Annotated in this window: 44 protein-coding genes and 2 pseudogenes (2 of these 46 running past the window's edge); 7 read left to right on the top strand and 39 right to left on the bottom strand. The window is 35.0% G+C overall.

From position 1 onward, the window contains the following. The 7 genes from AVFI_RS16195 to AVFI_RS16165 form a co-directional block, all read right to left on the bottom strand. Positions 1–467 carry the 5' portion of a SpvB/TcaC N-terminal domain-containing protein gene (locus tag AVFI_RS16195; protein ID WP_199414908.1) on the bottom strand. Its footprint begins 3,805 nt before the window's first position, so only the first 467 of its 4,272 coding nucleotides appear in the window; the start codon lies at positions 465–467; its stop codon lies beyond the left edge, outside the window. Positions 468–613: 146 nt separating this feature from the next. Then, complete coding sequence (locus AVFI_RS16190; protein WP_188863796.1) at positions 614–2,740, bottom strand: glycosyl hydrolase family 18 protein; 2,127 nt, start codon at positions 2,738–2,740, stop codon at positions 614–616. A gap of 143 nt (positions 2,741–2,883) precedes the next feature. After that, positions 2,884–5,145 carry a glycosyl hydrolase family 18 protein gene (locus tag AVFI_RS16185; protein ID WP_188863795.1) on the bottom strand — a complete coding sequence of 754 codons (2,262 nt, stop codon included), beginning with the start codon at positions 5,143–5,145 and terminating at the stop codon, positions 2,884–2,886. Between the two features lie 99 nt (positions 5,146–5,244). Beyond that, entirely contained in the window at positions 5,245–12,951 is a 7,707-nt protein-coding gene (locus AVFI_RS16180; protein ID WP_188863794.1) for a Tc toxin subunit A-related protein, read from the bottom strand. Between the two features lie 500 nt (positions 12,952–13,451). After that, a complete protein-coding gene (locus AVFI_RS16175) occupies positions 13,452–14,003 on the bottom strand; it encodes a glycosyl hydrolase 108 family protein (RefSeq protein WP_188863793.1) in 552 nt (183 codons plus the stop codon). Positions 14,004–14,050: 47 nt separating this feature from the next. Next, positions 14,051–14,233: a hypothetical protein gene (locus AVFI_RS16170; protein WP_188863792.1), complete on the bottom strand. Its 183-nt coding sequence runs from the start codon at positions 14,231–14,233 to the stop codon at positions 14,051–14,053. Beyond that, positions 14,211–14,423 carry a hypothetical protein gene (locus tag AVFI_RS16165; protein WP_188863791.1) on the bottom strand — a complete coding sequence of 71 codons (213 nt, stop codon included), beginning with the start codon at positions 14,421–14,423 and terminating at the stop codon, positions 14,211–14,213. The genes AVFI_RS16170 and AVFI_RS16165 overlap by 23 nt, the downstream gene beginning before the upstream one ends. A gap of 315 nt (positions 14,424–14,738) precedes the next feature. Here AVFI_RS16165 and AVFI_RS16160 point away from each other — a divergent pair, with 315 nt between their 5' ends. Then, on the top strand, positions 14,739–15,623 hold the full coding sequence (locus AVFI_RS16160) for a hypothetical protein (protein WP_188863790.1): 885 nt from the start codon (positions 14,739–14,741) through the stop codon (positions 15,621–15,623). Between the two features lie 47 nt (positions 15,624–15,670). Here AVFI_RS16160 and AVFI_RS16155 read toward each other — a convergent pair whose 3' ends face one another. The 12 genes from AVFI_RS16155 to AVFI_RS16100 all read right to left on the bottom strand — a co-directional run bounded on the left by AVFI_RS16155 (position 15,671) and on the right by AVFI_RS16100 (position 33,570). Continuing rightward, positions 15,671–16,660 (bottom strand): glycosyltransferase family 9 protein, encoded by a 990-nt coding sequence (locus AVFI_RS16155; RefSeq protein WP_188863789.1) that lies wholly within the window; start codon positions 16,658–16,660, stop codon positions 15,671–15,673. A gap of 63 nt (positions 16,661–16,723) precedes the next feature. After that, positions 16,724–16,963, bottom strand: a complete 240-nt coding sequence (locus AVFI_RS16150) for a hypothetical protein (RefSeq protein ID WP_188863788.1) — start codon at positions 16,961–16,963, stop codon at positions 16,724–16,726. A gap of 111 nt (positions 16,964–17,074) precedes the next feature. Beyond that, positions 17,075–17,698 carry an EAL domain-containing protein gene (locus AVFI_RS16145; RefSeq protein WP_054775976.1) on the bottom strand — a complete coding sequence of 208 codons (624 nt, stop codon included), beginning with the start codon at positions 17,696–17,698 and terminating at the stop codon, positions 17,075–17,077. A gap of 150 nt (positions 17,699–17,848) precedes the next feature. Continuing rightward, positions 17,849–18,151 (bottom strand): helix-turn-helix domain-containing protein, encoded by a 303-nt coding sequence (locus tag AVFI_RS16140; RefSeq protein ID WP_054775975.1) that lies wholly within the window; start codon positions 18,149–18,151, stop codon positions 17,849–17,851. A 407-nt stretch (positions 18,152–18,558) separates the two neighbouring features. Then, on the bottom strand, positions 18,559–19,032 hold the full coding sequence (locus AVFI_RS16135) for a hypothetical protein (protein WP_188863787.1): 474 nt from the start codon (positions 19,030–19,032) through the stop codon (positions 18,559–18,561). 45 nt (positions 19,033–19,077) lie between these two features. Further along, positions 19,078–20,436, bottom strand: a complete 1,359-nt coding sequence (locus AVFI_RS16130; protein ID WP_054775973.1) for a DUF1552 domain-containing protein — start codon at positions 20,434–20,436, stop codon at positions 19,078–19,080. Further along, complete coding sequence (locus tag AVFI_RS16125; RefSeq protein WP_188863786.1) at positions 20,436–26,018, bottom strand: Ig-like domain-containing protein; 5,583 nt, start codon at positions 26,016–26,018, stop codon at positions 20,436–20,438. The genes AVFI_RS16130 and AVFI_RS16125 overlap by 1 nt, the downstream gene beginning before the upstream one ends. A gap of 179 nt (positions 26,019–26,197) precedes the next feature. Next, positions 26,198–29,311: a hypothetical protein gene (locus AVFI_RS16120; protein ID WP_188863785.1), complete on the bottom strand. Its 3,114-nt coding sequence runs from the start codon at positions 29,309–29,311 to the stop codon at positions 26,198–26,200. A 152-nt stretch (positions 29,312–29,463) separates the two neighbouring features. Further along, positions 29,464–29,775, bottom strand: coding sequence for a helix-turn-helix domain-containing protein (locus AVFI_RS16115; protein WP_054775968.1), 312 nt, complete (start codon positions 29,773–29,775; stop codon positions 29,464–29,466). Positions 29,776–29,993: 218 nt separating this feature from the next. Beyond that, positions 29,994–31,871: a methyl-accepting chemotaxis protein gene (locus tag AVFI_RS16110; protein WP_188863784.1), complete on the bottom strand. Its 1,878-nt coding sequence runs from the start codon at positions 31,869–31,871 to the stop codon at positions 29,994–29,996. A gap of 107 nt (positions 31,872–31,978) precedes the next feature. Continuing rightward, a complete protein-coding gene (locus AVFI_RS16105; RefSeq protein ID WP_188863783.1) occupies positions 31,979–32,698 on the bottom strand; it encodes a DUF4344 domain-containing metallopeptidase in 720 nt (239 codons plus the stop codon). Positions 32,699–32,814: 116 nt separating this feature from the next. After that, the gene (locus tag AVFI_RS16100; RefSeq protein ID WP_252653967.1) at positions 32,815–33,570 is read right to left on the bottom strand and encodes a hypothetical protein; all 756 of its coding nucleotides are present in this window, start codon (positions 33,568–33,570) and stop codon (positions 32,815–32,817) included. A gap of 461 nt (positions 33,571–34,031) precedes the next feature. On the opposite strand from AVFI_RS16100, the gene AVFI_RS16095 reads away from it, so the two are divergent. Beyond that, on the top strand, positions 34,032–35,009 hold the full coding sequence (locus tag AVFI_RS16095) for an anthrax toxin-like adenylyl cyclase domain-containing protein (RefSeq protein WP_199414909.1): 978 nt from the start codon (positions 34,032–34,034) through the stop codon (positions 35,007–35,009). Here the strand turns inward: AVFI_RS16095 and AVFI_RS16090 are convergent. From AVFI_RS16090 to AVFI_RS16080, 3 genes are all read right to left on the bottom strand, one after another. Beyond that, positions 34,923–36,116: an ISL3 family transposase gene (locus AVFI_RS16090; RefSeq protein WP_199414938.1), complete on the bottom strand. Its 1,194-nt coding sequence runs from the start codon at positions 36,114–36,116 to the stop codon at positions 34,923–34,925. The two genes, AVFI_RS16095 and AVFI_RS16090, sit on opposite strands and share 87 nt — an antisense overlap. 67 nt (positions 36,117–36,183) lie before the next feature. Continuing rightward, positions 36,184–36,345, bottom strand: a complete 162-nt coding sequence (locus tag AVFI_RS16085) for a hypothetical protein (protein ID WP_188863959.1) — start codon at positions 36,343–36,345, stop codon at positions 36,184–36,186. Positions 36,346–36,509: 164 nt separating this feature from the next. Continuing rightward, positions 36,510–37,337 (bottom strand): CPBP family intramembrane glutamic endopeptidase, encoded by an 828-nt coding sequence (locus AVFI_RS16080; protein ID WP_188863956.1) that lies wholly within the window; start codon positions 37,335–37,337, stop codon positions 36,510–36,512. 501 nt (positions 37,338–37,838) lie between these two features. On the opposite strand from AVFI_RS16080, the gene AVFI_RS16075 reads away from it, so the two are divergent. Next, complete coding sequence (locus AVFI_RS16075) at positions 37,839–38,819, top strand: hypothetical protein (protein ID WP_188863957.1); 981 nt, start codon at positions 37,839–37,841, stop codon at positions 38,817–38,819. A 92-nt stretch (positions 38,820–38,911) separates the two neighbouring features. On the opposite strand, the gene AVFI_RS16070 is transcribed toward AVFI_RS16075, so the two are convergent. From AVFI_RS16070 to AVFI_RS16055, 4 genes are all read right to left on the bottom strand, one after another. Then, positions 38,912–39,361 carry a PTS sugar transporter subunit IIA gene (locus AVFI_RS16070; protein ID WP_054776262.1) on the bottom strand — a complete coding sequence of 150 codons (450 nt, stop codon included), beginning with the start codon at positions 39,359–39,361 and terminating at the stop codon, positions 38,912–38,914. Then, on the bottom strand, positions 39,358–40,614 hold the full coding sequence (locus AVFI_RS16065) for a PTS ascorbate transporter subunit IIC (RefSeq protein ID WP_011263029.1): 1,257 nt from the start codon (positions 40,612–40,614) through the stop codon (positions 39,358–39,360). The genes AVFI_RS16070 and AVFI_RS16065 overlap by 4 nt, the downstream gene beginning before the upstream one ends. Before the next feature lie 15 nt (positions 40,615–40,629). Next, the gene (locus AVFI_RS16060) at positions 40,630–40,899 is read right to left on the bottom strand and encodes a PTS sugar transporter subunit IIB (protein ID WP_005421936.1); all 270 of its coding nucleotides are present in this window, start codon (positions 40,897–40,899) and stop codon (positions 40,630–40,632) included. 290 nt (positions 40,900–41,189) lie between these two features. Beyond that, positions 41,190–41,660, bottom strand: coding sequence for a hypothetical protein (locus tag AVFI_RS16055; protein ID WP_170620539.1), 471 nt, complete (start codon positions 41,658–41,660; stop codon positions 41,190–41,192). A gap of 202 nt (positions 41,661–41,862) precedes the next feature. Here AVFI_RS16055 and AVFI_RS16050 point away from each other — a divergent pair, with 202 nt between their 5' ends. After that, the gene (locus AVFI_RS16050; protein ID WP_005421932.1) at positions 41,863–42,570 is read left to right on the top strand and encodes a DNA-3-methyladenine glycosylase I; all 708 of its coding nucleotides are present in this window, start codon (positions 41,863–41,865) and stop codon (positions 42,568–42,570) included. An 8-nt stretch (positions 42,571–42,578) separates the two neighbouring features. Here the strand turns inward: AVFI_RS16050 and AVFI_RS16045 are convergent, their stop codons facing one another. Then, on the bottom strand, positions 42,579–42,929 hold the full coding sequence (locus AVFI_RS16045) for a rhodanese-like domain-containing protein (RefSeq protein ID WP_188863958.1): 351 nt from the start codon (positions 42,927–42,929) through the stop codon (positions 42,579–42,581). 205 nt (positions 42,930–43,134) lie between these two features. Then, complete coding sequence (locus tag AVFI_RS16040) at positions 43,135–44,430, bottom strand: oligopeptide:H+ symporter (protein ID WP_236782108.1); 1,296 nt, start codon at positions 44,428–44,430, stop codon at positions 43,135–43,137. Positions 44,431–44,517: 87 nt separating this feature from the next. On the opposite strand from AVFI_RS16040, the gene AVFI_RS16035 reads away from it, so the two are divergent. Both AVFI_RS16035 and AVFI_RS16030 read left to right on the top strand, forming a co-directional pair. After that, a complete protein-coding gene (locus tag AVFI_RS16035) occupies positions 44,518–45,711 on the top strand; it encodes an ISL3 family transposase (protein WP_199414938.1) in 1,194 nt (397 codons plus the stop codon). A 32-nt stretch (positions 45,712–45,743) separates the two neighbouring features. Beyond that, positions 45,744–46,088 (top strand): annotated as a pseudogene (locus tag AVFI_RS16030) (IS66 family transposase); the annotation flags it as partial. A gap of 229 nt (positions 46,089–46,317) precedes the next feature. Here AVFI_RS16030 and AVFI_RS16025 read toward each other — a convergent pair. The 5 genes from AVFI_RS16025 to AVFI_RS16005 all read right to left on the bottom strand — a co-directional run bounded on the left by AVFI_RS16025 (position 46,318) and on the right by AVFI_RS16005 (position 50,777). Next, the gene (locus tag AVFI_RS16025) at positions 46,318–47,484 is read right to left on the bottom strand and encodes an outer membrane beta-barrel protein (RefSeq protein WP_188863151.1); all 1,167 of its coding nucleotides are present in this window, start codon (positions 47,482–47,484) and stop codon (positions 46,318–46,320) included. A 20-nt stretch (positions 47,485–47,504) separates the two neighbouring features. Further along, complete coding sequence (locus tag AVFI_RS16020) at positions 47,505–47,897, bottom strand: hypothetical protein (protein WP_054776124.1); 393 nt, start codon at positions 47,895–47,897, stop codon at positions 47,505–47,507. A gap of 217 nt (positions 47,898–48,114) precedes the next feature. Then, on the bottom strand, positions 48,115–49,383 hold the full coding sequence (locus tag AVFI_RS16015; protein ID WP_188863152.1) for a phosphatidylinositol-specific phospholipase C domain-containing protein: 1,269 nt from the start codon (positions 49,381–49,383) through the stop codon (positions 48,115–48,117). Continuing rightward, a complete protein-coding gene (locus AVFI_RS16010; protein ID WP_252653966.1) occupies positions 49,326–50,186 on the bottom strand; it encodes an InlB B-repeat-containing protein in 861 nt (286 codons plus the stop codon). The genes AVFI_RS16015 and AVFI_RS16010 overlap by 58 nt, the downstream gene beginning before the upstream one ends. Positions 50,187–50,402: 216 nt before the next feature. Next, positions 50,403–50,777 (bottom strand): hypothetical protein, encoded by a 375-nt coding sequence (locus AVFI_RS16005; protein WP_188863154.1) that lies wholly within the window; start codon positions 50,775–50,777, stop codon positions 50,403–50,405. A gap of 200 nt (positions 50,778–50,977) precedes the next feature. On the opposite strand from AVFI_RS16005, the pseudogene AVFI_RS16000 reads away from it, so the two are divergent. After that, positions 50,978–51,171, top strand: a pseudogene (locus AVFI_RS16000) (transposase); the annotation flags it as partial. An 86-nt stretch (positions 51,172–51,257) separates the two neighbouring features. Here AVFI_RS16000 and AVFI_RS15995 read toward each other — a convergent pair. The 6 genes from AVFI_RS15995 to AVFI_RS15970 form a co-directional block, all read right to left on the bottom strand. After that, complete coding sequence (locus AVFI_RS15995) at positions 51,258–52,427, bottom strand: EAL domain-containing response regulator (RefSeq protein ID WP_188863155.1); 1,170 nt, start codon at positions 52,425–52,427, stop codon at positions 51,258–51,260. Further along, positions 52,420–53,280 (bottom strand): helix-turn-helix domain-containing protein, encoded by an 861-nt coding sequence (locus tag AVFI_RS15990; protein WP_188863156.1) that lies wholly within the window; start codon positions 53,278–53,280, stop codon positions 52,420–52,422. Before AVFI_RS15990 ends, AVFI_RS15995 begins: the two co-directional genes overlap by 8 nt. A 153-nt stretch (positions 53,281–53,433) precedes the next feature. Beyond that, positions 53,434–55,749: a hybrid sensor histidine kinase/response regulator gene (locus tag AVFI_RS15985; RefSeq protein ID WP_188863157.1), complete on the bottom strand. Its 2,316-nt coding sequence runs from the start codon at positions 55,747–55,749 to the stop codon at positions 53,434–53,436. Positions 55,750–55,758: 9 nt separating this feature from the next. Beyond that, positions 55,759–56,091 carry an Hpt domain-containing protein gene (locus AVFI_RS15980; RefSeq protein ID WP_188863158.1) on the bottom strand — a complete coding sequence of 111 codons (333 nt, stop codon included), beginning with the start codon at positions 56,089–56,091 and terminating at the stop codon, positions 55,759–55,761. Positions 56,092–56,241: 150 nt separating this feature from the next. Next, positions 56,242–57,006, bottom strand: coding sequence for a hypothetical protein (locus AVFI_RS15975; RefSeq protein ID WP_188863159.1), 765 nt, complete (start codon positions 57,004–57,006; stop codon positions 56,242–56,244). 224 nt (positions 57,007–57,230) lie between these two features. Beyond that, positions 57,231–57,671: the end of a methyl-accepting chemotaxis protein gene (locus AVFI_RS15970; protein ID WP_188863160.1), read on the bottom strand. It continues 1,416 nt past the right edge of the window; the window shows 441 of its 1,857 coding nt (coding positions 1,417–1,857); its start codon lies off the right edge, out of view — the gene reads right to left on this strand; the stop codon is at positions 57,231–57,233.

The following is a 57,671-nucleotide window of genomic DNA, read 5'->3' as shown; positions in this document are numbered from 1 at the left end:
GCCGCATTTGAAGGGGACACCCAATGCTCCAAACGACTAAAATCCGTTTCGATTCGTGAGCGGTAAGCATGGACCGTAAAGGTGTCACCAAGAGGTTCTCCTAATAAAGTATTGGCTTGACGGATTTCGGGGGTTCCTCCGCTCATGACTGGCACCAATACCTCTCCATCAGGACCGACGAAGGAGTCAGTACCATCATAATATGGCACCCCTTTATTTGTGCGAAGTCGGATAGACATCACATTGATATTCCAACCCATCCCGAACGGACTGTTGCCAGCTCGGCTGTGATAGCTCAATTGCAAAGAAGGGGCGAACCCACGTCCTGCGCTGGCTGGCAGTGGAACACTGAGCGTTGCGGCACCGTCCGGACCAGCACCGGCGATGTCTCCTTTTAGCCCACCAATATTTCCTCCTCCAGCAGGCAGAGCAGGGGTTTCCAGTTTCAGATTACTTAAATTTTGCATAAATATATCCAACCTTCTCCATCTCGATGGAGAAGGTCTAGCTCCATTATTAGTCAACAAGGATGGGAAAGGTATAGGGCATTTTCCAATAGGGTTCTTCTCTATGAAATGCCTTCCCAGCAGCAGGCGCCTCCCTCACAGCAGAACTATTCATTAGTTCCCCCATTAAGCGCAATTTTAAATGACACCATTTCATGCTCCATAATGCCACCACCTGACTTGAAATGAGCACCGAGAATCCACACTCCCTCTTGATAAGCTACATCGACAGAGCTGTCTGTGAATATTTTATTCCCTAGAGGGTCTTGTATGTAACCCATATGAGCACTGAAACCGTCGTAATCATAAGTAAAGGTAATCATATCTGTTTGGGGGTTATAAAAAACCCTCCCTTCAAAAGGGAGACCAGATCCACTGGTATTTTTAGACCAAAGTATTTCTTTAGAATGCTCAATAGAGATTGTATAAATTGCCATCATTGGAGTCACATCAACAAAGTTATATGGCTTAAAATACGGCGCCTCTCGGGGGATATATTTCCCTGCCGATGGGAGCTCGTTAAATCCACCAATAGCATAATAATCCTCTAACGAATCAACACCACGTAATTGATAATAAGGTTCCATATTAATGTTAGCTTCATTAGGGGTAAGACCTAATCCCTCCCAGGCAGCATTAGCCAATAAGCCATTATCTTGATCCCCAGTCCAAATAAATAAACCTCCTAATCCATTATTTTTTACATATTCTGCTTTTGCTTTCACTGTTCGCGGCGTTTCAATTGACATAAACAGGCCAGTTTCTGGATTATGTAAAAAATCGGCATCGGCAATAGTATCAGTACATAGTACAAAACCAGTCGCAGCAAATTGAGCTTTATTAGCCTCAATAATATCATCAGTATCTTTTAAAACGGCCAGCATCCCTTCTAAATCTAAATAATTACTGAGCAAGTCAGGAAGCTCAGTAACACCATGCTCAAAAGTGCCAACAGTTAACTGTCCCTGAGCATCAAAATTTCCGCTTAACGGTGAAACATTAGTTAAGGTTGAATTACGAGCATTACGAGTGTAACCAGCAAAACCAATAAAAATATTAGCCTTATTCACTCCACACTCAATTAGATACTCAACAGCAGCTTCTGTTGAATGTTCGGATGAACCATTACCAGAAGGCTTCTTAAGATTTGTATGATGCCCAATCGCACCACGCTCTCCTGCCGCCCCAATAGTAAATAAATCGTAAGACATGAGATTAAAACGCACACCGCAATTATTTAGTCTCTGGGCTGTCTCGTCAATTTGAGCAGCCGCTAAAGTATCAAGATTGGCCGATACCGCAATGCTAATCCCAAGATCAATGCTTGTTTCTGCACAAGCTGCAGTTAACTCTTCAATAAATGTTGCAAAATATACCCCATCGCCCTCTTTAAATGGATTTCCAGCTCCACGGCTACCAGGGTACTCCCAATCCAGATCAATATGAGTAAACATTGGAAATTTATTTTTAATTGTTAAAATACTCTCGACTAATGTATTTCGCAAAGAAGCACTAGAACAAATATCACTAAAAGCATAACTCATGCTCCAGCCACCTAAGCTAAATGACAGCGACTTACCCTCATTATTATGAATAACTCTTAATGCTCCCAAAAGGCCTTGACAGTTATCTTGATCATATTCAGGGCCTGGAGCAGGAATCCAGCCTTGAAATCCACAATTACGGTAGTTGCCAGCATCCCCATCAGGATCAGTAAATGTAGCACTGCCTTTCGTTCTAACACCAAAATGCTGGCCAGCCTCACTCACTTTTTCTGGCATGTCTCCAAGGTCATCAAATCCAACATGGCCAAGAAATCCCATCACGATTTTATTATAAGGTAGTGTTCCTAACCGGGTATAATCAAAACCACGGCCACCCACAACTTCACAAAAATCTTCATAACGGTCATCATATTGCGCCCAATCACCTACATAACAAAATACGCTGTGAGCCGAATTTTTTGTATCATAAGTATTAGGTACCATCTTTAATTTACGAGCAGACGTATAAGTAAGGTAAGGGTCACTGTCTTTATCGCTTTGCCAAGGTTCAGGGTTACTAGGAGCATCATCATGTGATCTAATACCTGGTGGATCCGTTCTTGGATCAAATTGATTACGTGAATAAGTTTTCTCTGTCGCACCAATTGCCTCTGAACCATGACCATGACTATCTGTACCAGGATCTGAATCATGTATTAAATCGGTTAAATTAATATGTGGTCTAGCCATCTTTTTTTCCTTTAAAATATTTCAAATAGGCAGGACTAATAAATAAAATCTAATCCTGCACTTACCGTATTTTTTCATCAAAGTATTAAATAAATGAATAATAAGTGTTAAGCATAAAATTCATCAATTTGTATTCTAAAATATCAACGGGTAGAGAATGGATGGACATCAATACAACTATTGATATTATCTTCCAACTTAATAAAATAATCGGTATCAGGAAGCAATCCATCAAAAAACAAGTCCGATCTAGCATGATATTTGTTATAATTCAAAGTAATGCTGTCAATACACTCACCATTTGGACTAGCTGCATAATATAACCTTAAATACGCTTTAGATGACAAATTTCCCACATCATGATAATCAAACACAAAATCGACTTTAAGCTGACCCACTTCCACATCATATATACGACCTCGTAAGTTAGTAACCGGAGTTAGAGCACACTCCTCCCCTGGGTTATATAGCGGCCCCATATCAATCACTTCTTCATTTGCTAAGTAACCCGCCCCTTCACGAGCTGCATTTGCTAGTAAGCCATTATCCTGATCTCCTGACCAAGAAAATATACCACCAAGCCCTTTATCCTTAGCGTATTCCGCTTTCAATTTAACGGTACGAGGGGTATCTAGAGAGATAAAATGTTTTTTATCACTATCTTTACTATAAAGAAAGTCAGCATCCATTGTTGTATCAGTCATTAAGGTAAAGCCATTTTTGCCATAAGCTAATTGCTGATTCAAATTCAAATAATTGTTTACAATATCAAAAAACTCAGGAGCTCCATTTTCAAATGTTCCAACAGAGTTTTCTGCTCCTGCAACAGTATTATCGTATAAGCGAGTATGCAAATCAGCGCCTGTACATGCACGACCATAATTGGCATATCCTAGGTTAATCTTACTTGGAGGAATCCCTTCATGTTCAATCAAATAACAAATAGCTAAATCTGATGATAAATCCTCTTCCGTATCTGCTGATGTACCCTCAGGGCTATACAAGTTCGTATGATGACCAATGTGAGAGGCCCAAGGAGTACCAAAAAGATCATAACTCATCAAATAAATGTTATCGACGCCATTATCAGATAGCTCTTTTAAATTCGACCTTTCCATCTTAGCTTTAACGGCACTGCAAGCGACACTTATCTCCTTACGATTACTACCTTTAAAGCTATTATCTAGCGCGATACGCAATTCATTAATTAACAAGGCATAATTAGCACCATCTTTTTCTTCATCAAAAACTTGATATTGCTCATCAGGCTCAAGATGGTCTGTTGCAGTATTATCATACATCCCCCCTCCGCCAGGATATTCCCAATCAATGTCCACACCAGTGAACATCGGAAAACGAGTGAAAAAGTCAATGATACTATCTATAAACTCTTTACGTATTGCTGAATGAGCAGCCATATGAGAAAAATAACTAGATAAACTCCATCCACCAATACTGAAAGCCAATTCTAATTTATGACCTTCTCGACGTGCTTGCTCTTTAAGATCACGCAACCCTCCTAATAACCCCGATGCTTTCTCCTGATTGTAATAAGGAAGAAATGTTCCATAATCAACGTCGGTATGAGCCTCACCACCACCAACATTACGACTGCTTCCCAAGTCACCATAAGGATCTACAGGTACAATATGACCGACTTGAATTTTATCATTTATATCATCAACCTGTGCATTCCACCCATCCATTGCTTGCTGAACTTTATCGTCAGAAAATAATCTATCTCCAGCAACCCCCATAAAACTAAATATCAACTTGTCGTAAGCTGTACATGGAATATTACCTAAATCAAATCCTCGACCAAAATCGGCACTTTTATCTGCTGTAATATCATCTAACTCTAAATCTAAACGCCCATCAAATTGACACCAATCCGTAATATACGCACAAACTTTTGGTCGACGAGTTGCAGGTTCACCAGGTTTAGGATCAGGATCATTACGATTCGGATCTGAGTCATACCGATTATACATATCATTGCATACTCTACTTGCGGTATAAGATAAGTTTTCCTCACTCCCATCAGGATTAAATCTCATCACTTCGTACGTTTTATTTGTTTTGCGATCATTCGCTAATACCCCACTGTTACTTGAATCGATTGGCGACAAATCTACCTCCTCAGGAAACACATTTCCGATAATATTAATTTCTTCCGGTTCCGCATCGCGCAAATACTCCCACGCGTTATGAGGTGTTGCGGTTTCTTTTCCATTAGGGACATGCCAACGCTCAACCCAATATTTATTTTGGTACACTTTACCATCAAAAATAACGTTAAATGTTTCTCCACCTGACTGCTGATCCCAAAGCTCTAGCTGTGAACCAATCTCACAAGTAGCATTAGACATCGCTCTAACAGATGTATAGGTATATTTAATGCTCATAGCATTCTCCCTCATTAAAAATCTAATGACTCAGTTAAAAATATATAAATTAATAGTACGTTAGCTGGGTGCTAGTCACACCCAACTTATATTTATGGTTTAGCGAGTTCTGGCTGTATAATTTACGTGAAAGATCACATCATTTAAGCTTTCGTAAATATCTTGCTGCGCTTGGTTTGTATTGCTAAATATTAATGACCATTCAGAAACAACTCCCGTACCTTCAAAAGGTAAAAAGCGTTCATCATCATAATTCAGCGTAAACAGGCCGCTATCTTCAACTCCATGAGACAAGACAACCTGCTTACTTTCCGTTCCGATACTGCCATCAATTGTGCTTGACTTTTGGGTTAAAGTTGCACAAATATCTTGATAAGGTCCAATCAATGCAGGTAGTGATACCGCAACCGATTTGATTCTCAAGTTCGTCAAATCAGGGAAATCATTAAAGTGACTATCTGTAAAACTAAACTCAATGCTTCCTGTATTCTTCAAACTGTCAAAACTTTCCGGGCCATTTTTCTCACAATGCTCCTTCAATGAAATGGTTTTCGTTATCTCCTGACGACGAGAGTTTTGATAAGTAAAGGCTTGGTCCATCTGCACCAATCCTAGTTTCATACTTTCTCCAACTAAAAGCCCTTGATACAAATCATTCCACACTCCTGGTTGAACAAAATTACTATCAAATTGGCCTATCTCATATTGCCAAGCAGCTTCCGTTGTTAAACATATCGACATCACTGAGTCATACGCTTTTAAGTACAGACTTGATAACTGACTCGTCATCCAAGTATAAAGATTTTCATTCGTAAAACGGCGACTAAAATACTCAAATAAAGTCTGAGCTTGGTCATATTCTGTTTTAATTTGTTCCAGTTGCGTTTGTGCAGCCTTCACTTGACGCTGCTGAACCAGTATCTGCTTATCAATCGTATTCATTTCTAATTCAGCTTGTTGATATTGAATTTGCCACTCCTGGCGTCTACGACGATAAGATTCAGAAACACTTAAGCTATCCGCCTTAGTACTATCAGAGTGATAACTGATCATCGCTCCTTCAGCTAAAGCGTTTAACGGTGCTCCCCATTGCATACCACCAACGGCTAGTCCGAACATATTAGGCATCATATCCAACACTGCTGCAGAAGTTCTCAAAGCTTGAGCTGTAATAATATTACTAGCAGCACTAGATTGTAGCTGAATAACATCTTGCTCTGTTCGTGAAATATCCTCATCATATAGTTTCTTATAATGTTGATAGCGTTGCTCTGCTACTTCACGGCCAGCTTCACTCGCTTCTAATTCTGCCTCACTAATCTCAATTGCTTGTTGTTGTAAATTGATAGTAAAACTATACATACTCAGATGTTGATTCATTTGAAAACTATCAAAATTCAATCCATCTTTACGCTCCAATAAACTTAGCAATGTACTGCCAAATTGAATAAGAGTTTCCACCCCATTCATTGCCTTATTTAGCATAGAAGCAAAACGATAGTTAGGAACAACAAATTTAGAAGCTCCAGCATTATTTAAAGCAACCACTCTTTGATAACGTTTAGATTGTAACGCCATAGGATCCATAACAGTGTCATAGAGCTGAGTTGACATCTCTTTACCATCAATAGTTAAATTATGACGTAAATTGTAAAGTCTACGCTCTAGCGTATCCCAAAGCTCAGTTAACTTAGAGTTAAATGGATCTAAAAATAATCCATTATCCTGATTAGAAACAGACGCATCATGAGTTACAGGAAGTAACTTAAGTGATGTTGTCTCTCTCTCCAACATACGACGTTCACTGTCGTTATTATTTGCTGCATCTAATAAAGAGCAAGTCTCCCAATTAGATATCAACTGCGTATCCGGTCTCTGATCTAGTAACGCACCAGCTGTATCATAACTTAAACGAGCAACTATCTTTGAAGTTGGAGATTGTTGACGGTACGCTTTATCCCCTTCATCGATAAGATTATTTACATAGAATCGAAAAATAGACTTACGATAATGAACAGGATCTGATTCAGCAATAGCATCAGGATCTGAAGGTTGCATTAAAGCACGCCCAAGACTTTCATCTTCTAATGGACTTAATGGACGACAATTCCAATAACGAGGTTTCCCCTCCTGTAAATCCAACAAATCTAGCGTCTCATTAGGATTAAAAATATAGTTTATCCATTCAGCCGCTTCTTCATAGCGCTGTTCTATATTTAAGCGCCAAGCGACTAAATAAGGCATATGGAAAAATAATTCCCAGAAGTAAATACCGTTCGCCCCATTAAAATCAATAGGTACTGATTCACTATTTGTTGTCACTGGTGGCTCAATTAAATTCTGTGTTTCCCAATCAAGTACATCACTAATACCTTTATTTGCTCTAACAATAAGCTCCTTAGCAAACAATGTATTTAAGCGAATAGTTCCTTGGGTCTTACCTCCTTGATACTCTTTTGGAAACTGTAAATACTCAACTTTTTTATTGCGCTTATTTTGCAATAAAGGTCGCATCTTTTTGCCAACATAATAAGTTGATGTATAACGACCACCAGGATCATCAAAGTAAGGAGTAGTATTAGAATCCCAATTTTCATTCTCCTGAACAAGACTAAAGCCACTTTGAATAACTACCTCACCCCAACCAGGCTCAAGCTCTAAGGTCGTGGTTAATGTTAAAGAACCATTTTCGGGATAGGCTTTAGTCCCAGGTAAAACACCTGTCTCTGAGGTACTATCACTATAAGCTTCATATTCTACATAACGTAACTTTCCGTTATTAAGTCGATTTTCACTATTAGTGTCTCCCTCAATAGGTGACCCTTTTTCCCAAACCCAAATACACAATAAAATCGTATCAAGATTTTCAGATCCAGTCGTCGGTTCTTTAAAATAATGATAATCATCACATTTAACAGTGATATATAATGTATTAATATTATCATCAACATAACTTACCGTCTGAGTTAAATTATTAGCCCCTAGCTTACCCGATAACCCATCAACAGAGCCATTTATAAGGGTTGGGTCACTAATAATAAAGTCTGACACATTCACATATGGATAAAGTATTAACTCTCTTGCCACCTCTCTACGCGCGTAAGCTTCATCAGGCGTTGTTGCTGAATGCCCTCCGTCCGGATATAAATTTCCGTGATCACGAGTATAAAACCACGCAAGTTTATCGCTATAGTAATCAATATCACTTACCCCTTCTTTACCAGAAGGAGGAAAATCAGTTGACTCAACAAGCATAGTGTCACAAGCATAAGAAAAATAAGTTGCATAATCATAAAACTGATTGTTATTACTCTCATCATAGCCAGTTTTCATTGCATAGCTGACTAACATCAATTTATCTTCAGCTCGTGTCGTATCCATTACCGCAATAAGATCTGTTATCTTATCAGCTAGCTTAGCTTGCTTTAATAAATTAGGTGTACTCCAACTGCCATCAAATTTTAAATGAGCAAGCTGCATCTTAGTGATAAATTCTGCTGCAGTATTATCCTCTTTTTCTTCTTCTGACGTTTCTATCCAAGCGATATATAAACGGTCATTTAAAATCACAGGACGCACAGTTCTTGGTTCAGCAGCATCAAGCGGCAAATCAATCTTTTTCCATTCTTCCCAAGCACTAGGATAAAGATCTAAGCTGTGAGCATCTCCCTCGCTCATATCCAACGAACGCCAATAATAAACATATGGCTGAGTTCTCGTTTTAGCGACAAAAAAGATTTTATCTTTATCAATTTCAACGCCAGTCTCATAACCTGACAATACCTCTAAATTACTGACCTCTTCAAAATTATTTAAATAGCCTAAAACAGCCCCTTTTACAGTATCGTCGTTCAATTTCCCTTGATTTAACACTGACTCCAACTGAAAAAATAAATCCGTTTTTCCTAACCTCAATGTAGGGTCAATATACACTTCAGGATAAATTTTAAGTTGTTGATTCGCAGCCCAAGAGCCATAACGATTAGCAAAATTACGCCAATTCACTGTTTCTTCAAGTGTTGTACTTAATCCTGGTTCAAGGTTAAGAGTTATCCTATTTATATACTGTTGTAGACTCTTCGTTACATTAGCAACTCCTGCGGTCTTTACTTTATAAGAAACTTGCGTATCTAATAATAAAAAATCATAAAGTTCATCTACACTTCTTAACCTATCTCGATATTCAACCATATCAGGATCATTAGGCACTAATTGATCTAAATAATAACCAACTAAAGCATCACGCAAAGTTTCAGCAAGTTGCTCCGCTAGAAGCTCATTTTCATCTTTACTTGCCGCAACCACATTTTCTGCTATAGATTTTAATTCTTTACTCGTGGAGGCGCTATTTAACTGCGATGCAGAAATGATAGATAAAGCAGAGATTCCAACTTTTGCCGACAGCTTTTGAACTTCTCTTAACCAATTAACCTGTAACAAAGTCTTAGCACGCCCATCAGCAAGCATTTTGGTCGAATTTAAAACCTCTTCGCCCTCCCATGCTAAAATATCAGCCAATAAATTTGCACATCCTAAAGGTTCTAAAGTCTCATCCAAATTCGCACTAGCGAAATAAGCTTGCACTTCCTCTTCAGTATAAGAGCTACTTACTAACAACTTTTTATAATCATTCCATAACCAAAGTTCAGCCAATGTAAGATCCGAGGTTAATACCTCCTCTCCCCCATCTGACTTATCTAAATTTAACCACTCCGGCTTCGATAAACGCATAAATAACGCATCAAAACTCAAGTTAAATTGAGAAACAACTGTCGTACGTAATAGTAAATCATAAGCAAACGTAAATAATGTTTCTGAAATAGCTATGGAAGGATCCGTAACTAGCAATTCCGAACAAAGCTTCATTACACTTGTTTCACACCAACTTAAAAGTGGATTAACTAATTCGCGAGAAACTCCATATTCATTAGCGACAGCCGTTGCTACCAAATTATCTTGAGTCGACTTTGCCTGAGTAATAATTTGCTCAAGAACAGCCACTGTATCAGCAGAAGTCTCCTCACCTAGACCCATTGACCCTACAATTACCTTTAATTCTTCTTGCAAATACTGAGCATCAGTTTGCCCCCAAACTTCAGGGTAAGGAGTAACCAAACCATCAGCTGTAATTAAATCAGATAACGAACTCATCCAACTACTGGAAAGCAGAGGAAGATCTGGACGCATAAAGCTCTCTTCACTCAGAAGTACCTCACTAGTTAATTGCTTTTTCATGCTATTAAAAAAGTTAACCATTCCCTGAGTTGCGACCAAAGGAGAAGGAGATACCTTCAATAAAAGCATAAGATCAGATGTTGTAAAACCAGAGCTTTTCATAAAATCAGATAACTGTTCTAACTGAAGAACAACATCAAGCGTATCCCACTCTCCATCAATTATCTGAGGATGAATAATGAAGTTCTTTACAAATGTTTTATATTCATTTTCATTCCATTTGTCGTTCACGTTAAGCTTCAATGATAAGACTTTACTTAAGATCTTTAATAAATCCAGCCCTTCTTCTGGTGATAAATTAAACAAAGCAGGTAACTTAACTAACCGATACAAAGAAGATAAGACAGATGCAGAGCGTCTTAATGTATTTTTATCTAACTCAAGCGCCTCAGACACTAATGGCGCCAACAATAAAAATGTAGTTGTCGATATAGATAATCCAGAGCAAATTTGCTTAACACTAGGGTCTAACGGATCTGTATAATCAAAGGCTTCATCATCTTGAATAAACGGCGTATCAAATAGCTGAGGTTGATTAAATATATAATCGAAAAATGAAATTTCAGGACTAATACTATAAACGTTAATTACATCAAACATCGCACTAAAAGCTTCTGGTAATACAGAATATTTGTCATTAAGGTAACAAAATAAACCATACCCCCTTACTGTACGCTCGGTAATAATTCCTAATTCTTCAGCCCCCTGCTCTGCTTGCATAATTGAGCTAAGCAATAAGTCCAATTTATCATGAGGCAATTCTGCCCAACGCGCAAAACGCAAGAACCGATTAATCCTTTCATACCTAGCCTCTGAGGTTCCACCAATTTCTCTCCATCCATTATCACCGTTCCTTACAATTTCAATTGATAAGGGAGAAGACTCAGCATTGTTTATATATTTAGCACCATAATGATAAGAATCAGGAAAAACTAGATCTGATGATTCATTATTAAATATGCTATTTTTAAATACCACATTTGGGGATACTTTAGGCTGATAATCACCTTGAGCTAATAACTGCTCAACTTCAATAGCAGAACCATTTATAGACTGGCTAAAGGTTGTTACCTTTTTTAGGTCATTATACTGTTCTAAATGCACACCATAATTATCATAAAAGTATTGATCAGCTTTCGGCCATAAGTCACTAGAATCGATATTTTCATCAGCGATTGCAAAAGCAAAATGAAGTTGTGAAAAAGAACTTTCTTCATCAAGAGCTTGTGCATTAATATCCAATTTCCCAAAATAAGGACCATCACTTAAATTAGATAGATTATCATCAAGAGTTAACCTCAACTGCCGATGGTAAGCGGTCTTGTTTTCGTTATCATCATTTATTTCAAATGGCACCATACGCGCTTTTACACGATGGTAAGTAAGCACACTTTCACATTTTAATGTAATATTAATCGTGTTAGAACCGTCTTCATTCGTACAAGGCACAACGATATTTTCAAAGTGCTGAGGAAGAATATCTTTCGACGCACTTCGCAACACTAAAGTGGTTGGTCCCCCCAAACCTTGAGAGCCTACAATATAACCATGCTGCTCTAAATTAGCATTTGGTAATATTTCAGTTGTGCTACTACTCTCAAAACCATTTGTTTTCAAATCATCTATTGTTAATTGATATTGAGAAAATACAGCACCTTCAATTAAAAGATTACACTCACTTTGACTTAGTTTCGTCGCAGATAACAATACATTATTACGTTGCTCTTTACTTATATCCCATGGAAGGTATTCAAATGATTCTTCTGTTTTAACTAACTCACTTAACGTAGAACCCTTTACAGATAAACCTAAATGAACTTGATCATTTGAAAAACTATAAGGTAAAGAAAAAGGGAAATGACAGCTTTCTAAAGCTTGATAAACATCTCCTCCTTGCAAAAAGTTTTGAATACTAAGCATCAAAATAACATTAACCAAATCGAGTTCAGGCAACTCTTGATAAGTGCTATCATAATTTAGTGGAAGCTGAGCGATATCTGGTCTACGTTTAGCTAACGTAATCGAATCCGAGCTACCATCAGCCTCAATTTCTTGTATAAAACGAAAAAGATCGACTAAGTAACTAACAGGGGAGTCAATAGACTCAACAGAGTTCTCTCTACAAAAATCTAACCATGATTCAGGAAATAAATCCGCATAGCAAGGTAAATCAGCTGTACTCGTATCACTATCATTCGTAGCTGTAAAATTACGACTTCTAACATTTTGAGATTTATTAATATTATTGCGTAATTTCTGCTTTCTATACTTATGAATTACTTGATTGGTAAAACTTGCAGCACGATCATATATTTCACCAGCGTTACCACGCAACTGCTCATCGTAACGGAAAATAAAACGAGAGCGAGATAATCGAGTAATATCAAATATCGAGGTATACCCCATCTTAGTTAAAGTATCTAACAAATTCTCATCTTTCTTAAATGACTTAGCAGATGATCGACTCATCGGAAGAACTGGCATTAAAGACTCAGGAATAGATGCCTTTAATAATGAAGACATTGGTAATTTAGAAGGTGATTTATTATAATCACTAATTGTACTACTCATGTTGTACATCCTTTCGTTGCCTATAAATAAAGGTAGTAAACTTGCTATTAAAAAATAGGAGTCATACCTTAATTTATATGAATATATGATGATTTTTAACTAAACTTCTTATAAAGAGAAATATTTAATTAATTATCAATAAAAGTTTCATTGTTTTTCTAAAGCAGCTTAGTAAATCAAGCTATTGCCTACTTAGCTTTTTGTTATACTTTTCAGCTTCGTTATACAACCTTTTAGCTTCCAAAAAAGAAAAAACATCTCTTGTATTCTCACGAAATTTATAAAAACTATCAGATGTTATATCAAGAACAGTATAATAATTTTTAGATATTAACTCTTTATAATACAAGTTAAAAAGTTGAAAACTAAATAAAGTCATAAATCTCCTTTTCATAGTTATAATTAAAGAAAATATATAGTATCTTTTTATCGCACTTAACAAATAGCACTCTAAATTGTATTTCAGTCCCACCATGCTAAGAACATAAGCAATAACATTATTAATCTCTAAGACTTAAAATATCTTCAGCAGCATAATGTAAGTTCTTCGCAACCCTTCGAACCCAACCACGTCCAAATACATCATATGAACTTAAATCTGTAAAAAATCGAGTCCTTACAGCTAAAAACTTCATCAAAACATACTCTACATTAAAAGATAAGACACTACGCATAGTTATGATTCCTATAATTCCATCATCTTTAACCCCAACAGCACGCTGTAAGAAACGATTAGCCCACTTTTGACCATGATTAAAAGCAGCATCAAATAATTGATATTGTAATGGCTCCCTAAATTGATAAATTTTAGATTTTTGATACCATTTAAAATATTCAACTTTTGCTTCTTCTAATGTTATCGATTTTATATCCCAGTTAGGATAAGAATGTGCCGATAACCCATATTTAGTACCATTTAGCTTCCCCTTATTAACCTTTCCCCCAGTCCAATTACCAGGATCTTGTGAATTACATTGATATTCACCTTCATGCTCAATAACGCGTTTAAAAATCTTTAAAAAAATGGATGGGTACTGATTAATTTCATTCATTATTTTTACTCTTCATATTCAATGTTAATCATGAAATTTTAATAAATTTAAGTATTATGAAAAGTTCTTCGCTCTAAATCTCGAATTCTCACTTCTTGATCATTTAATCTATTTTTAATCCATGTAACATCATTTTTTAACGTTGTCACTATAACACTTCCCGAGACAATTCCACTTCCAACAGAAATAGCAGCGGTTAACAAAATACTAATTACTTGCTCTTTTTTCATTTTTAAACTCATCTCTGATTGCTTCATAAGCGCCAATTACAAAAGGAACAGCAAGACCGATAACACCACCAAATTGAATAGAATTCTCATGACTTAAATCTAAACTAAATAGATGCCCATAACCAGTTGCTGCCGCGATAACACTACCAATTAAACTTAAACCTTTAATCGTAGAAGGTTGAATTTTCATATTAAATATCCTTACATGCTTAAATAAGGTGAGTATTATAAAAAGCAATTAATAATTTGATGTAGCATCAAAATAAAAATTTCATTTACTAATGCCAAGATTCACAATAATGAAGCGATTAATAACAAAAAAACAGAAGAAATAATTATTATTAATTTAATGTCGCGAGATAAAATAAAAACCTATAACACATTGAAACAAATAAAATCAAAGTAATAAAATAAGCAAAAAAAAACAAATGTAATTATATAATGCTAACTTTAATAAAAAACAAAAATATAAAGTTAATTATCAACTTAAAACTAGGCTTTAATTATGAAATTTAGCGAATACTTATTGTTAATGATAAACAAAAACAAAAAAAAACAAAAAGAAATGATTTGCGATCTAAATTTAAAATATAAAAAATTAAACTCACTTGATGAAGTTACGTTTAGTCGCTGGATTAACTCTAAGACCTCTCCCTCCTTAGAAAAACAGTTATTAATCGCACACTATTTAGAAAAAGGGGCTATCAAATTTATAAAAAATATAGATATACCTAAAAATAAAAAGGCTGTAGAGGTAGCCAAAAAAGATGCTTTTATGAAAATAAACAACAAATATCATGATATTTATTATAGTAAGCCATTAAAAAAAGAAGAATCGCTCCATTTAATTTATGTAAATAAAAATATGCATATTCCATCACTTGAGTTTTTTTACAACCCTTCCAATTTACATCGTTTACTATTATCACATAAAGAAAATTCAAATATAAATATCACAGTTCTTGCAATAAAAGACAAATGCTCATTTATTGGTCATTTAACATTAATAAGAAAGATACACAATGCACATTTATTTTTAAAAGAAACTAATATAAAACCTAACGAAGACTCAATTTTAATAGATTTTGGTTACTTTCCTGATGAATCAACATTTTCATTACTTATTGGACATATGTTTGCTCATCTAATGTCGGAAAAATTAAAAAACCATGATGTATACATCATGTTAAGAGGGAAAAACTTTATCAATCTTTTAGAAAAACTCGGAGGTATACTAATAACAGCAATAAAAGAAGATAATTATGGAAATATTTTCATATTAAAATTCAATTTTATAAAGCTATTAAGTGAACCATTTATACTTAAAAAAGTTCAATTATGTTATGAACATCATAATGAATTAAAAGAAAAACTTAAAATTAAAATATAAAAAAAAGCTTAGATACTAGTTGTATCTAAGCTTTTTTTATATCTCATTTATAAAAACTGTCTAAAATCTAGATTATCAATATCTTCTATTTGAACATTATGTGATAGTTCATTTAATACCCCGAATACTTCAGGATCTGTTTTATTATATAAACCAAGGCAGCGACAATTAGACGCATCGGCTAAATGCAAAGGTCCTGTATCACAACTAATAAATATATCAACATTTTTTAAGAAACTCGATAAAATACGCATGTTTGAATTATAATAATATAATGAATCATCATTCAAAGGACTTGTTATATCTGGGCTTAATATCTCTATCCATTTAATTTTCTGTTCTAAATCATGTTCAATTTTAGATAAAATCTCTCGCCATTGTAAGTCAGATAATCTTTTTGTTCCTCTTGCTCCTCTAAAGTAAGCAATACATAATTCATTACCAGCATATACATCTTGCCTATCTAACAGACCAGTGACTAATTCTTTATCAGTTAACTCAAGAAAATGAGATACATTTTTACATTCAAAGCCTAGCTCTGAAATTAAATATAACCGACTCAGCGCAGCATGCTTTAATTTATCTCTTTTCTTAAAAGTATGAGTAAAAACAAAATTTCGGCGCTTGTGAAAAGGAGCTATTTTATTTCTAGCACTAAGCATAGAACAGATCAAGGTATCTTCAACTGATGAATAAGGCTGAAAAATAAGATCGAACTTTTTTCTTCTTGTTTTTATAATAGAAGAAATAAACTTAAATGCCGCTCTAGCAGAGAAATGAGAAAAAACAAATTCATCAATTCCCATACCAAGAAAAACCTCTCTCTGCCATTCATACTTTAAAATTAGTGTGATATGTGCATCTGGATATTTTTTTCTTATCTCCTTAACAAAGGGGATAAGAAAATACATATTCCCAATTCTTTTATTATTCCTTACGATAAGGATATTTTTAACAGCCTCAGGATTTAATAAAGATACATCATTATATTTTTTATTATTAAAAATATAAAATAAAAAAGGTTCCATCCACTTCATTTTATCTCTACGTACTTTATCCAGTTTACGCAGTAAATCATTAAACAAAACCATAATATCCAACTATTTTTTTTTAACTTGATGATAGTACTTCAAACGTTTATTATTATAAATATTTGAAATTATATAGTCTTTTCTACCTTCACCTAAAAAATCAATCGCTTTTCGCATTAAAATTCTATCTATGTAATTCAGGTAATAAATTTTATTCATAATTACCTTTATTCCATTATTTACTGTTAAACCTTCCTTTTGCAAGCACTTCAATATCTCCATATCTAACTCAGTCAAATCATCAAACATCTTTCACCAATTTTATAAAAAACAATAGAGTATTGATTCTACTAATCATTAAAAGCTTGTCACATAGCACTTATAAAAAAAACATAACAAAAAATCCTATAATATACTATTTTATGAATAATAATTTCCGATACCAAAACAATAGTGCTTTGAAACAAAATCTAGCATAAGCTCATTATTTATACCTGAAACAATTAGTGTAATATTTTGGGCTCTTAGTGCTTTAATTACATCTGATAATAGTGATTGATTAAACTGAAACATTTCTTCAACAAAAGCCTGACTAAGCTTTACAACATCAAATGCTTTTACTTTCTTTATAAAGCCAAGGTTGGTTTCCTTATGGCCAAAATTACCCATCCAAATCTGGAAACCTTTTGTTTTTAAATTCAATATTTCAAAATCATAACGAGCTACAGATAAAGTATCCTCACCTATAAATTTAAGTGAAACCATCAGATCATTTTCCGTTTTTAAGGCTTCTAAAATAGGTAAATACTCAGAATTAAACCAATCAAGCTTTAACAACCTTAAATTAACATTTATGCTGATCAAGCATTCTCGAAAAGTGGACAAATACTCAACCTGTTCAATTAAAATTGTTTTGAACTCCATATCTGAAAGATAGGAAAAATCTACAACTTCAAGATTATTTAAAATAACTAATAAATCATAGGCCAATACTTTTCCAGAAGAAGAGTATATTTTATTTACTTTATATGTATACTTTGACATTTTTCTATCTTATACTTTTATATTCGAAATAACTATCGCACAAAAGAAAACAAGTATACATAGCACATTAATTTACAAATAAATAAAAACGCCTAAAGTTATCATAAATATTGAACTCAATAATATAATTTAAGCCTTTAGGTGATAAATTTATTCCTCTAACACAAAGTAGCCAACACCTCTTACATTATAGACTTTTACATTTTCTGGTAAAACTCGCCTTACATTGTGAATCAATAACAATAAGCTGCTTTGACTTACAATAGAATCAGGCCATACTGCTGCATATATGTCATCATAAGAATGTATATGTCCTACTGGTTGACTTAACATAAGAGACATAAAACGACACACCTTCTTATTAACATATACAGTGGAGGCTAAACAACTAATACTGCTATCTTCTTTTCTTTCTAAGCATGTCGTACACATACTTTTTAAACGACCTTCCATTTAGCGCCTACTAACATTCTAATATACAAATTAATAATAATATTTATTGATTTTATTAAACGAAGCATTTAACAAAACCATCACGATCAAATTACGATTTTATCTATATCTCTACAACACCAAAAGCTAATAATTATTATTATTACAAAGACAAACAAATAGCACAGTTTAGTTGCGAAAATTAAACCATTAAAATCAAAAAACTTAAACACATAGTTGTGCTTTTTAAATATCAGATTAAATTATAAAATAAATAAAATGCCTACATGGAGAGTGAGTTGCAAATTCAATCTGAATTTATTTATATAAAAAAACCAGCACTTTGTTAAATAACAATGTACTGGTTAGTATGATTTATACATATCAAATATTAATTAGAGCTTTATCATAGATATAGTTACTTTTAATCACTGAACAATAAAGTTTAAAGTATAGTCCTTTATTAATGAAGGGAGCTTAGCTTTCATTTTATAATTCTCCCATAACGTCTTGCCGTCTTTTTTAGCCTCAATATGTACAAATAAAAATGCTTCTTTATCAAACTCTTTCGTATTTATTGTCAAACTATATCGACCAACAAATCCTGTTTCATATGTTGCTTTAACATTTTGCTTCACTATAGTTTCAACTTTTCCTTGTTTATCCATACTCTGAATAGATGCTATCGCAGGCACTTCAACGAACGGTAAACTTTTATCTTGTGTATAAAATGTACCATTAATTGTAATTAATCTATGACTCCTCCCGCTATCATTTTCTAGAGCACTTACTTTTTTATTCTCCATCATCTGATTTTTAGTTTCTCCTTTGGATAAAGCAGAGATATCTTCACATCCAAACAGCAACCACGCATAAAATACAATAATTAATTTCTTTTTCATCCTTTGAAAAAGGCCAGACAGTAACTACTGACTGGCCCAACCTCCTTAAGTCACATTATTAAAAATACCAGGGATAACACTTACGTCACCACTGTAAGGAACATTTGTTCCCATCGCTTGTGCTAATGTTGCCCAAACACGTTGAAAATCGACCTGTTTACCTGCTTGCCAATGGTTTCGGTCACCATATTGAGAAATGTTATAATAACGCCCATTTCCAGTACCATTATTAAGTAACCCAGATGCTCCACCAACCATAAGCATTGGCATATTATATTGATGTTCTGGTGCACCATCTGACATCTCAGAAGTAATAACCACTAATGTATGATCAAGTAAAGAATCTCCAGGGACATCAGGATCCGCATGACTTGCTAATTCATCTAAAAATAATTTAGCTTGCCTTGCATACCACTTACGGCAGTCTTTCCATTCTTGTTCACTTTTATAACGGTGTGCTAAATCATGTGGGTTCGCATTCAAACTTGCATCTTTAATAACAATTTGGTCTGCTGAACGTCCAACTTGGATTGTCGCCACTCGCGATACTCCGCAGCTTAATGTCGTTGCTACCACTTGGTGATGACTTTGTTGAACAACATTACGATAATCAGGGGACATTATTGGACTATCCGCTGGCGGAATAGGGTTACATTGCGCGGTAATTTCTCCTGTATTATTCATATCCGTGACGACCTTTTCCATGGAATCCAAATGGGTATCCAGTTTCTGCTTTTCAGCCCCACTCACTTTACTTCTTAACAGCTGAATGTCTTCATTAATAGGATCAAACAAGTGTGTTCCTTTTGAGCCAGTTGAGCCTGCCGTTTTATTTTCATTGATATAATTCACACCAAATACATTTTCAAACATCAATCTAGGGTTCGCATGAGGTGTACGTTTATTCCCACCATTCCACGAAACATACCAATTAGTATGATCCACAGCATGAGGGCCTGCAAACAGACTTCTTTGGGATGGATCGGTTCCAACCATTGACTCCCCAAGTATGACATCAATTGAAGATTGGCTTTTATTTCTATCACGTAATACCTCTGCCCATCCTCCATGACCAGCATTCCCTCCACCAAGCATCATTCCTTGTAAATATAAAGATTGACTTTGATAAGCTGCTAATTCTTGACTCATCTCATTTAGTAAAAAGTTTTCAGACTCTACTGCGTTCCCTATATTTTTAGGAAACCATAAGCCTTCATTATATTTCCCTTGAAAGCTATCGGTAGCAAAACCATCTCCAATAACAAAGAAAACAACTTTTGTCTTTGCCTTTCCCGTTGTTGATGCTTGCGCCATACGGGTTAACCCACCTAATGATAGCGGAGCCACCACACTTGATGTAGCAGCAGCTTGTAGAAAACGTCTACGGCTCTTTAAAAATGTCATTATTCATCATCCTTTTTAAATTTAAACATATGAGAAGTGGCTAAAGTTTTGAGCATTTCATGAATCGATCCACTTTCCTTTAACTCTTGGGTCATATCTTGAATACCAGCGGTTGATTCTGCATCAGCTTCTACTCCCATAGCGTAACGGAAGTAACTGTCAGCTAAACATTGCATAACTGTTGTATTTGTTGGGAAGTGAGCAGAAATATCTCGTGCATTCTCAAACTCTAAAATCACGTTCATTCCTGTATTGTCACGTAATGGACCTGAAGCATCGATTGATAGTACTGTACCTGGTTCGTTATATGCCACTTCTTCTGTTCTCCATTCACCAGTTTGACTATAGTTTTCCAAAGAAGCTCCCGTATCATTCATAAACTGATGACATTCCCAGCATTGACCGGCAGAAGCAAACTCTCCGTTAATCGTATCCCAACGCTCACGTGTGGTTATTGCTGTATCTGGTAACTCAATAGAATCTGGGTCGACATCAACCGGCACTCCAATAGTTCGGCATAGTAGATTTTGACGAATCATTAACCCACGTTTAACTAAAGAAGTCGCAGCATAATCCGAGTTAATCACTTGTGTTAAACCATGATGCAATAAGCCACCACGCTGACCTTCTTTTGAGCCTACTTTTTCAAACTCATCACTCACTACCCCATCAATACCATAATGTTTAGCAAGGGTCTCATTAACAAAAGTAAAGTTAGGATTAAACAACTCTGTAAGTGTTCCTTCTCCTTCCGTTAAAAAGTAACGAATAAACTCAGCTTGCTCTTGAACCATCGCATTCACAACATCAGGAGTTAACCCAGGTTTCTCTGGTAGCTCCTCAACTTTGGTATTAATGTAATATCCAATGAAATCAGTAAAGCGCTTTATGCCTTTTTCACTTTGCATCATAGAAGCAACTTGATCAGCAATCTGAGTATCTGTGTCTAATTCACCTTTCGAAGCTTTAATAAGCAATGATGTACTTGGTGTTGTACCTAAGAAACTGTATGACAAAGCAGTCGCTAATTCATACTGAGATAACTCATATGCTGATTCGTCTGAATTCCACGAACCTAATTCTGAACGATACAAGTAATTTGGTGACAGCAACATAGCAGCAACTAAATCACGCGCATCATATTGAGATAAGAAAGAAACAAAACGCGACGTTTCAGCACTATCTAACGGTCTACGATAGACCTTCAAACCAATTTGGTTCACAAAGTCAGTTGCATTGATATTCTCGGAATAACCTATTGACTCTAAATCTAAGCGATCCGCAATATCTACCGCCATACTATGGTATTGCTTCATATCTTCTGGGAGAATAACACCATGATTTGCCTGACCTGCGAATATAAATTCACGCTCATATTTATCTTTTGGTAACTTATTTTTATCAATAGTAATATTAAATAAATCTTTAATACTATTAGAATATTCATAAGCAGTTAACAAACGTACTTGTCGATTACCAAATGAGTCTGTTGCATTTAAATAATCATTCCAAACATCATCATATAAATAATCAGCAATTTCTTCAGCACATGTCCTATCACAATGCCCAGAAACATTCATACTCATGATTTTATCTAATAACGCATCATAGCCAGCATTACCCCATACAGAAGCTTTATTTGCATTATCAAAAAACTCGCTTACACCACCATTTTCACCCGCACCGTGACAACTAGCACAATTTTTATTAATTAAATCCGCACCATCATTAAACGCTTCATAATCAAATGTTAATTTATGCTCTAAGTTTGACTCATTAATAATCACTGTTTGTGCCGATGGACTTGGTAAATAGTTATTAAAATAAGGGTATTGTATTTCATACGAACCGTATTTTAGTTCTTCTGATAGCGACTCCCCCCAAACTAACGTACGTGTAACCTCCTCTTGTGTTTCAGTATTAATAATTAAAACATCAATATTATCAACACTAATATTAACCGGCTTTGATGGCGCGGTAATAGTTGCCATACCAACTAGATCTACGGGTTTTTCTTTATATGCTAATATAATATTTTCACTTGGGTTAGAATCAGAAATAATAATCTCATATTCACGAATTTCAGGAATATAGTCACCAACATCATTTAAACGAACGTTGTAGGTACCGTTTTCAAGGCCATCAATATCCATATCTCGTGCACCCCACGCCATATGAAATTTACTTTCATGCCCATTCTGATGAATAAGAGCACCACTTATTAACTCATCGCTAATACTACGATCTGGAGCCTCACTTGGTACAGAAAAACTGACTTGCTTAACATTTGCTCCACTTGGGTTTAGAGTTAGACGATATAATACACTCGCTTTATCATCCGATACCAACATAGAACCATCTTCTAATTCAAGAAACTCTACTGGTCGCCCAATACAAGCATCCGTTAAGCATTGGTAAGTCTGAACACTAGAGCGATCACGCATCCACCCAGTAATAAGCGGACGTTCATGAATAACTTTTGTACCATTCTCTATCGTCACCATACGTAGTTCTAAGCCAGGATATTCAGTAGAGCCATTAGCATGCGTTGCATAAACCAAATATTGCAATTCATCTTCTTTAGAATAAGCGTCCCAGAATTGAACCCCTAGCGGCGCATTACTACTAAATACATTAAATGCAGCTGGTGAATAATCCGATGGTTTTATAATACTATAATCCACTTCTGGAAGAATTGAATTTGGTGGAATAATATTTGTGTATAACAGATTTTTTTTCCAATTAGCCATTTCTTCATCTAGCAATCCGCGCACTTTTTTCCCAAAGAAATAAGGGAAACCAAAGTGTTGCTCACCTGGAGTAGAAATACGGTTAATTTCGCCAGGGTTAATAAACTGTTGTCGATTATTATCACTAAACCATATTTCTCCCGTTTTAGGATGCCAATCAAACCCTACAGCATTACGAATACCACGGGCCATGATCTCATAATCTCCAGTATCAAGATCAATCGCAATAATCGTTCCGTAAAGCTCCTCATCGGGAGTCTCACAAATATTACAAGGGTTACCAATAGCCGTGTATAATTTATTATCACTCAAATCAACGGTATTAAACTTAATTGGGTGCTTCTGATGTTGCCAACGAGCCTTCCAATGCGTCTCTGGCGGAATAGGCACTTTTGTTCCATCTGCTGGGTAAGTAAAGATTTTCTCAGCTTTTGGACGGTGCTTAAATGTTTCTGAAATATTAGAGATCTTATATAAAGCCCCAACAGTCGCATAATAAAGCGTATTATTACGATAAGCGACACCGTGCGGCTCTTCACCTTCAGCGACAATATAAGTTCCAATAGGTTGTTTAGTCTGAGGATCTAACTCAATCGCATAAATAACACTACCTAGGGGATCATGATCCAATTTAATACCCGATGAACCAACAAAAATAATATTATCACCCTGAGCTAATGCTCTTGCTTGGTAAACGCCTTCAGCAAATAAGTCAACATTTACATCACCAAGCGGAAATAAAGCGTCTGTTTCAATAGGTGCACGGTAAAGAGCATCGATTGAAACCTCACGCTCTTCAGTTTTCGTGAAATCAACTAACCATGGTGAAAAGCGAGGTAAATAACCACTAACCTCATCTAAAATCAGCTGATATTGACAATCATTGAGTTCATCAGTATAAACCGTTTCTCCCCATGAGCCTCTGATTTTAATTCGCTCTTCTGTTGATGGACAATATAATTCACCAGTTAACTCTTGAGTACTTAATTCAGATGGAGGGTTCAATAAGTCTTTATGAGAAAACTCAGGGAACGTTAATGTTAGACGATTACCATTAAACGCTTTATCTACATAAAAGTCTTCAGTTACGGTACGAGTTTGAGCACCCTCATCATCCGTCGCGACAGCAAATAACTGATAGTTTCCTTCAGGCAACCCTTGATGGGCTAGAATAAATGGAGCCTCTTCTGATGAACCAACTAACGCACTATTTAAATAATAGTCAACACGAATTACTTCACCATCATCACTTGCTGATGCACTAAATTCAAAACTCGTATTAGCAAACACCTCAGGCATTAATAAAGAAATAGTTGGCGCAATATTTTCAGTTGCTTCACATGTTCCTTCAACGTCCCAGGCATCTTTCCAGTATTCATTACCGTTCCATGCAACACCGGGTTCATAAGCATTTTGCCCACACCAACCAAACTGTTTACAAACATAAATGGAACCGTTATTTTGCACACGGTCTCCTGAGTTATACTGCTCTCCATTTGCATAAAATGGCAAATCACAATCAGCTCCCTCACCTGATTCATTCAATTTACTTGCCGTTATTTTAATTGAACTAGAACGAGTAATATTGCCTTCTTTATCAACGGCCTCAGCAAATAAAACACTTTCACCTTCAATAGCAGTAAAAGTTGCGGTATAAGGTGATGAGGATAAGGATTTGAATAATTGATTGTCACTATAAAAACGAACTTCTTTTAAATCATTGTCTTTATCTGACGCGTTAGCAATAAGAGTAATAACCTCACCAACGATAGTTTCAATATCACCCTTTGGTGATAACAAAGAAATCACAGGAGGATGACTCTCAACTATTGGCTCTACTACCTTTAGCGCGTAAACTTTAGATTCTGTTCGATTTTCTTTGCCATCAAAAGCCACAACATTAAAACTATACAGCCCTTCTGATATTGGTGTAAATTGATAAACAAAAGGCGCCTGTGTCAATGTCTCAACTTTCTGTCCGTCGATGTAAAACTCAACCCCCTCTAAATCACCATCAATATCACTAACGTTTGCAGAAATCACCACCGAGTCACCCAATGCGATTTCTTGCTCAGCAATAGGAGCAACGACCTCAACCACAGGTGCAGTACCTTTATCCGCTTCAACCGTAATTATTTGGGTTAAGCTTTGTGTAACATTTCCTTTTTCATCATATGCATGTACGTAAACAGGATAAGTTCCTACATCAATATTACTTATAGGTGTTGTAAATGGCGATCTCTTAACATCTGCGACTTGACTATTATTTACAAAAAACCTTACACCTTCTAAGTCATTGTCTATATCAGAGGCAATTGCTGCAAGCGTATAATTACCTCCTTCCTTTATTGTTATGTTGGTATTTGGCTTTGTTAATGTTACCGACGGTTTATTGTTATCAGAAACCTCATCTTCAACGCTTAATTGAAAAGACGACTCAACCACTTCCTGATTTAAAATACCACCATACCCAAATGTCATTGTAATCTTATTTCCAGGAGCTAACAGTACTGATGATCCACTGTATGAATTAAATCGAACCACATTTCGATAGCCTTCATTCTCTGCATTTCCTACCTCCAAATTTAGGCCGGCCCCTTGTACTCCCCAAGGGGCGCTATACAATTGAGTTGGTGTGACAAAACTAAATGTCTCATCATTCAATTCAATGGGGTTAACACCATCATTCCTAATACTTATCTGATAATTATTCCAATGATTAGATACGGTAGAGGGAGCTACCAAACGACCCGATGTACTTTGGTTTAAGTTTACTTCCGCGTTAACAGAACTAGCTATAGCGATTGACATGGGCAATATAAATTTATTCATTCCTTTTCCTTTCATTCATCCAACACAAACGAAAGGCTAACAACAAAAAAACAATATTTCTTTAGCATAAAAAAAGATAAAAAAAAGAAAATGCCAAAATATCATGACACCCCACAAAAACAAAAAACAAAATTAACAGGAGGAAATCTAAAAAACCGACATTTCCTCCCTGTAACTAACTAAAAACTAATAAATGAATTTTTTAAAACTAAAGCCTTTGCGATAGCCCCAGAACTAGGTAAAGAAAGCCCTTCGTTAAATCCAATGACAGCATTACCTTCATCATTTAATATTCCTCCCATGCGTTTATATTCACTCCGACCGATAACAAGAAAGTCCAAACGCTTTTTTTTCTGCGAAAAATACTCGCGACAAATAACTTGATCTTCTTTACCTATTTGAAATGATGCTCCCTTAATAATATTTTTATACTCGCCACTTGCGGCGACATCAGGAGCCAAACTATATAACTGTCCACGGCAAAGCTTATTATTAGATTGAGGTGTAGTCATCTTACCCTCACAGTATCTGACCAATAAATTGATTAAACCACCACCAGATAGTAATTCCACTTTCTCAATAGTAGCTCGGTTGCTATGAGTAAAAATATCAGAGTCGATAACACTCGCTTTATACCATTGACTTATCTGATAAAGACTTCTGTCAGATACTGCTATTAATACCGGATATCGTTTATTATCCACAACCATAATATCTTGAATCGAATCTTCCTCATCTATCCCTTTAATAATTCGATCATTACTTCTAGGTGCAAACTCAAGCCCTCGGGTTAAATAAAGAGCTCTTTTTATTTTTCTATCCAATTTTATATCACACAAGAACAGAGCATATACCTCGTTATACATTGTCATATTTTCTACAGCCGATATAACCCTAATAATTTTGCTATCAGCTTTGCTCCAATCAATTGTGCTCTTAAATCCTTTAGTATTAATATATTGAAGCTCTCCGAAGCTTGCATATTGATAGTTGTCATTAACACTACGTTCAAAAGAGTATATACGCCCAACTTTGTCTTTTGACGCAACAATCGCGTTAGGGTAAGAAACACCATACCTTAACTCTAAATCTGCATTACTCTCCCCAATAAAATCAAGGGTCTTTAATGACATTCTTTTTACATAACTAAATCCACTTGAATCCTCAACGACTGATAGGTAATAGCCAGTGTCTTTATAAATACATCCTCGAGGTACTAGCAATTGTTCAGTAAAGTCTGCGATAGGAGGTAATATTTCAGGTCTAGGTTTTAATACGTCATATATTAGCTTTGCAATTATCAATACCCCACCAATAACCATTAATGCAATACCTAATGGGCCAGCAAAAGCAATGCCTTGGAATACAGCAAAACCAAGAATAAAACTAATTGCAGTTATTGTTGTGTTAAGAGCTTCAAAAATAATATCAGCTGTATTTCCATCAAGGGTAGCCGTTTTTAAAGCATCTACGGCATAATAAAGTCCTACGACAGAAAGGAAAAAAGTCACTTTTGTCGTTAATTTAGCAATAATACTGGTATTAAATAATGAATGAGCAATATTAACGATAGGCCGATTAATCAACTTTTTAGTATTTTTAACACCTAACCAAAAATCTGAAAACGCAGAAAACCTGATCGTCGCATTTTTTAAGCCAGTAGGCGTCATTCTTTTCATATAATTAGAAATAGCTTTAACACCAGCATAATAACCAATACTTTCAACAGCACCAAACATAGTAGTCCCTAGTCCAAGTTTATAACTAAAGTTAATCTGCTCTTCATTTGATGCTGTTGTGGCCCACACATAATGGGTACTGCTAGTTAAAAATAGAAATATATTAGCAATTGCAGATGGGGCAAGTATAGAAGGCTGACCAGACATTTTGACAATTCTCTTTGTCATTCGATTTTGCTTCCATTTTACAACATTACCAATTATGCTTTTTCCCTTAGAGCGAAAACGTCTCCTCATTAATAATTTAGAATTTCGTGCATCTTCCTCCAATAAAAGCAGCTCTTCTGATTTTTTAATCTCAGTTCCAGTTCTAAAACGCTTTCTTTCCTTAACATAAGAAAATTGCTCACCTTTTATAGGGTCGATAAATTCAGGAAATTTACTTTGTAAAATTTTAAGGCTTTTCTCACTATATACACTACAGTCAGCCCAATTCACTTCTTGTAAAGTGTTAATAAAATCATTTTGATTGTATTTATTAAAAAAACTTTCCCAAAACCCTTGAATTTCAGAGTTACTGTTTGTGCGAAGCATATTTAAAGTTTCATGCATATTATCAAGATTATTTACCGTAGAATAAGCATCCTTTTTATACCCCCACTTAACACTTAATGACGTAGCTAAACAAATAGCGCCATATATTGTTTCATCAAAACGCTGAATTTGAGCTTCAGTTAAGGTTTTCAGCCCTCTATTTAGGCAGGTTTGATTCAAAGATCTAAGGGTCGTAATCAAACTATTCGCATTTTGATAATGATATTCATCTCCCCCTTTACAAATATCCATCCCATCAATACAAGCCTCAATTTTACCTTCTTCACAATACCATTCATGTAATTTTTCTCCCCATTCATCAGGCTTGTTAAGCTTGTATCGATGCAACTTATCGCCTTGAGAGCTAGTAGCAAACGATGTCGCTAAACAATATAAATCGTCCATCACTAACTTAAACGCACTACTTTCTTTTTCTCTATTTATTGATAAATTAATCGAGGTCATATCCCATGAGTTTAAACTTTTCCTCTCCTCCCTAGATAACTCATTGAACACTTGAGGGGCTTGGTAATTCCCTTGAATGAGTTGAGCAATAAACTCAGGCATAATTTCAGAAATATAATCATAATGCTTCATAACAAGAGAATGAACATCAGTAATACTATCAGACATACCTAACACCTTCTCATTAGGTAAAATATCACCGCCAATTTGCTCGGCAATGCTAGGGAAATCTCTTTGAAATACAGATTTAACCATCTCGTTAAACATAACATTTGAAATAAATTGAACTTCATCAACAGCTTCATCAAATGTGATCGTTTGAGCTATGCCAACGCAACGTAATGCATTCGTTTTTCTTGTATAGAAATTAATACTATCAAGGTCAACAAGTGTAAGCCCTGAATGCGATGTATTAATTTTACACTTATTAACAATTGCAGAATATACAGGCTTTGGAATAAATGCGCAGCTAACAGCCGCTAATGTTGATAATGAAGAATAAGCTAAAAAGTTACGTTTAGATAAATCGAAATCAATATTCATCTTTTTTTTCATAAGAACTCCATTATAAATATAATTGTAATAAAAAAATGTAAATAAAATCATTACTAATGATATAAATAATAGTTCCAATAAGAAATAAAATAATAATCATTTCTAAAACGATTATTATTTTATATTAAAGATACGATTAATTATCTTATATGTTAATTCTTAGACAAAAAGTACCCTTTACCTCTAACATTATAAATTTTTAGTTCATTTGGAAGGACTTTTCTTGCATTATGAATCAAGAGAAGTAAGCTATTGGAGCTTACAACAGAATCTGGCCAAACAGTATCATAAATATCATCATATTTATGTATATAACCGATAGGTTTACTTGTCATTAACGACAAGAAACGACAGATTGGTTCATTAACAGGATAATTATCTTTAACCTCATGCTTAACACCTTTTTGATCATTTGTTTTTTTATCACAACAAAGCTTACATGATAGTGTTAAATGCTCACTCATAATTACTAATCCTTATCATAAAACCCACATACTTAAAAAAGCAATAAATAACATTTTTATTAATACAGAGTATGGATTTTACAAGAACAAAGAATAAATAGCATAAAATAATAATTATTTAACCTAAAGGTAAAAAATCAAAAAAATTCACAATAATAAAAAAGAAAACGTCCCTTCTATTGCATCACGTCACAGCACAACAATCGAAGGGAAATTCATTACTTCACTTTAAAAAAGTCAAGCTCCACTTTTTGATCTGCAAGTAATTTAAATAGATCGTTTGAAGACAACCTAGTTTGGTTAATAGCTGCAACATTCTTAGCCACAAGGTCGAAAGTATGCGTTGTATTCCTTGATATATCTTCAGTTACATGAAACTGTTCTTGTGAAGCAGTAGCAACTAACGTATTTACATCAGAAATGGACTGTACAGAAGAGACAATATCATCAAATGATTCTTTAACATTTTCAGCTAACTCTACCGATTCTTGAATTAGATTAACATTATCCATCATATTTTTATTCGCTTTTTCGGATTGAGCTTGTAACTTAGTAATCATCTCTTGAATACTCGTGGTTGATTGCTGAGTTTTTGCGGCTAAACTTCTCACTTCATCTGCCACCACAGCAAAACCTCTCCCAGCTTCACCAGCTCTTGCTGCTTCTATTGCCGCATTTAACGCCAATAAATTAGTTTGTTCAGAGATACTATTAATGACATCAGTCACCTCTCCTATATTTAAAGTATCATGCTTCAACATACTGATCATTTGAGCCGTTTCTTGAACTGATTCATTTATATTTACAGTCAATGAAATCGAATCTCTTAACATTTTTTGGCCAGTTTTGACACTTGTTATTGCTTTTTGAGCTTCATCCTCAGCATGCGCAGCATTTGTTGTGACCTCTTTCGAAGTACTAGATAACTCACAAATTGCTGTTGATATCTCTTCAACTTGTTCTAACTCACGTTGTGAATTACTTTCAGCATCAGACATAAATTGCGTTAATTCATTAGAAGAGCGTTTTACATTGTTAGAAATAGAGTGGCTCGTTACGACAATATTTCGTAATTTTTTATTCAACTTAATGACGGAGTTGTAAATACCACAGTCCCTCTTCGAAGAGTCCATTTTTTGTGTTAAATCACCATTTGCTATATTTAGAAGTATTTGAGATATTTTTTCTGGTTCTCCACCTATTGGTTTATAAATAAACACATTAACCATATAAAGGACAGTAAACAAAGAAAGAAAAAGTATAGTAAAAAAAATAACAATCGATTCTTTTAACATTAAATCACTAGGCTCATACACATCACTTTCATAATCGTATATGATAACAGTCCAATCATAACGAAATAAATGTGAAGCGCTAGCAAGAACATAATCAACTAAGTTTTCATCAAAGAATCTTATATAACCACTATCAAATTGAGAATAAATAGGCTCAATATCATTAATATTTTTACCTACATTTAAAGGGTCTTTAGCTGCAACAATATAGCCGTCATTATTAAAAACAAATATTTGATTCTTTTCTGTAAGCGTATCAATAAACTCATTAATCACCGCTCGTTCAACCTCTATTCCTACAACAGCAAAAATCTCATCACCTTTGTATATAGGAGTGACGAAAGCAAAAACATTAATATCATTGCTATTCTTATAAACATCAGTAATTATTTCTCTTTCTCCCGAGAACCCCCTACTATACCACTCTCTTTGCATTTTTTTTGCATTGAAGTTGGGAGTAAATCGTCCATTTTGCTCAAATGTAGAGCCATCCTTAAACCCTATAAATGCACTATCAGTATTATTAACCTTCGCTAAATTATTAAGATAGTTAGCTGTCGTTGTATGATTAAATGAGCCATCATCATGATAAGCAATACCAAAAGAATATAGTGAAGAAAAATAACTATCTAGCTTCTCATCTAAAGCTATCGATATCAGAGTCGCTCGACTCTCAGTAGAGTTTTTAACTGTCTCATTATTAAAGTGATTAAACTCTCTATAACCATTCCATGTTAAAGCAAGAGAAATCAGTAATAATAGCACTAACGTAAAAAGCAATATTTTATTTTTTAATTTCATAAAACCAAACCTAATTAATTGTTGTATTAGCATTCTTCATATCTATATACATTACTAAAAACAACCGCAACATATAAAAAGATATAAATTAACAAGCCACATAACTTTTAATTATTATTAATAATATCAATCCAGTTATATTTTACTTTAAGGTATTTTTCCTTACAATAATTTTTAACTTTCGACAAATTCTGCTCATCAATATCATTAAGTAAGTCTTTATGTTTAATATCGTTACTCCCATAAACTAAACACAACACTGAAAAGTAACGCTGTAAATCTAAACTATGCTCACCTGCAAACTCACCAATATGATAATAATCTGGCTTATAACTAGACTCGAAATAAAACATCTTCGCAGCATTTATCGCCATTGCGTCACCGTTATCGACATAAGTTAATAGCATCATTGTTGCAAAATCATCGACAGCATCTTCTTCTTTACCTAAAACCTTTATATTATATTCTGAAATTATTGCATGCCCTGCTTCATGCAATAAACTATGTAGTAATGTATCTATAGCCCCTCTATCTGGTGATATCTCACTATGTCTTGAAAAATACAACTTGGTTATCTTAAAAAAATCATATGAAATATTAATTGAATTATCTACAGGATCATAAAATACAGCATTAAAACAACCATATCGAACAGTTAAGTTATCTTTAAACGAAAAATAATTGTTAAATAGTGAGTAAAAAATCGAATTCACACTGCTATTTTTAATTTCAGTCGCAATTTCTTTTTCGGTTTCATTTTTTAAATCAGTGTATGTAATCTCGACATTGGAGCTCCTTACATAAGAACTAAAGAATAACAAAATCATAATAAACACTCTCATTATTCGATAATTCCAAGATAAGAATAAATATAATAACAAACGGATATGATAATTATTATGCTCATTAATCCTTTTCCTTATTACATAAACTAAATACTATATTAAATGCGAGGAATTGCCCACTGATCAGCAAGTGTTGGGAGCCTAACTTTATGATCAATAATTGATACCCCATTTAATGATGATTTAAATGGTTCACAATAAAGCTCACCATGAGCATAAGCTTGTCCCGTCATCGTCTGTATTAACAGGTATCCTTGAGCACGACTAGAGTCAGTAATATCGCAGCTAAGATCAAGCTGATTGATATCAGTCCATGTAATAATTCTCAGCTTATGATTAAAAGGATTACTCGTATAATCTAATGGCAAGTTACCATCAGCATCTGTATCAACCATCCAAGGAGAAAAAACCTGCTCTGCATACGCCCCCCCTGTAAAGGCAGAATGCCCATAAAGAACGGAGTTACCATAGCTATTCTTGTTTTCTAATAAAGACTCACCAGTAACTACATTCCAACCACCATTTTGGATAATTGCATCAACTCCAGACATCGAGCTATAGGGGTGTACTCCAGTCTTTGTTTGAACTGTTCTATTCTCGCCAAGATTTACAGAAACAACTTTAAGTGTAGAATCTTGAATATTTAACCACACATGAACCTTTCCTGATGCATCCTCTAGCGTTAAAATACTTTCTACAGTTAAATTTCCCGTCACGCTTTTCCCAACAAGCGTTTGATATTCTGAGTTCTCCCATAAAGAGCCATCCGGATAATAAAATTGCTGCCAACCAGCAGCAAATATGGTATTAGACGTGAATATTGAAGCTAATATCACGATATTTAATAACTTCATCAATTAATCCCTCTTGATCAATACAGAAAATGGTTTATTACTAATAAAAAGTAGTAAAATAATGCCTAGGATATTCAATGTTATCAACCAAATAATTATTAATAACACAACAAAAATAAAAAAGGAACCTACGTTAAAAACACTCTTAATTCAGGCTTTAATTTAATGATAAAGAAAAGTAATTAATGAACTAGATAAAAAAGCGATAGATATGATGCCTGGGTGGCTTGAAATATGTGGTGTTTTTATAGAAGGAACAAATAAAGCGAATGCATTTAAAAAAGACAGTGCGTACTATAAAATATATGCATAATAAAATAAGCCACTTTTAATTTATGAAAATAAACCAATACAACAAAAAAACAACAGCCCCACTCAAAACAAACTTAAATTCAAACAGGTATGACATTACTAACGATTCATTTATTTCCATTTTAAGCAATAGTAATTGCGGAATACCTATGAATCATGTGATTAAATTAGCTCAAATAGCCAAGAAGAATAATGTAATTTTTGGAATAAGGCCTATACATAAAATGCTAAGCACTCTTCTCGAAGAAAATTACCCAACAAAAGGGATAGAGATTAAAGCCAAATCATCAAACTTTGGCCCAATGCTAGGGTTTATTCCCATTAAGCAAGAGCTAAGCAAGCTACAAAAACACATACACCAACCAGAAGGGAAAGAAAAAGTTAAAAAGTTCAACCAACAAGTACAAGAAGCTATTCAGTTTGGTTACGCAACAAAAACTACACTTATTTTAACTAAAAAAAGAATTAATGAACTCGCTGATAATGGCTACATAACTAAACGTTGCTCGTATAACAATAAACTTACACTACAATCTCGCACTTTAACTAATGATATACTTACCTTTGAAGCTCATGAAAGTAGCAAAGGTGATTTTACTCTATATGAAAAAAAACCAGATCAAAGCTTAGAACCTCTCGAAGTATTATCAAACAGTCACACAACACCAAAACCGTTAATTGCAGATTACGACCTACTTCTTATTGCGCCTCATATTAGTGACTATGGCGTTAAAGATTTAACTCGCACAGACTTTAGCAACAATAAATTAACCCTTGAGCATTTAACGAAAAAAAATAACATAAAACAAAAAAGGAAAGGATTTTATACACAAAGAAGCGAGCGATTAAGTGATATTATAAACAATAGCTTAAGAGGGACTGAACACTCAATTATACAACATGGGGAAGATACGCTCAACCCCCAAACAGCCCCCGATGACAACTACCCAGCTATGTTTTTCTTACCCAGAAGCATGGGTGACTTTGGTTCCACAAACGGCAATAATGAGGGAGCGTTTGCAATTATTGAAAAAAAAGGTTCATCGCGGCTTTCCGGGGAAAGCCGCTTTTATCTTCATAAAGAAATAGTCCGTATCTCTGTAGCCATACCCCATTCTTTTGATTAACTTAATTTTGTTATTTATTCCTTCCAGTGTACATGTATTTAATCGATATAAAGACGAACTAACAATTCCGTGAAGGTATGGTTTTAACTTTCGTGCAAAACTGATTAGTGGTTTGATCCCACTCTCATTTACCTGTTGCCACCATACATCCCATAGTTCTATTGCCTGCGTTTCTGAGTCACAATACCAGAGCTCTTTTAATTGCTCTCCTAGCAAATGAGTCACCATTAAATCGTGGTTTACCGAAAGTATTTCATCTAAATAACTCTGTTGATTTACGTCTAGATTGTCTCTATTTTTCAAAAGGATCCAGCGTGAACGCTTAATCCAACGACGAGCTTTTTTGTCTTCTTTGAGTTGATTCGCTTGATCTACCCTAACCCTATCCATTACCTCTCGTCCATATTTGGCTACCACATGAAAAAGATCGTATACAATACGTGCATTAGGGCAATGAGCTTTCACTTCGAGATCGAAAGCTGTATTCATATCCATAGCCACTGCTTCGATATTTTCGGCATGCTTACCAAGCTCTTCAAAGAAAGGCCTGATATCAGTTCGGCTTCTACCTAAACCAATCCAAAGCACTTGATGTGTCTGCGCATCGGCAATCACTGTTGCATATCGATGTCCTTTAAATATGGCAAACTCATCCATCACTAGTTGGCGTAATTTATCCCATGGTATGTCAGGGATAACTCGTTTAAGTCGTTGTTTATCAATATTCTTTATCGTGTGCCAATGTACTCCAGTCAGTTCTGAAATATGTTTAATCGGCAGCAAAGGCAGCAGTTGTTCAATATATTCTATCAATCGATTAGTCAGGCGTGAGTATGGTTTAAGCCAAGATATTGCTTCCGTTTTTGTACCGCATAGCAAACATGTAATGCGCCTAGTCTGAATCAAAAGTTCAACTGGAGTTCCTAATATCATAGCGTCTTTAATAGTTCGCCACTGAGTATCGTGAGTAAATTCAGAGAGTCGCCCGCAAGAGCAGAATGCTGGGGAGTCAGGTTTTAAGGTTATAGAGATTAATGAATCAGTTTTATGAGACTTTACGATCTGAAAACCTTTCCAGAAGGATGATAAAAAAGTATTATTTGGCATGAAAACGGCAGTTTGTGAAAAGTTGTGTTTGGCGATGTAACTTTACCACTAACTGCCGTTTTTGTTTTCAATTCCCGCTAATCTGCGATGAACCAAAGTTAATGGCTTGTTGGTCGTAGACGCCTTCGTTTTGCATTTTCATGTTGCTAATGCTGTTCTTTAATACTTCTTGGCTTTTTTCTCTTTCAATGGATTCCATTTGAATTTTGCCAACAGCTTCTACTTTCATATAACCTCAATGAATGATTATCTCTTATATGTGAGACTTTAGATCTAAGCGTGATGGCGGTCAAGATATACTGAATGGGGTTTCGCAAATTATTGGTTTAAGTCAGTAAATAAATGCAAAAGCTCACTCAGTTTCATTTATAAAGGTTATTTAAATTGAGTAAGTTATTTCATTATTGGGTATGTGAAAAACACCAAGTGAATGAAGTTAAACAAGAAGTGGAACGCAACCGCTACCCACAAACGTGAGCTGTAATGAAAAGCTAATCCATAACCCACGCCTGCTAAGGTAGCAAAAACAGCCAAGAGTAAACCACCGCCAATATGGGCTGCACCAAATAGTACACTGGCTACGGCTACCCCTGCTATCCAACCAAATCGTTTACTGAGTGATTGTTGTATAAAACCTCGGAAGAAGGCTTCTTCGGCTACGCAAGTTAGCAATAGATTATTTAATGCAAACAACCACCACCAGTTAGGAATAGTGAACTCTGGTTTTAATGCACCTAATCCCCACGCTAAAGGCAACAAGCTAAAAAGAGGAATCGCGGTATAGATAAGTGCTTTTTTGTTGATGTTGGCTTTACTTCCCAATAGAGCAGGATAAGCGAGTAATAATCCAAATAAGATAAGCGGTTTATCTAAGTTTAAATATAAGGTGAATGGAACGCTTAGTGGGCCGGTAACAACGGCATCCAATACCTTGGCGTTGTTAAAACCGGGGATTAAATGAAGAAATAATGCAATGCACCATAAGAAGATAAATAGGTATGCCCCTAGTTGCCATTTTTTCTTTAAGCTTGGTGTTTTGTAGGCAACAAGCAAACCTGCCGCTATCCCCGCTAGTCCAATCATGTTTAGCCGTTGCTCTATGATGGCACCAATTAAGGTGATACCAAGTAAGGCAAAACTGGCTTTGGTTTGGTTGATAAATGCTAAGATGATAGCCAACGCAAGCGGGATCCAAATCCACATCGAAATATCTAATATCATTACTTTTTCCTTTGAAGTGATGTGACGTCTAACGCGTCTTAAATGTGAAACGAGATTACTTCAATATTGCTGAAAAAAATAGTGAAAAAAGTGCAGATTTGTTAAATAAAAAACCCGCAACAAACCCAATGCCACTCAATTTATTATTAATATACTAAATTATATAAATCAATCATTAATTAAATGTACAATATATTAATAATATTATAGATATCAATATCATTAATCGTTTATTAAGCATTAGATTATTTTACCAATCATTATTAAATTGATTAATTTAAAGTTTTCACAACCATCGTATCTATTAAATCCCCTATCACATTATTAAATAAAAAAGAATGGCGATTTATTGACTTTATAGTTCAAATTTAAAAACTGCTTAAATGTAATGAAGAATTTATATAAGAAAGGTCTAACTCTAGACAAAGACCATAAAAAAACTAAGACTATTATTGATTGCAATCACACTATTATATCTAACAAACAATAAGAAGGTTAAAAATGAAATTATCTGTATTAGCATTATCGACAACGGCTATACTTTCCTCAGCAGTTTATGCAGATCCTATAGTATCCGTGAATTCAAATGAAATTGTGATTAGTACAAAAGCAGGCTCTCCTGTTTACGCACAAATCTTAGATGAAAACAAAGCGGAATTTAATCAAGAGCTGTCTTACTTACCGAATGGTTATATCAACAACTCTACACTCATTACGTGTTCGGCGAGCTGTGTGCTAAATGTAGAGTTAAAAGAAGGGGTTAATGACGCTCTTGTTAAAGTATCTGCTCCATCAAGTGGAGAGACGATACTTGATATAAAAAATGATGATTCAGGTACAGAAAACCCTGACTCTCTTTGGAAAGAGACGTTTGACCATGTAATGACAGAATACAATCTAGACGCAAATGGTCAAGCTTCATTATTGCCAAATTACCCAGCGAACTTTGTTTCAAGCTTCTATCTACCAGGAACTGTAACGGTTCAAGATATTACGGATCAATCTCCGACCTCAAGTTTTCCTAATCAATACATTCCAGAAAACGGTCAATCATCAGATATTTTACATGGTGGCGATGGTGATGATTCATCGAATGTTGCCATTATTATTCCGGTATCAGGAAGCCAAAATATGTCAACTATTACAAGCTTCTCGTTATCAGATTCTTTATATCAACCTTATTTAGAAAATAATCAAAATTACCGTTTAAATTTTGATGCAATGCGTTCAAATATTAAAATTTCTAAGGCTGATGATACGCTATCAACATTATCTGTCGTAAAAAATGGTGATCATGTAGTTTGTTCTCAAAATATATCGAACATTACTTCATGGCAATCAATGAACTCATGTGATTTTAAATACCAAGAAGGTGATGTTATTGGATTTAAAATTTCTTATCCTGAGCTAAAAAGCAGTCCAAATGTAACTAAATCAGCATATGGTCTTATTGTGGATAATATTGAGATTTCATCTTTGTAATTTTTTATAGCATCAAGGAACTCAATTTAAAAGAAACTTGATGAGTTAGAAATTGAATTCCTAACTCATCAATAGATTACTAGAGGGGGGATCTAGTATTTTTTTAGGATATCTTTAATGTCTGATTCCGTTTCTGCTTGGATAATTGCATCCACATCATCTTCATTTTGGAATAACTCTGAAAGTGCCATAATCGTATGAATGTGGCTATCAGAATCCATCGCCGCAAGAGTGACAGAGAAGTACACGTCACCATTATCTTCTGACTCTAAATCAACACCATTTTTAAATACCGTGATTTGTAGTGCAGCTTCGTTTACACCATCTTCTGGTCTTGCGTGTGGCATTGCGATTTTAGGAGCCAGAACATAATAAGCACCGATTTCTTTATGCTTTTGTTTAATGGCTTCTAGGTAGCTTGTTTCTACTTTTCCATTTTTAATCAGTAGTGAACAAGTTAAATCTAATGCTGCATCCAGTGTTAGCTCTTTTTCTGTAGTAATAACAATGCCGTCGTTACCAATTAAATCTAATAAACTCATGACACAATCCATCCAAGAACAAGACCAACAACACCAAAGTCAAAATCAGCAAATGTTGTTGCTTCTAGACCTAGGCCACCAAGTACTGGAAGCAGTAGCATTGGTAAAAATGAGATACATAGGCCTTGAGTAAATGCGCCTAGTACCGCACCACGTAAACCACCCGTTGCGTTACCGTATACGCCTGCTGCACCACCTACGAAGAAGTGAGGAACAACACCCGCAACAATAATTGTCCAACCAAATGCACCTTGAATACCCATTGCAACTAGACCTGCTGTGAATGAGCTTAAGAAACCGATTAATACTGCGTTAGGTGCCACTGGGAATACCATTGGACAGTCTAGCGCTGGTTTTGCACCTGGTACTAAAGTGTCTGAAATACCTTTAAATGCAGGAACGATTTCAGCAATCAGCATTTTTACACCTTGCAGTACGATGTATACACCACCAGCAAACGTTAATGACTGCATGAAAGTAAATACAACCCAGTTTTGACCGCCAGAGACACTTTCTACAAACTCACCGCCTGCAAATACAGAAGCAAGCAAGAAGAACAGAAGCATGGTAGTTGCTACGGCTACAGGAGTATCACGTAGGAACATTAAGCTTTTTGGTACATTAATGTCTTCTGTTGATTTTGATGTGTCACCAAACTTGCTACCAATATAACCTGAAATCACATAAGACAAGGTTGAGAAGTGACCCATTGCCAACTGATCGGTACCCATTACTTTTTCAGTATATTTTTGGGCAATAGCAGGCATGATAACCATTAATGAACCAACAATAACTGAACCTAGCGCCACTAATGTTGTGCCTGTAATATCTGCTGTCGATAAAATTACCGCGACAAGCATAGACATAAACATGGTGTGGTGACCCGTTAAAAAGATATATTTTAAAGGAGTGAAACGAGCTAATAATATATTTACGATGAACGCAAAGAACATAATTAATGCCATTTCATAACCAAACGCTTCTTGTGCTAATGCCACAATCGCTTCGTTATTTGGAATAACACCACTTACACCAAAAGCTTCTGTAAATACCGCAGAGAAATTATTTAATGCGCCAACCAATGCGCCTGCACCAAAACCAAGAATTAAGAATCCCATTACGGTTTTAATTGTGCCTTTTAGAATGGTTGATATATCTGATTTTTGGGCAACAAGACCAATAAATGCAATTAAACCAACCATGATTGCTGGCTCTTTTAATAAGCCGAGCATGAACTCAAAGAAATTTGCCATAATAGCGACCTTAGCTTAGATGAATGTTTTTAATTGCGCTTCAATTGATGCTTTATCAAAGATATTGGCAAGACTTACGATGTTTTGTTTACCAGCCTCTTCAAGTTGAGTCGCTACGTCTGTCGCTGCCACCCAAATATCAGCATTGCTTGATGCTGCTGATGATAAATCTTCATGATCAATATCAGCTTCTAAACCAATTTTCTTTGCCACTTCTTTTACTGCCATTTCCATCATTAAAGAAGTGCCTAAACCGTTTCCACATACAACTAAGATCTTTTTCATTTTATATACTCTCTGTAGGGTTGCAGGAACTAAATAATAAGCTCCCGAGTTATTATGTAATGAATCTTAAAGAGTAAATTGGAGATTTAAATAGATCTAAATCACAAAGTCAAAATGAGATTGTGACGCAGATCTACTTAATACAGTCTTATTGATAGGGATGTTTCTTAATTTATTTTTTAGGGTTTTATTATATTTGAAGAGTGTGATCTAGATTGGAATTTATATTTTAATTAAGGTCGTAATTATTTAGCGTTTATTTTCTCATTATTTTATTTTGAATAAATCTATTATTTACCGTAATCAGTAAGCATTTTTTTCAATAAATTATTCACGTCCTTGGTTTTTTTATTTCTCTTAGTTAATGCACTTAACGAAGTTGGTAATTCAGGTTCTTCTTTTGTGCTTGTTGGCTCTTCGGCTTTGGTTTTCATTTTTTGAACCGCAGGCAGTAGCATACGTACTTCTTCACCACTTTCTGTAGTAAGTAATACGATATTTTCAGATTCAACTTGAACAATGGTTAATATGCCGTGTTTTACAGATTCAACCTTCTCTCCCACCATGATAGATTCTGGTGGTACTGATCGGTCTGCCAATTGGCCGCTTCTTAACTTAGCTGCACTAATTGCACGAATATTACCCGTATTCTCAAAAGCCACAATCACAGTGTGTGTATTGTAGTATTCAATAACGGTGACATAACCGTGTTTTTTTGTTTTAAATCGCGCCCCATTTTGCATATCCAATGGCGCATCCATCTTTTTTGCTAACATTACTTCTTCCTACTTCACTTTACTAAATGCTTTATGTAATACAGATTTTTGCATCATTTAAGTATTCAGTTATTAGTAAGTATATATATTTCATTAATATACATCTATCATTACGCCTCTTTGTTGTGCAGTTCTTACCATTATTGTTACTATCTTAATCTCATTTCACTATTGTCCGGTTTCTATCATGAGCATTGAAAAGTTTGAATCTATTTATGAGCGAGCAGCACTCCGCAAAGGTGGAGCTGCGCAGCTTGAGTTGTTATTAAACAAGCCATTACCTCGTAGTGAATTAGCTAAAATTCCTGATGATCGCTGGTTAGCAGCATTTACAGAGAAGGTCTTTCAGTGTGGTATTTCTTGGAATGTAGTGAGAAAAAAATGGCCGAATTTTGAAGAGGTCTTTTTCCAATTTCGCATTCAACCACTGTTAATGCAACCTGACGAAGTATGGGAAGAAAAAGCACAAGACCCACGCATTATTCGTCATTTGACCAAGGTAAAAACCATTCCTGCGAATGCGATGATGATTTATTCTGCTGGGTTACAGCACGACTCTTTTGGCAACATGGTGGCGAACTGGCCAAGTGAAGACATTACCGGATTATGGGCTTACTTAAAGAAACACGGTCAACGTTTAGGTGGCAATACTGGCGCTTATGCATTACGCCAAATGGGAGTGGATACCTTTATCTTATCTTCTGATGTGGAATCTTACTTACGTAATTATGGCATTATTGATGGTGGTCGAGACACAAAACGTGTGCATCTCGCAGCAAACCAAGCCTTTAATCAATGGAAAGAAGAATCAGGCCGCAGCTTATCTGAGATCAGCCAAGTGATCGCTTATAGCTGCGGTGATAATCGAGTGCTTATTTCAGCATCCGAGCAGTAAAACACTCATTACGGTGTTGGTTTAGTCGATTGCATTTCAACTAGACCACCGCCGTTATACACCTCTTTGAATCCCACTTGCTTTAAGTAATTCATGGCTTTTCCCGAACGTGCGCCACTTCGGCAATACACCACTATCGGGGTGTCTTTATCTATTTTAGCGAACGCTTTATCTACTGTATTTAACGGGTAGTTCGTTGCACCATCTAAATGCCCTTGGCTAAATTCCCCAGGAGTTCGCACATCAATTAATAATGCGCCCTGCTCTACTTGCTCCCACGCTTGTTCACTTCGCTCTGAGCTCCAGCTATTAAAAGAGAACATAGCCAATAGCGCACATAAACCTGCTTTTATTTTCATGTGTTTATCCTTCACAATTCAATTTATGCTAATCCTAATCCAGAGTGGAAGAACTCACCTATCCTATTGTTCAAATTTATAAGCCGAGATCAAAAAAACCAGCCTATTTCTTCTATTATAAGAAGGAATAACACTGGTTTTTTATTATTTCAGCCTAATCATATCAAGCTGATGTAAATCTTAATTATGCGTTTACTGCTTCTGTTTAACCTTCAGATTCACCACGAATAATACGAGTTAACTTAGGCGCAATTAATAGCGTAATAACGGCAACACCTGCAGTTGCATAACCAATCTTACCAAATACATCACTGTAGATAGCCAGTGTTTGGTTCGCGTCAGTTAAGCCTGCTGGTGCAGTTGTTAATGCTGCAACCCAACCTGCGATAACCGCAGCCGTTGCTGATGTTAAGAACCACATACCCATTGCAAAACCCATCATACGTTGTGGTACCAGTTGAGCTACCATCGCAAGACCGAGACCAGACACTAAAAGTTCACCTAGAGATTGGAAAGCGTAACAGATAACCAACCAGTTAGAGCTCATGATGCCATCTTCGTTTGCAAAGTTAGCACCGAACTTTAGAACTAAGAAAGACAATGCACACAGCACCATACCGAAAGCAAACTTGTAAGGCATAGCAAAACGCTCACCTAAGTTTGTGTAAGCCATTGCTAGGATTGGACTCGCAATCATGATCCAGAATGGATTTAATGCTTGGAACTGCTCAGGAGCAACAGAAATACCCAGAATGTTGTGTTCGATATTATGAATCGCAAAGAAGTTTAATGACGTTGGCATTTGGAAATAAAGCACAAAGAATACAACGCCTTGCAGCATTAATACGAACGCTACCAGCATTTTTGCACGCTCTAAACCAGAGATTTTAAACGCTTCTCTCATGTAAAGTGCAACAATCGCAATACCAACCACAACTAAAATTGCGTGAGCGTAAAACAAGTTTTGCAGTAATACTGAACATAAGAAACTAAGAGCAACGGTTGCTGCAACAACACCTAAATAATGTGTTTTATTTACTGCGATAAGATCCGGTTCTGAGCCAACACCTTTTACCATACGAGAACACATAACGAAATTAAGAACAGTGATGATCAGACCAACCGCACTCACACTAAATGCCATGCCATAGCCAAACTGGTTCGCAATCCAAGGCGTTAACAGCATAGAGAAGAATGAACCAAGGTTAATCGCCATGTAGTACATTGTGAATGCACCATCTAAACGGTTATCGTCTTGATCATAAACTTTAGCTAATAGACTTGATGGGTTCGCTTTAAATAGACCATTACCCATAGTAATAAAGCCCATTGCGACATAAATTAGACCAGAACCACCAATATTACCCGCCGATGCCGACACACCTAATAGTGCGTAACCAATGGTCAATATCAAGGCACCTAAAGTGATGGTTCGTTTGGTACCAATGACTTTATCACCAACCCAGCCACCGATAGCAACTGAGCCAAAAATAAGGTTCATCGCAGATTAGCGGGAATTGAAAACAAAAACGGCAGTTAGTGGTAAAGTTACATCGCCAAACACAACTTTTCACAAACTGCCGTTTTCATGCCAAATAATACTTTTTTATCATCCTTCTGGAAAGGTTTTCAGATCGTAAAGTCTCATAAAACTGATTCATTAATCTCTATAACCTTAAAACCTGACTCCCCAGCATTCTGCTCTTGCGGGCGACTCTCTGAATTTACTCACGATACTCAGTGGCGAACTATTAAAGACGCTATGATATTAGGAACTCCAGTTGAACTTTTGATTCAGACTAGGCGCATTACATGTTTGCTATGCGGTACAAAAACGGAAGCAATATCTTGGCTTAAACCATACTCACGCCTGACTAATCGATTGATAGAATATATTGAACAACTGCTGCCTTTGCTGCCGATTAAACATATTTCAGAACTGACTGGAGTACATTGGCACACGATAAAGAATATTGATAAACAACGACTTAAACGAGTTATCCCTGACATACCATGGGATAAATTACGCCAACTAGTGATGGATGAGTTTGCCATATTTAAAGGACATCGATATGCAACAGTGATTGCCGATGCGCAGACACATCAAGTGCTTTGGATTGGTTTAGGTAGAAGCCGAACTGATATCAGGCCTTTCTTTGAAGAGCTTGGTAAGCATGCCGAAAATATCGAAGCAGTGGCTATGGATATGAATACAGCTTTCGATCTCGAAGTGAAAGCTCATTGCCCTAATGCACGTATTGTATACGATCTTTTTCATGTGGTAGCCAAATATGGACGAGAGGTAATGGATAGGGTTAGGGTAGATCAAGCGAATCAACTCAAAGAAGACAAAAAAGCTCGTCGTTGGATTAAGCGTTCACGCTGGATCCTTTTGAAAAATAGAGACAATCTAGACGTAAATCAACAGAGTTATTTAGATGAAATACTTTCGGTAAACCACGATTTAATGGTGACTCATTTGCTAGGAGAGCAATTAAAAGAGCTCTGGTATTGTGACTCAGAAACGCAGGCAATAGAACTATGGGATGTATGGTGGCAACAGGTAAATGAGAGTGGGATCAAACCACTAATCAGTTTTGCACGAAAGTTAAAACCATACCTTCACGGAATTGTTAGTTCGTCTTTATATCGATTAAATACATGTACACTGGAAGGAATAAATAACAAAATTAAGTTAATCAAAAGAATGGGGTATGGCTACAGAGATACGGACTATTTCTTTATGAAGATAAAAGCGGCTTTCCCCGGAAAGCCGCGATGAACCAATTTAAAGCGTGGCTTGATGTTCAAAATGTCTTACCAAAAGGGGCATTAGGTAAAGCTATCGCCTACACTCAAAAACAATGGCCTAAATTACTCACCTATCTTGAGGATGGTGATATTAGTATCGATAATAATGTCACAGAAAGAGACATTAGGCCGTTTACCACAGGTAGAAAAAACTGGATGTTCTCGACTTCTGTCGAGGGTGCGAAGGCGAGTGCTAACTTGTATAGCTTGGTAATGACATGCCGCGCTAATGACATTAACCCGTATTATTACTTCCAGTATTTATTTACGGAGTTACCTAAACGTGATCCAGCTGATGATATGTCGGATCTTATGCCGTGGCTTGTTGAAATGAGTGATGCAGAGTAAAGCATCACTAGTTCATTAAGCGCTTACTTTTCGCTGCGTACGATATAGCGAGCAGCGCATCTGCCCTCTACTTATCGTGGTGTTGCCGCTTAGCTGGCCCCATAAGGCTAGCTAAGCATGAGGAGAAATTAATTAAAAACACATAAAAAAGACCAAGTACTATGAACTTAGTACTTGGTCTTCGTTAAAACGGACTCTCTATCTATACGAACAAAGGATTCCTTATCATTTATTTAATACAATCATCACAGGTTATCACCAAATCAACTCGACGGTCTTTGGGGTTATTGACTCCTGTCGCGCTCGTTTCGCCCATCCCTTTCACCGTGATACGATCATTTGCGACACCTTGCTTTTGCAGTTCTTTTGATATCGTTTGAGCGCGTTTCTCTGATATCCATAAGTTATATTTTGCACTGCCACTGCTGTCTGTATGACCAACGACATAGACTTTAGATTGTGGGAACTGCTCCATTAACTCATTGACTTCACTTAAGTCTTTTTGCAATTTTTGCTTGTCTTCTTTGGCAAGAACACTACTACCACTGTTAAATCTTGCGGTGATTTTTTTCGATTCGAGAACTTTAACGTCTTCATTCAATTGATTCGCCTTTTTTAACGCTTGTTCTGCTTGCAGGCGCTTTTTCTTTTCGGCTTCAATTTGACGCTTTAATTTTGCCTCATTTGCTTTGCTTTGCTCTTGTGCTTTTTCTGCCTGGCGCTGTAACTCTGCTTCACGCGCTTGACGTTGTCGCTCGGCTTCTTCCGCTTTACGCTGCTGCTCTGCCAATGCCGTATTTTTTTGCTTTGGCTTACCTGTAAACTGGTATTTCAAACCAAACATCAACGCATGGCTGTCCATTTGACCTGTATTATCATCACCAATACCACTAATATATTGGTAACCGATATTCCCAACCCAATTAGATGTTAATGCATAATCAAAACCCACTTCTAATAGCGGGGAAAAACCATCTGCATTGTCTTCTATCCCCATACTGGTTTTCGTGACATTCCAGCGTGCAAAGCCTAAACGACCATAGCCGCTCCAATTACTTTCATTAAAAAAGTAATTGTATTTAAATGCTGACTCTATTAGCGAATTGGCTACTGCTACATCCTCTACTTCTAACTTGCCTAAAGATTGATAACCAAGATCCCAACTCCAGTTTTTGTTAATTTGATAACCTCCAAAAAAACCATACCCAAAAGAAGAAGGGGCATCATCTGAATTATTATCTACAGATTGTTGATAACCGCTTTTTGCACCAATAAAGAAACCACTTTCAAATGCTGATTTCTCATTTTTTAAAGGTTCTTCTGCTTTCGCTATATTTGCTTGACTTAACAAAGCGCACAGTATACTCAGAGAGATCTGTTTTTTTTTCATCATCATTTTATTACCTTTCTGATCAATTAATATGCAAACTGCACAGAGCCAGTTGCAGCAACAGGGTAACGAGGCAATACAAGCAACTCTTCAGAGCAAGTTTCATCTCCCTCATCAATTGACGCGCATACCGTTAACATTTTACGCCAGTCTTTATTTTGGAGTATATAGCTAGATTTTCCCTCTACAACCACTTCTCCATCCACCTTCCAAGCATAATTTACTGTCCCCTCCCCCGAAACTTCTACTTCCGCTGTTGCTGTATCGGCAACAAAAATACCATGAGCACTCGCTTCTGTTTGTTTAATTGATACTCCGACCACAGAACCTGAGCCGCCTGAGCCGCCTGAGAACATATTTTCAGAGTTACAACCTGTTAAGCCAAAAATTAAAAACGCAGATAATAAATATTGTTTCATAACAACCCTTTTATAAATAGAAACACAGCACCACATAGGAATACTGAATATTAAGCTTGGCTTCATTTTAATTAATTTACATGAGATACAACAGGGCCGTTTAAAATAAAATAAAAATAAAATGCCATAATAAAAACACAAAGAATTACACGTGAAATACAGGAAAAATACTATAATATAGTGGTATGGATGTAACTCTAATAAAAAAACTTATTCTTTAATTAACAAAATTTTGTTTAATTATATTGTCTTTTAATGATTGACGTGCGTTAGACGAATTATAATCCGAAATGATTATGCCTAGATGCTTACCCGACTTGTCTGACAAATATTCATTCAACCATGGATTAATTCGCGAATCTCCAAGACCGGGAACTCCAGTCCAATAATTAAAATAACCGCTGGTGAAATTTAATGTTAAAGTAGAACTCAATGACGCGGGCACGCTTGATGAATAATTAATTAAATCCATAATCACATCTTTTTTGCCATTCACTGAACTATCTGTATAACCAAAACTGTAAAAATCTTGCACCTCGACATCAACATCATTCCAACCTACGTATTGCGTACCTTTAATATTATCTCGCCAGTTATCTATGCTTATTCCTCCCTTTATTTCGTAGGTTCTATCCACTAAGATTATTTTTCCTCTTAATTCCTTTATTGTTTTAAATTCATAAGTAAGATCCCACATATCGACCATATCTAACTCTTTAAGATAATCATCAAATACTTGTTGATATGTTTTTGTGTTCCCCTCTGTCTTATGCTCTTTTTTCATCATTATAATGATAAATTCACTCGGATTCTGAATGAGGAAATCTTTTATATGTTGCATTTCTGTATCAAAATGGGTATCAAGAAAACAACTACCATGATGTAACGGAAAGCTATCATTATAAAAACGTGTACGAATATCAAAAAAACGTACTCCCGCATTCAACTGCTGGGGAATGCTTTCCGATTGCACAACTATCGTTTGTATCAAACCACTATCGCAAGTCCAAGAAGCTTCATCAGCAGCTGAATCATGGGTTCCAGGTATCGATATTTGATTAATGTACAGGTCATCTGCTATACCGCTACCCCATCTATGATTCTCACCTTTTACCCAACCAGTTTCATACAAGTCCATGCTGCCTTTATTATCCCCTTCCCATATAATAGGTTCACCTCTTTGTATTTGCTCTCCTTCACTGCCTCCCCGTTGATCTGTGTGCCAATATCGATAGCTATACATCAATGGAAAATCTGAATAAGGAAGAAAATAATCAACATTCTGATATGTTTGAGTTTCTACTACAGCATTTTTGTAATGGTAAGTAACAGAAAATATCTCCGTTTCTTTCCATTGAGCAACTAAACTAATATCTTTTGTAAGCTGAATTGTTGAACCTGGATGATAAATTATATTCGATGCTTCATCTAACCAATGTTGAAATGTATAATCATGCCTAATTGGTTCACTAGAAGAAACACGCACATAAGAGCCATGTGGATGCTTTCAACAATAAGGTCATTACCATTATTTGAGTCATAAGTTAGTGTGTGCTCTTCTATCCACTGCGCTGTCAATATCGTGTCTTTTATAACCTGTATTTTCGTATTAGGTTCATAACTATTTCCAGATTCGTTATCAAACCAACATTGAAATATATAGCCTTGTTTAATTGGTACTTCCGAGCTTACTGTTACATAGCTACCGTATGTATGTTCACCACCATCTATGGGAGAGAGATTACCATTATTCTCTTCATAAGTAAGTGAGTAACTATTGATAAACCACTTAGCCACAAATGTGGTGTCACCTAAAACTAAATAGTCTTCTCCCGGGTAGTAAGCATTCTGATTATTTTCCCAATAATGAAAAGTATAGCCTTCTTTAAATGGTCTATTAAATGATAACTTCATCGTTGTTCCTTTAGGAGAATATTCTCTATTGTAAGGAACATCATGATAGGCTTCACTATAATATGAAATTTCATATAATATTGGTTCCCACACGGCATGAAGAACAACATCGTTATTCACTTCAAAAAACTCTCCAGGCAAATAAACTCGATCTTTATAAAGCCAACCTTTAAATTCATGTTCATTTAATTTGGGCTCAACGGTTGAAAGACTTATCACTTCACCACTTTCATGTTGCGATGATGAAATAGATGGATAACCTTCTTTAACATCATATTCAAGAGTATATTTAATAATATTTGTAGGTATTTCTTCATCATTGCACCCCCCCAATATTAAGAAGGATAAAACAATCATAACAATTCGATAACACATGCAACGCTCAATTATTTAATGACAACAAAACGACTAACTTAATCCGCTCAATAAGTAGCAATACAAAAAAGCTAACAACACAGTTATTAGCTTTATAATTAAGAAGACCTCATAGTTATTGCTCTCTCAAATAACTAATGAGAGCTTTTTACAGCGATTAATATATAATTTTATTTTTCTAAATTTGTAAAGTGTATTGTACTGTATAGAACTCCACTAATAAGCATATTGAATAGGTTGACTAGCACTAACCGGGTGTCGAGGTAGTACGTTCAACAATTCAGAACATGTTCTCACTCCTTCAAACAACACACACGCTTCTAATTTTTTACGCCAATCTTTATTTTTAACTTTATATGTATCACCTGTACCAACAAGAACATCATCGACTTTCCAGTTTACAGATCTAGAGCTAATATCACCACTATGCTCAATAGCAACAGTTGCAGTATCTGCTACAAATATCCCATGTTCACTTATCTCATTTTGTAAAATTGAAACCTTCGCAATGCTTCCGCTTGGTGATGAATCATCAGACCCGCACCCAATTAAAGAAAATATGACAGCTAATACAACTGTAAGTTTTTTCATAGTAGAACCTTTTAAATAATTAAAACTCGAATAATCAGATTATCATTTAAACTCATAAAAAACATGTGCATATAAAAATATATATTTTTTTAAAAGCCTATAAAGAAAAAGCATTGCCATCGCTATCCATTTTTTTAAAAATGAATCGACTAAAGATGGTAAAATAGGGGGCCCATATAAATAGCCTTGTTGATAAGTAGTTGATGAATGATGTGCTCGTTTGCTATTTACCACCGTACTCTCCAGAGCTCAATATCATTGATGATATTGTGGAAGAAAGTAAAATATGAATGATTATCATGTGAAGCGTTCAAAACGTTTGAAGAACTCAATATTAACATCAAAAACATATTAAATTATTACTGGGGGAACATTCACAATAACTTTTGCGTGACTACTTAATGTAAAATATTTTTCAAAAAAAGGCTTTAGTAATACAACCAAAGCCTATAATAAACAAATTTCTTCTACATTAAATATCTACATCATATTTTCATTGTTATTCGTTAAATACGTCGGTAACAAACTAGGTAGTATTGGAACACTATGAAAATAACCTTGCTGGTAATAACCCTCATGCTCTTCAAGTAAATTTTTAACTTTAAGAGTTTCAACACCTTCATATATTACTCTTGCATTTTTAGAGCTCGCTAATGACACTACTTTTTTTATATAATCCATATAATCTGCATTATATTGAAAGCCCTTTGTTATTTTTTTATCTACTTTAATCTCATTTATAGGTAACTTAATAACCCTATCAACGTTTGAAAAATCAACCCCAAAATCGTCAATAGATAATTCCACACCTTGCAAGCTCAACCTTAAAACGCTTGTTAAAAACTCTTTTTGAATATCATCACTTATGTTATTTTCGGTTAACTCTACAACAATAGGATTCATCACACCAAACTCTTTAAGACCAATAATATAATTTGATACATCATCATCTACCAATAAATTAGGATCTATATTTATGGCGAACCGTATTGATTTATCTACACCAGAAAAAAACTGCAAGTAATCTTTTACAAACTGCTCCAACACAATCTTAGTGAAATTCTTTTGTTTATTAAATTGATTAATTAAAGGCAAAAATGAGCTAGGAGGCAACAAAGCACCATCAGAATCTAACCAGCGGGATAAAATTTCAAAACCAACAACGCCCCCCGTACTTGTGTCAATTTGCGGTTGATACATTAAACATATTGGATAATTATCATCTTCACTTAGTACTTTTAAAGACTTTACCCCCTCTTTTTTACTTCCAGAGTTCAGTTCGTTTCGAATAAGCAATAACATATCCTCTGCAACGAATGGTTTTTCAAGCGAAGCCACAATATTTAACTCATACAACTTACCTAACATACTGGCTGAACTCAGAATATTCTTATCCAGCCCTGATAAAATAATGATTTTAGAGCTAATCTTTGCCTCTGACATGATGTTTAATAATTCAAAACCATCGCCATCTGGCATCATGATATCCATAACAATAAGATCATACTCATTTTTATTAATCTTATCTTTTGCGTCATACGCATTAACTGATGTATGAATAGATGCCTCTTCATCCAAATCTGAAATCACATTCATCAATATCTCTAATGACAGCTCGACATCATCTACAATTAAAATTTTCTTATTCATTATATATCGCCTTATACTCTAAGATAATATCGATTAAGTTTCTTTGGTTTCTGAGCAATACTTGATTCATTATCAGTACTTTTTCATTCATTAACTCTGCGCTTACCGTTTTATACTCAAACCCCAAACCTGTTAATATATCAAACATTCTTTTACTTGTGGTATAGATACAAAATACTTTTTCGGGATTCGAACTGTACAAATAACTGTATAATTTCTTCCCGAGAGTTGGAACAAGCGTCTCCTCATGCGTTAAATTCATACTTAAAATGAATTCATTTTTAAAACAATCTAAGTGAGTATACTTTTGCTTTAAATCATTTGTTATTGATGAATCAACACTTAAAATATGAGCTAATAATCTGCCATTACTCATGACTATTATCAACTCACCAAAATATTGATTAATCACTTTTTCAAAAATCGTTTTTACCTCAAGACCTTCATTTAAAAAATGAGAAAAAATGATGTTTTTTTCATGCTTAATAATGAGCTCTAGAAAAGGTAAAAACTCAGGTAAAACAAATGAATTCATCGCGTTTATTTTAACAACCTCAAACGCTGAGCACTCTCTCTCAACAAAATACCCATCGACATGAATCTTATTAATTAGACTGCCTATGTTTTTGCGGTAATCATCTTTACCCCAAACATCAAGAAACTTTATTCCAAGCAAACTCAGCAATTCATTTTTTCTGCTAAGGTGTGGTTTCGTGACACCTCTTTCCCAGCGACTTAAGGTTACGACATCCAAGTTCATGAAGTTTCGACTGCTTTTTTGAATAAGCTCAACAAAAGCAGCTTGTGACAACCCATTGTTTAACCGAAAATTTCTTATGATTTCACCAAACATTTTTGCTCTCGCACTTTAAAACATAGGCTAATTTTGAATTAATAAATCAAAAAAGCTAAGGGCACATTAATATTATCTTTTTATAAAAAGCCCACAACCTGTAACAAATTAATTTTAAAAACTATTCTTATACTTAAAGCCCTATAGCAAAAGTTAACAGCCACAAGAGCCACATTTTAATGCACAATTCAACGCAGTTAAGATATCCCCCTCACTAATTGGTTTTGTAATATAGCATTCAAAATGCGAACGCATTAGGAGCTCTTCTTGTAGAGTTGCTCGTGCTGTTACTGCAACAATGGGCACTGTAGACCCTGAACTTCTTAACCGCTTGGCTAACTCTACGCCCCCCATAACAGGCATTGATATGTCAGTAAAGACAATATCAATATCACTATTAGAAAAGATAGCCAAAGCACTTTCCCCACTGTCAGCCATAACAGTAGATACACCAAGTGACTCCAAATGAAATTGTAATATTTCTCTATTGAACTCTACGTCATCCACAATGAGTGCTGTTGTCTCTTTGAAATCATATTTAAAGTCAACTTTAGCTCCTCCCTTCTCAGCATTATTCTTCTGATCTTTTCTAAGCATGTCACTTGAAAAAACCAGTCTAAAAATAGTACCCTTACCTAATTTACTAGACACGGTTAGCTCACCTTTCATTAAATCCACTATGTTTTTTGTAATAGCGAGCCCCAAACCGAAACCTTCATTTTCATCTTCTTTATTAACTTGTTCAAAACTGTTAAAAATGGTTAAGAATTTACTTTCTGGTATCCCTACACCGGTATCAATAATATCAAAACTTATTGTTTTACCTTCGGAATCTAAAACTACCCTAAGCTCAACTTTACCTACTTTCGTAAATTTAAACGCATTTGATATAATATTAGTCAATGCTTGTTTAAAGCGCAGCTCGTCAACGAAAAGTAAACGGTTACTATCAATATCAAGTAAAGTGACTTTAAAACCTATGTTTTTTTTCATGGTCAATGGTTTAAAGACACTTTCAATATCACTCAATAATATATTGATGGGAACATGTGTTGGTTTCAAAGCGTAATTACTGGCTTTAACCTTTTCTAAATCTAAAAAATCATTCACCAACTGAAGAATAGTGTCACCTGACGTTAATATTGAATCTATAAAGTGCTCATGGTTAAATTTGCTTTTTTTCATCATGGTCGCGTAACCAATTACAGCATTTAGTGGCGTTCTTATCTCATGAGAAACATTCGACAATAGTATTGATTTTTGCCTGTTTGCTTCATTTGCGACATTAACGGCTTGCTCGTATTGACGAGTTCTCTCTTCTATCTCATTTTCTAGCCCATCAATTAAATCTCTTAGTGAGCAACTTGCTTCACTGTAGGCACTGGATAGCGCCTCTATCTCGTCACCATTACTTTTAATCACAAGCATTGATTTTTCATAATCTTGCGCCTTTAATGCTTTTGCCTGTTTCACTAACTTTTTAAGAGGGGAGGTTAAATTATTTATGATTAAAGTATGCAAAATAACAAATATAAACAACAAGATAACGCTTAAACAGAAAATATAAACAAACAGGTGTTTGTCTGTTTTTAAAATATATTCTTTAATATTTAAAAAGTTACTCATCGTGATTGATTGCGGTGTAAAAAGTATTAGAATGAGTCCTGTATCATTACTCCTATAAAACGAAAAAAGGGATTGATTTTTACCGTCATCAACAGAGATAAAACCAGAATCATGTGAAAGCATATGTGATAAAGCTGTTTCTTCTTTCCCACCGTACTTCACATAACGATTAAGTAGTCCCGTTATGTTTTTATTGTAGTTATAAGCGACTAAATAACCACTTTTATCCATTAAAAAGTATTGATAATTTTCAGATGAGTTTATATTATCAATCACTAAAGAGTGACTTAAGTAATCAAGATCTAACTCAAACCTTAATAACCCATTATTCTCCATGTAAGAGTACAAAAAAAACTTTTCTATGCTCTTTCCTTTAACTACTTTTTTAAAGAAAATACCTTTATAGCTAGTGAGTTTTCTTGCTTCAAAAAAATATGATGAAACGTTATAGCGCCCATTTTCAATAAAATGCCTTTCATTTTTTTCTACATTAATAATAGATAATTCTTTGATATAGCCTTTAGAATAACTAATCTCTTTAAGCAGCTCTTCAGCAATATTATTAAATGAACCTCCATTCAAAATAAATTGATTATAAACATCACCTGTAATGTGCTGCATACTCTCAGAAATTAAATGAATCTCTCGCTCTAAATTCCCATTTTGCGCTTTTAAAAAGTTACTAAGTAACTCTCTATCATGTTTATTTACACTTTCTTTTATTTTATCAAACTGTTTTTGGGAAGTATCGTTTACTAACGTAAACAATGAGAGTGAGAATAGCGACACAAAAATAATAAAAAAACAAGCATTAAATGCTATAAGGCGATTTTTTATCTTCATAATGCCCCCTTAATCTAAAGAATAAATCAAGTTTTGAAGTAAAAGATCAAGATGTGCATATATACTTGCAGGGCATAATACCTCTTTATATTGCTCTATTTTTATACATATCCTTGTGATATAAATAGCGCCAACAGAAGAAACGATGCCCTTTAATTTATGAATTAACTTAACAGAAAGCATATTACTTTCACTTGCCTTTTTAAACTCAAGTTGAATAGATAACAAACTTTTTTTAGCTATTATTCGAAAACGCTCTCCTTTTGCTGATAAGTAATCAACACCTGTCACAAGACAAAATTCATACTGATCTATGTAAGTTATTTCTGATTTATAATTCATGATTAATTACCCACTCAACCTTACCCATCATTAACACTAAATAATAGCAACAAACTTACAACAAAACAAAAGTATTTAATTTAGGTGTAAATTTAAATAATTCTACTATTAATAAACGTCATCATTTTACTTATGCTTACCATCAAATAATCATAAAGAAAAGTATGTATTACTACTGAAAATGGGTTCATTCTTGAGATCGTGACTATAATAAAATTCTTGGTCCTTATAATAGTTAAAATCTTTCTCTAAAATGGGGGCATCTGAGTAAATATCTACAGCATAATCATTAAATGTCATATCATAATATGAAAAATCGGTGTTATTATCATCGCTATCTCGATTCATTATCAGCATAATATCACTTAACGAACTAGGAGCATTCACCACTAGTTGATCATAAACCTGAATTAGCTTATCAAAATTACGCTGTTGACTATCTACATATAATCTATTTGAATCCCATAGTTTACCTCTTTCGCTTAGTTGATACTGGCCTGTTCGACTCGATAATAGACAGTTAAATAATACAGTATCATCCCAGCGTTGATCAATTTTGTTTAATGCTAAAAAATCGGAGATAAAAGGTAAAGAACCAAACCTTATATTCCTTATAGTCGAGTTGTTCTTCACATATAACTCAGAAATTAAATAAGGTGTAACATTAATTACGACCCCATGATTTAAAGCAATATAGTCTAAATCATCCAGCATCGATTTATCTACAATTGAGCGAACTGCACTATTTTGAATATAGTCAGGCTCTACAATTTCAGGTTCAATAAAAGTTACAAGGGAAGATTCTAGCTTTAAGCTACTATTAGATAAAATAGAAGGCGATGTAATTAGACTTTCTATTTTTCGATCACATGCACAAATTAATAAAAGAAAACTACAAATTAAAAATAACCGCATTTGACGTTCACCACATAGCTATTTAAATGTAGAAATTAAAATATACCCCTCTTGATTAAAATAGCACATAAAAAAAATAAAAACACCAAATGCCTACCTTGGTGTTTTTACATAGATATTGACTTGTTTTTCAAAAAATATTTTTGTTCGAATAATAAGCGATATGTTTATTAAAACTAGAATTTTAATATAAAAAAACAGCTACAAAAGTAGCTGTAAAAAAACTATTTAAAAAAAGATAATTCTTTGCTTAGCTTATTAGTTTGCTGAGATATATCACTGTTCGACTCTAGTGTTAATTTTACATAATTAACATTGTGTTGCACCATCTCATTAATAGAAACAATGCGTTGAGAGATATCGCTAATAACTGAAGATTGCTGATCTGATGCTGTTGCCACTAATGAGTTTATTTCAGAGAGATTGCCAATTTTATCAGATATCTTAACAAAAACAGCTTCTATTTCATTTGCAACGGCCTGAGATTCATTTATTAAGTGAGAATTACTTAACATGTAATCATCCGCTTTTTTTGATTGAGCTTGAAGTTTACAAATAATATTTTTAATATCAACTGTTGAGTCTTGCGTTTTCTTTGCTAACTCACGAACTTCATCCGCAACAACTGCAAATCCTCTCCCTTGCTCTCCGGCTCTTGCTGCTTC

This window comes from Aliivibrio fischeri ATCC 7744 = JCM 18803 = DSM 507 (genome assembly GCF_023983475.1).
Classification (GTDB): Bacteria; Pseudomonadota; Gammaproteobacteria; order Enterobacterales; family Vibrionaceae; genus Aliivibrio; species Aliivibrio fischeri.
This window is presented reverse-complemented; position numbering and strand designations above follow the sequence as displayed.

Coding starts and splice junctions, on each gene's coding strand:
- AVFI_RS16100 (WP_252653967.1), bottom strand. CDS start 33,570: ATGAAGTTATTAAATATCGTGATATTAGCTTCAATATTCACGTCTAAT.
- AVFI_RS16175 (WP_188863793.1), bottom strand. CDS start 14,003: ATGAATGAAATTAATCAGTACCCATCCATTTTTTTAAAGATTTTTAAA.
- AVFI_RS16135 (WP_188863787.1), bottom strand. CDS start 19,032: ATGAAAAAGAAATTAATTATTGTATTTTATGCGTGGTTGCTGTTTGGA.
- AVFI_RS16025 (WP_188863151.1), bottom strand. CDS start 47,484: ATGATGATGAAAAAAAAACAGATCTCTCTGAGTATACTGTGCGCTTTG.
- AVFI_RS16150 (WP_188863788.1), bottom strand. CDS start 16,963: ATGTTTGATGATTTGACTGAGTTAGATATGGAGATATTGAAGTGCTTG.
- AVFI_RS16085 (WP_188863959.1), bottom strand. CDS start 36,345: ATGAAAGTAGAAGCTGTTGGCAAAATTCAAATGGAATCCATTGAAAGA.
- AVFI_RS16040 (WP_236782108.1), bottom strand. CDS start 44,430: ATGAACCTTATTTTTGGCTCAGTTGCTATCGGTGGCTGGGTTGGTGAT.
- AVFI_RS16035 (WP_199414938.1), top strand. CDS start 44,518: ATGCCAAATAATACTTTTTTATCATCCTTCTGGAAAGGTTTTCAGATC.
- AVFI_RS16115 (WP_054775968.1), bottom strand. CDS start 29,775: ATGAGTGAGCATTTAACACTATCATGTAAGCTTTGTTGTGATAAAAAA.
- AVFI_RS16130 (WP_054775973.1), bottom strand. CDS start 20,436: ATGACATTTTTAAAGAGCCGTAGACGTTTTCTACAAGCTGCTGCTACA.
- AVFI_RS16180 (WP_188863794.1), bottom strand. CDS start 12,951: ATGAGTAGTACAATTAGTGATTATAATAAATCACCTTCTAAATTACCA.
- AVFI_RS16060 (WP_005421936.1), bottom strand. CDS start 40,899: ATGAAAAAGATCTTAGTTGTATGTGGAAACGGTTTAGGCACTTCTTTA.
- AVFI_RS16075 (WP_188863957.1), top strand. CDS start 37,839: ATGAAATTATCTGTATTAGCATTATCGACAACGGCTATACTTTCCTCA.
- AVFI_RS15985 (WP_188863157.1), bottom strand. CDS start 55,749: ATGAAGATAAAAAATCGCCTTATAGCATTTAATGCTTGTTTTTTTATT.
- AVFI_RS15995 (WP_188863155.1), bottom strand. CDS start 52,427: ATGAATAAGAAAATTTTAATTGTAGATGATGTCGAGCTGTCATTAGAG.
- AVFI_RS16010 (WP_252653966.1), bottom strand. CDS start 50,186: ATGTGTTATCGAATTGTTATGATTGTTTTATCCTTCTTAATATTGGGG.
- AVFI_RS15980 (WP_188863158.1), bottom strand. CDS start 56,091: ATGAATTATAAATCAGAAATAACTTACATAGATCAGTATGAATTTTGT.
- AVFI_RS16140 (WP_054775975.1), bottom strand. CDS start 18,151: ATGGAAGGTCGTTTAAAAAGTATGTGTACGACATGCTTAGAAAGAAAA.
- AVFI_RS16165 (WP_188863791.1), bottom strand. CDS start 14,423: ATGAAAATTCAACCTTCTACGATTAAAGGTTTAAGTTTAATTGGTAGT.
- AVFI_RS16145 (WP_054775976.1), bottom strand. CDS start 17,698: ATGTCAAAGTATACATATAAAGTAAATAAAATATACTCTTCTTCTGGA.
- AVFI_RS16045 (WP_188863958.1), bottom strand. CDS start 42,929: ATGAAAATAAAAGCAGGTTTATGTGCGCTATTGGCTATGTTCTCTTTT.
- AVFI_RS16160 (WP_188863790.1), top strand. CDS start 14,739: ATGAAATTTAGCGAATACTTATTGTTAATGATAAACAAAAACAAAAAA.
- AVFI_RS15975 (WP_188863159.1), bottom strand. CDS start 57,006: ATGCGGTTATTTTTAATTTGTAGTTTTCTTTTATTAATTTGTGCATGT.
- AVFI_RS16155 (WP_188863789.1), bottom strand. CDS start 16,660: ATGAAGTGGATGGAACCTTTTTTATTTTATATTTTTAATAATAAAAAA.
- AVFI_RS16090 (WP_199414938.1), bottom strand. CDS start 36,116: ATGCCAAATAATACTTTTTTATCATCCTTCTGGAAAGGTTTTCAGATC.
- AVFI_RS16020 (WP_054776124.1), bottom strand. CDS start 47,897: ATGAAACAATATTTATTATCTGCGTTTTTAATTTTTGGCTTAACAGGT.
- AVFI_RS16170 (WP_188863792.1), bottom strand. CDS start 14,233: ATGAAAAAAGAGCAAGTAATTAGTATTTTGTTAACCGCTGCTATTTCT.
- AVFI_RS16050 (WP_005421932.1), top strand. CDS start 41,863: ATGAGCATTGAAAAGTTTGAATCTATTTATGAGCGAGCAGCACTCCGC.
- AVFI_RS16065 (WP_011263029.1), bottom strand. CDS start 40,614: ATGGCAAATTTCTTTGAGTTCATGCTCGGCTTATTAAAAGAGCCAGCA.
- AVFI_RS16185 (WP_188863795.1), bottom strand. CDS start 5,145: ATGAGCATTAAATATACCTATACATCTGTTAGAGCGATGTCTAATGCT.
- AVFI_RS15990 (WP_188863156.1), bottom strand. CDS start 53,280: ATGTTTGGTGAAATCATAAGAAATTTTCGGTTAAACAATGGGTTGTCA.
- AVFI_RS16190 (WP_188863796.1), bottom strand. CDS start 2,740: ATGGCTAGACCACATATTAATTTAACCGATTTAATACATGATTCAGAT.
- AVFI_RS16095 (WP_199414909.1), top strand. CDS start 34,032: ATGAATCATGTGATTAAATTAGCTCAAATAGCCAAGAAGAATAATGTA.
- AVFI_RS16125 (WP_188863786.1), bottom strand. CDS start 26,018: ATGAATAAATTTATATTGCCCATGTCAATCGCTATAGCTAGTTCTGTT.
- AVFI_RS16055 (WP_170620539.1), bottom strand. CDS start 41,660: ATGGATGCGCCATTGGATATGCAAAATGGGGCGCGATTTAAAACAAAA.
- AVFI_RS16110 (WP_188863784.1), bottom strand. CDS start 31,871: ATGAAATTAAAAAATAAAATATTGCTTTTTACGTTAGTGCTATTATTA.
- AVFI_RS16120 (WP_188863785.1), bottom strand. CDS start 29,311: ATGAAAAAAAAGATGAATATTGATTTCGATTTATCTAAACGTAACTTT.
- AVFI_RS16005 (WP_188863154.1), bottom strand. CDS start 50,777: ATGAAAAAACTTACAGTTGTATTAGCTGTCATATTTTCTTTAATTGGG.
- AVFI_RS16070 (WP_054776262.1), bottom strand. CDS start 39,361: ATGAGTTTATTAGATTTAATTGGTAACGACGGCATTGTTATTACTACA.
- AVFI_RS16080 (WP_188863956.1), bottom strand. CDS start 37,337: ATGATATTAGATATTTCGATGTGGATTTGGATCCCGCTTGCGTTGGCT.
- AVFI_RS16105 (WP_188863783.1), bottom strand. CDS start 32,698: ATGATTTTGTTATTCTTTAGTTCTTATGTAAGGAGCTCCAATGTCGAG.